This window comes from Streptomyces sp. NPDC048257, assembly GCF_043201855.1.
GTDB lineage: Bacteria > Actinomycetota > Actinomycetes > Streptomycetales > Streptomycetaceae > Streptomyces.
The window spans coordinates 1-55452 of sequence record NZ_JBICZI010000006.1 but is presented as its reverse complement, the minus strand read 5'-3'; the positions used below and the strand labels follow the sequence as shown (position 1 = coordinate 55452).

Sequence of the window (55452 nt, the reverse complement as noted above, 5' to 3'; positions counted from 1 at the left end):
CTGCCTGCCACCCGACGTCTCGGCCACCGAGTTCGTCGTCCACATGGCGCGCATGTCCGGGCTGCCGCCCACCGCGGCCCGCGAGCGCACCGCCGACACCCTGCGCCACGTCGGGCTGTACGAGGAGCGTTACCGCCCCATCGGCGGCTACTCCACGGGCATGAAGCAGCGCGTCAAGCTCGCCCAGGCCCTCGTCCACGACCCCCAGCTGGTGCTCCTCGACGAGCCGACCAACGGTCTGGACCCGGTCGGCCGCGACGAGATGCTCGGCCTGATCCGCCGCATCTACACCGACTTCGGCATCTCCGTCCTGGTCACCTCCCACCTCCTCGGCGAGCTGGAGCGGACCTGCGACCACGTGGTGGTCGTCGACGGCGGCAAGCTGCTGCGCTCCAGCTCCACCAGCGACTTCACCCAGATCACCACGACCCTCGCGGTCGAGGTCACCGACTCCGACACCCACCCGGACGGCACCGCCGCCCTGCGCAAGGCGCTCACCGAGGCGGGCGTCACCCTGCACGTCGGCGAGGAGCAGGGCCTGCCCGGCGCCGGCCACATCCTCCTCGTCGAGGCCACCGGTGAGGAGACGTACGACACCGTCCGCGACACCGTCGCCGACCTGGGCATCGGCCTGGTCCGCATGGAGCAGCGCCGCCACCACATCGCGGAGGTCTTCCGCGCGAACGACCAGCCCTCGCCCACCGTCCAGCAGAAGGGAGCCGGTTCCGATGGCGCCTGACACCTCGACCCAGATCCACAACATCGGCTACCGGTCCTACGACGGACCCCGGCTCGGCCGCGCCTACGCCCGCAAGTCGCTGTTCTCGCAGTCCCTGCGCGGCGCCTACGGGCTCGGCCGTTCCGCCAAGTCCAAGGTCCTCCCGATGCTCCTCTTCGCGGTGATGTGCGTGCCCGCGCTGATCATCGTCGCGGTTGCCATCGCGGTGCCCGGTTCCACCGACCTGCCGATCAAGTACACGACGTACGCCCTGACCACCCAGGTGATCATCGGCCTCTTCCTCGCGTCCCAGGCACCGCAGTCGGTCTCGCGGGACCTGCGCTTCAAGACGGTGCCGCTCTACTTCTCGCGGCCCATCGAACGCGTCGACTACGTCGTGGCCAAGTACGCGGCCATGGCCTCGGCGCTGTTCATCCTCACCGCGACCCCGCTGCTGATCATGTGGATCGGCTCGCTCCTGGCGAAGTTCGACTTCGCCGACCAGACCAAGGGATTCGGGCAGGGACTCGTGTCGGTTCTGCTGCTGTCGCTGCTCTTCGCGGGCCTCGGCCTGGTCATGGCCGCGCTCACCCCGCGCCGCGGGTTCGGCGTCGCCGCGATCATCGCGGTGCTCCTCATCCCCTTCGGCGCGGTGACCGCGGTCCAGGGAATCGCCTACAGCACCGGGAACACCGGAGCCATCGACTGGATGGGGCTGTTCTCCCCGATCACCCTCATCGACGGCGTACAGACCGCGTTCCTCGGCGCGACCTCCGCCTTCCCCGGTGGCGAGGGCCCCTCCGCGGGCCCCGGCGTCGTCTACCTGCTCGTCGCCCTCGGCCTCATCGTCGGCTCCTACGCCGCCCTGATGGCCCGCTACCGGAAGGCCGGGCTGTGACCACCATCAACATCGACCACACCTCCCGCTGGTTCGGGAACGTCGTCGCCGTCAACGACGTGACCATGAGCATCGGCCCCGGCGTCACCGGGCTGCTGGGTCCCAACGGCGCCGGAAAGTCCACCCTCATCAACATGATGGGCGGCTTCCTCTCCCCCTCCACGGGCACCGTCACCCTCGACGGCGCGCCGATCTGGCAGAACGAGCAGGTCTACAAGCAGATCGGCGTCGTGCCCGAGCGCGAGGCCATGTACGACTTCCTCACGGGCCGGGAGTTCGTCGTCGCCAACGCCGAACTCCACGGCCTCGACGACGCGGCCGCCCAGCGGGCGCTCGCCACCGTCGAGATGGAGTACGCCCAGGACCGCAAGATCTCCACGTACTCCAAAGGCATGCGCCAGCGCGTGAAGATGGCCTCGGCCCTCGTCCACGACCCGTCCGTACTGCTTCTCGACGAGCCGTTCAACGGCATGGACCCGCGCCAGCGCATGCAGCTCATGGACCTGCTGCGGCGCATGGGCGACGCGGGACGCACCGTCCTGTTCTCCTCCCACATCCTGGAGGAGGTCGAGCAGCTCGCCTCGCACATCGAGGTGGTCGTGGCCGGCCGGCACGCCGCATCCGGCGACTTCCGCAAGATCCGCCGCCTGATGACGGACCGCCCGCACCGCTACCTCATCCGCTCCTCCGACGACCGGGTCCTCGCCGCGGCCCTGATCGCCGACCCCTCCACCGCCGGTATCGAGGTCGACCTCAAGGAAGGCGCGCTGCGCATCCAGGCCGTCGACTTCGGCCGCTTCACCGAGCTGCTGCCCCGCGTGGCCCGGGCACACGGCATCCGGCTGCTGACGGTCTCGCCCTCCGACGAGTCCCTCGAGTCGGTCTTCTCCTACCTCGTCGCGGCCTGAAAGGAGCTGGCACCCATGTACGAACCCACCGTCGCCCGGCTCACCTACCGGGCCCTGCTCGGCCGGCGCCGTGCGCTGATCCTCTTCGCGCTGCCCGCCCTGCTGATCGTCATCGCCCTCGTGGTCCGTGCCTTCGTGGGCGTGGACGACAAGGTCGCGGCCGACCTCCTCGGGGGCTTCGCCCTCGCCACCATGGTTCCGCTGATCGGTGTCATCGCCGGCACCGGCGCCATCGGACCCGAGATCGACGACGGCTCGATCGTCTACCTGCTCGCCAAGCCGGTGAAGCGCCCGACGATCATCATGACCAAACTGTTCGTGGCGATCGCCGTCACCATGGTCTTCTCCGCGATCCCCACCCTGATCGCCGGCTTCATCCTCAACGGGAACGGCCAGCAGATCGCCGTCGCCTACACGATCGCCGCCCTCGTGGCCTCGATCGCCTACAGCGCGCTGTTCCTGCTGCTGGGCACCGTCAGCCGGCACGCGGTCGTCTTCGGCCTGGTCTACGCCCTGATCTGGGAATCGCTCTTCGGCAGCCTGGTCGCCGGAGCCAAGACCCTCAGCGTCCAGCAGTGGGCCCTGTCCATCGCCGAGAAGGTCGCCGGAGACGGCTACGTCGACGCCACCGTCGGCCTGCCCACCGCCGTGATCCTGCTCTGCGCGGTCACCGTCGGCGCCACCGTCTACGCAGGACAGAAGCTCCGCCGCCTCACCCTGGCCGGCGAGGAGTAGGTCCCCGCAGCAGCGCCCCGAACCCGTGCCCCGCCCGGCCCACCGGCCAGGCGGGGCACAGGTTTGCGCGTCATCATCGGTGCATGGTCGAGCACACCGAGCCGGAGCCGTCCAGGCCAGTGCGGTCCTGGATACGCTCCTCGCCCGGAACGCACATCTGGCTGCTGATCATTGCCGTCACCAGCGTCGTCGTTGCGATCGCGCCCGACCAGCTCGACCACGTCCTGCTCCACCGCAACAGCAGCAACATCAACCAGCTCGAGAAATACCCCGTGCGGGCACTGATCAGCAGCGCCTTCTGGATCGTGAACCCGGCCTCGCTCGCCCTCTACGTCGTGCTCTTCGAGCTGTTCCACGCCCCCGTCGAACGCTGGCTCGGCACCGTGCGCTGGCTCCTGATCGTCGCGACCGCCCACGTCGTCGCCACACTGATCAGCCAGAAGATCCTCCTGACGGCCATCCAGGACCACCGGGCCCCGCACAGCATGACCCACGTCGTCGACATCGGCGTCAGCTACGGGCTCGCGGCCTCCATCGGTGTCCTCACCTACCGCATCCCCGGGCCCTGGAAATGGCTCTACCTGGCCGGAGCGGTCTCCTTCTTCGGGATCCCCCTGCTCACCGGCGGCACCTTCACGGACCTCGGCCACGCCATCGCGCTCTCCGTCGGCCTGCTCGCCTGGCCGCTCACCCGCCACGTTGTTTCACGTGAAACATGACGCTCCTAGGGGGTGTCCGCCTCTGCCCCCGCTGTCGCGACGCCGTGCTCCCACGCCCAGGCGGCGATTCCCACCCGGTTCCGGGCCCCGAGCTTGGCCTGGACGTTCGCGATGTGGGTCTTGGCCGTCCCCGCGCTGATGAACAGCTCCGTACCGATCTCCGCGTTGGTGAGACCCCGCGCCACCAGCCGCACGATGTCCACCTCCCGCTCCGTCAGCGGATGCGTCGCGGGCCGGGAGACCGGACCCGCCTGCGTGAGCCGGCTCAGCAGCCGCACCGTGATCTGCGGACTGATCAGCGTGTCCCCCGCCATCGCCGCCCGCACCCCCTCGATCAGCAGCGTCGGCCCGGACCGCTTCAGCAGGAACCCGCAGGCGCCGTTGCGCAGCGCGGTGTGCACGTACTCGTCCAGGTCGAAGGTGGTCACCACCACGACGCGCGTCTGCGGCGCCAGTAGCCGGGTCACCTCCAGCCCGTCGAGCCGCGGCATCCGGATGTCCGCCAGCACCACGTCCGGCCGTAGCTCGCGGGCCAGCGCCACCGCGTTCTCCCCGTCCGCCGCCTCTCCCACCACGGTCATGTCCGGCTGCGAATCGAGGATCAGCCGGAAACCGCTGCGAATGTCCTCTTGGTCATCGGCTATCAGGATGCGTGTGGTCACGCCGCCATGATCACCCGAGGGGGCGCTCCCGCGTCGGGAAGACGACGCAAACCCGCCACCCGCCGTCCTCACTCGACCCGGCCCGCAGCGTCCCGCCCGCCGCCTCCACCCGTCCGCTCAGACCGGCCAGTCCGGTCCCACCCCGCCGCCGGCGCGCCAGCAGCCCGCCCCCACCCCGGGGCGCGGCGGAATTGGTCACGCTGAGCTCTATGCCCGCCCCGGCCCGGCACAGGCCGACCCGCACCACGGCCGCCCCTGGCGCGTGCCGGCGTACGTTCGTCAGCGCTTCGACGGCCACCCGGTACGCGGTGGTGTCCGCCTCCCGTGACAGCTCTTGCACGGCCGCGGGGTCGGCGTCCAGGGCCCCACCCTCGAACCGCTCGACCAGCTCCGGCAGTTGGGCCAGGCCCGGAAGCGCGGTCGTCGACCCTCCCGCGGCCTCCCGCAGCGCGTGCACCGTGCGGTCCATGGACGCCAGCGCACTCAGCCCCGCCATCTCGATCCGCTCCAGCGCCCGGACCGCCTGCCCGGGGTCCTGCGCGGCCACGAACCGGGCCGCCTGCGCCTGCACCACGATCGCGCTCACGTCATGCGCGACGAAGTCGTGCAGATCGCGGGCCAGTTCCAGCTGCTGGTCGCGCCGCGCGTCCCGTACGGCCTGCCGCACCCGGTCCGCCTGACGGCGCAGATAGCCACCGACCAGCACGGCCCCCAGGGCGGGCAGCGCCCAGAACCCCGCGACCCCGCAGGCCTCCAGCCAGGAACCCGCCGCCCACACCAGCGGGACGGGCCACAGCGCGACGGCCGCCACGCCCAGGACGCCCGCGACGGTCCCCGAACGCACCGGTGACCAGCGGACCACCAGGGCCAGCAGCGGCAGCAGGAGACCCACCCAGAGCAGCAGCCACGCCGCGGGCGCCCCCAGGGCGGTGGCGGCAAGGCCGGCGACGGCAGCCGTGGCCAGTAACGGGGCATACACGGCATGCAGGTTGGCGGTCATGAGCCGACCCTACGAGCGCACGCCGGGGCTTGCCATCTGCCGTTCGGCAGAGCCTGGCGACGCGGCTCCGCCACAGGCCTGCTGATCGGCGGATGGTCCCGGCCGGCCGTCCGCCGGAGGCTAGAGGCATCACCGACCGCCTCCGGAACAGGACATGACGATGCCCGCAGTAGCCGCCCCCGCCGCCGTCACCACCCGCGCCACGGACACCGCCGCACACGTCTCGCCCTGGATGCGGCGGGCGGCCCACGCAGCCGCCCTCACCGTCCTTCCGAGCTGCCTGTGGCGGCTGGTGATGGCCGCCGGCGTCCCCCTCGGCTTCGGAGTGGGCAGCCCGCACCATCACGCCCAGTACCCCGGCTGGGGATCCCTGGCCCTCGTGGCCCTGTGCGTCCTCCAGGAGTGCCTGGGGCTGGCGTCCCTCGGACTGGTGCAGCGCTGGGGAGAGGAGGTCCCCCGCTGGGTTCCCGTCCTCGGCGGTCGCCGGATCCACCGCCTGCTGGTCGCGATCCCCTTCGCTCTCGCGGCGGTCGCCGTCACCGTCCTCGCGTGCGCCATGGCCTGGTTCTGGAACGGCGTCAACGCGGGGGACCCGACGGCGCCGCGCGGGCTCGGTTACTGGGCCATGACCCTGTCCTACGTTCCCGTGCTCCTGTGGGGTCCGCTGCTGGCCGTGCTCAGCGCCGCCTACTGGTGCCGCCGCCGGACGCACGGCTGACGGGCGGAAATTCGCTGGTAAGCGGCCTGTACCAGGTGCAGAGTGAGTCGTGCGGGGAGCAACAAAAGGTCCGGGGCAGCCACTTCGAGCGCGCCATCTGGCGCGGGCTGCCCCGGACCTCTCCCACGTCCTACGCGCTACGCGGCGCCCAGCAGACGCTCCAGCACCACCGCGATGCCGTCCTCCTCGTTGGAGGTCGTCACCTCGTCGGCCACGGCCTTGAGCTGGGCATGGGCATTGGCCATCGCCACCCCGTGCGCGGCCCAGCCGAACATCGGGATGTCGTTGGGCATGTCGCCGAAGGCGATCGTCTCCGCCGCCTTCACGCCCAGCCGGCGCGCTGCCAGCGACAGCCCCGTGGCCTTGGTCAGTCCCAGCGGAAGGATCTCGACGATGCCGGGACCCGCCATGACGATGTCGACCAGGCTGCCCACGATCTGCCGGGCCGCCTTGACGAGCGTGTCGTCGTCCAGCTCCGGGTGCTGGATGTAGAGCTTGTTCAGCGGAGCCGTCCAGAGCGCCTTTGTGTCGTCCAGGTATATGGCCGGGAGGCCCTCCTGCACCTGGTACCCGGGCCCGAACAGCACCTCGCCGTCCACCCCGTCCCGGCTGGCCGCCAGGGCCAGCGGGCCGATCTCGGCCTCCATCTTCGACAGCGCCAGACCGGCCAGCTGCCGGTCCAGCGTCACCGAGGTCAGCAGCCGGTGCGCACCCGCGTCGTAGACCTGCGCGCCCTGCCCGCAGACGGCGATCCCCTTGTAGCCGAGATCGTCCAGGACGTGCCGGGTCCAGGGCACGGCCCGGCCGGTGACGATGATGTGCGCCGCGCCCGCCGCGGTGGCCGCGACGAGCGCTTCACGGGTGCGTTCCGAGACGGTGTCGTCGCCACGCAGCAGCGTGCCGTCGAGATCGGTCGCGACGAGCTTGTACGGGAACGGGGCCGGGCTCACTTGGTGTTCGGCTCCAGGACCTCGCGGCCGCCGAGGTACGGGCGGAGCGCCTGGGGCACACGTACCGAACCGTCGGCCTGCTGGTGGTTCTCCAGGATCGCGACGATCGTGCGCGGGACCGCGCACAGCGTGCCGTTCAGCGTGGACAGCGGCTGGGTCTTCTTGCCGTCGCGGTAGCGGATCGACAGGCGGCGGGCCTGGAAGCTGTTGCAGTTCGAGGCGGAGGTCAGCTCGCGGTACTTGCCCTGGGTCGGGATCCACGCCTCGCAGTCGAACTTGCGGGAGGCGGAGGCGCCCAGGTCACCGGTGGCCACGTCGATCACCTGGAACGGCAGCTCCAGGCTGGTCAGCCACTGCTTCTCCCACTCCAGGAGCCGCTGGTGCTCGGCCTCGGCCTCCTCCGGCGCGACGTACGAGAACATCTCGACCTTGTCGAACTGGTGGACGCGGAAGATGCCGCGGGTGTCCTTGCCGTACGTACCGGCCTCGCGGCGGAAGCAAGGGGAGAAGCCGGCGTACCGCAGCGGCAGCTTGTCGGCGTCGATGATCTCGTCCATGTGGTACGCGGCGAGCGGTACCTCGGAGGTGCCGACCAGGTAGAAGTCGTCCTTCTCCAGGTGGTAGACGTTCTCGGCGGCCTGGCCGAGGAAGCCGGTGCCCTCCATGGCGCGCGGGCGGACCAGCGCCGGGGTCAGCATCGGGATGAAGCCGGCCTCGGTGGCCTGGGCGATGGCCGCGTTGACCAGCGCCAGCTCCAGCAGGGCTCCCACGCCGGTCAGGTAGTAGAAGCGCGAACCGGAGACCTTGGCGCCGCGCTCGACGTCGATGGCGCCCAGCAGTTCGCCGAGCTCCAGGTGGTCCCTGGGCTCGAAGCCCTCGGCGGCGAAGTCGCGGATGGTGCCGTGCGTCTCGAGGACGGTGAAGTCCTCCTCGCCGCCGACCGGGACGTCCTCGTGGACGATGTTGCCCAGCTGGAGGAGAAGCTGCTTGGCGGCTTCGTCGGCCTCGTTCTGCTCGGCCTCGGCGGCCTTGACGTCCTGCTTGAGCTGCTCGGCCTTCTTCAGCAGCTCGGCCCGCTCCTCCGGGGAGGCCTTGGGGATGAGCTTGCCGAGCGACTTCTGCTCATTGCGCAGTTCGTCGAAGCGCATGCCTGAGGACCTGCGGCGCTCGTCGGCGGAGAGCAGTGCGTCGACGAGTTCGACGTCCTCTCCACGGGCGCGCTGCGAGGCGCGGACACGGTCAGGGTCTTCACGGAGCAGCCGGAGGTCAATCACTCCTCCAGGCTACCGGGCTGGGGTTCCTGGGATCACACCGATATCACGCTGCGTGTCGCTATGTCCTAATTGCAACGAATGGATAAGTCTTGACGGCTGACCGGAAGTGGTCGTTCTCGGAGCGTCAATAAAAGCGGTCCCATTCCCCGAAAAGGGGCAGAATGCCGACGGTCGGGCGGGCGCTGAGCAGGGCCGGAGGGGATTCTTGTCCACAGGAATTGTCGCGGCCCGAGACTTATCCACAGGCTGTGTGCCGCATCTGTGGACACAGGAATAGATCATTCCTGATCGGTCGACGGCCGAGGCGAATCAGGGTTCAAACCACCCCCACACACTCATTCGGGTGGGAATGACTCGCCCCAAAGAGTTGATCGGTGATGCGGGGGTGACACCGTTCACCTCCCGCTCCTCAGAGCGAAACCTGAGCCCCCCGGCCGATTTGTCGACCTTGTCATGCTGTTCTGTCGACTTGTCCCCAGGTCCCCATCTCGGCCTGTGGATAACTCTGTGGACAGTGGATAACCCTCTACGCACGCCCGTCGAGGCAACGCCCCAGCCAGTCGGAAGCGGCCGTGAAGTCACCGTCGGAGGTTCCGGCCCGAGGCGCACGGACATCACTCTGAGCGACACCGGCCCGCGGGTAGGACCCCAGGAAGCGGACCTGGGGGCAGGTCCGCTTGAGACCCATGAGCGCCTCGCTGACCCGCCGGTCGGAAATATGGCCCTCGGCGTCGACGGCGAAACAGTAGTTGCCGATGCCCTGTCCAGTTGGACGGGACTGGATCAGCATCAGGTTCACCCCGCGGACCGCGAACTCCTGGAGGAGCTCCAGCAGCGCACCGGGGTGGTCGTCGCCGAGCCACAGCACCACGGAGGTCTTGTCCGCGCCGGTCGGTGCGGCCGGCCGTGCGGGGCGTCCCACCAGCACGAACCGGGTCTCGGCGTTCTCCGCGTCGTGGATCTCGGTCACCAGCGGAACGAGCCCGTAGGTGGCGGCGGCGAACTCGCCCGCGAAGGCGGCGTCGAAGCGGCCCTCCTGGACCAGCCGGGCGCCGTCGGCGTTCGAGGCGGCCGACTCCCACACCGCGTCGGGCAGGTTCGCCCGCAGCCAGTTGCGCACCTGCGGCTGGGCGACCGGGTGCCCGGTGACGGTCTTGACGTCCGACAGGGCGGTCCCGGGCCGCACGAGCAGCGCGAAGGTGATGGGCAGCAGCACCTCGCGGTAGATCATCAGCGGTTCGCCCGAGGCCAGCTCGTCGAGGGTGGCGGTGACCCCACCCTCCACCGAGTTCTCGATCGGGACCAGGGCAGCGGCCGCCTCGCCGTTGCGTACGGCGTCCAGGGCAGCCGGGACCGACACCATCGGGACGAGTTCCCGGGTCGCGGCTTCCGGCAGGGTGCGCAGGGCGGCCTCGGTGAAAGTGCCCTCGGGACCGAGATACGTGAAGCGGGTGGCTGACATGCGATCAGCCTAATGCCGGGGTGCCGCCCACCGGGTTGCTGTTCATCCTTCGAGCAGCCGCTGCCCCACGTACTCGCCGCTGCGGGGGCCGGGCGGAACCGCGTACAGGCCGCTGGACTCGTGCCGGATGAACTCCGACAGCGCGTCGCCGCGGTCGAGCTTGCGCTGAACGGGTACGAATCCGCGCAGCGGATCGGCCTGCCAGCAGACGAAGAGGAGCCCGGCGTCGGGAGCACCGTCGGCGCCGATGCCGTCGTGGAAGGAGAAGGGGCGCCGCAGCATGGCGGCCCCACCGTTCTGCTCGGGGGCGGAGATCCGGGCGTGGGCGTTGGACGGGATGACGGGCTTGCCGTCGGCGCCGAGCTTGTCGAGCGCCATCTCGGTGGTCTCGCCGCCGCCGGTCAGGGGGGCGCCGGTGGCCTTGGTACGGCCGATGACCTGTTCCTGCTGGGCGGTGGACTGCTTGTCCCAGTCATCGAGGAGCATGCGGATACGCCGGACGACGGCGTACGAGCCCCCGACCATCCACGCGTGCTCGGAGGGCCCGGGGCCCGCGCCGGGTACGAAGATCCGCTTGTCGAAGTCGGGCTCCGAGGGCTTGGGGTTGCCGGTGCCGTCGATCTGGCCCATGAGGTTGCGGGCGGTCATCGGGGTACCGGTGGCGCCGGGAGACCGGTTGAAGCCGTTCATCTGCCACCGGACGCGGGCGGCCTCCCCGGCGTCCTTCTGCAGGGCGCGCAGCGCGTGGAAGGCGACGAGGCCGTCGTTGGCGCCGATCTGGACCCACAGGTCGCCGTTGCTGCGCTGGGGGTCGAGCCGGTCCGAGGAGAAGTCCGGCAGTGGGTCGAGGGCGGTGGGGCGGCGGGCGGTGAGGCCGGTGCGCTCGAAGAAGGAGTGGCCGAAGCCGAAGGTGACGGTGAGGGAGGACGGACCGGCGTCGAGGGCGATCCCGCTGTCGGAGGTCGGAGCCGGCTCGCCCGCCATCAGCTTCCGGGCGGTGTCGGACCAGCGCCGCAGCAGCGCGGCGGCCTCCGTACGGCCCGCCCCGGCGGCGAGATCGAAGGCGACGAGGTGCCCCTTGGCCTGCAGCGGGGTCGTGATGCCGGCCTGGTGGTCCCCGTGGAAGGCCACCTGGCTGGCGCCGAGCGAGGCCAGACTGCCGGCCGTGCCCGAGGCGGAGCCGGTTCCGGAGTCGGCGAGCGCGGAGTGCGCGAGGGCGCCGCCTGCGGCTCCGAGGGCGATCCCGGCGGCGCCTGCGGCGCCGACGGTGCCCAGCAGCCTGCGCCGGGAGATCTCGATGTCGGGGTTGCTCTCGGTCACGCTGGTCAGCCGATCTTCACGGTCTTCTGGACGGTGGTCTGGTCGATGTCGGACGTACGGACGGTCACGTCGATACGCCATTCACCGGCGAGCGGCAGCTGGACGCCGGATGCGGTCCAGTGCCCGGGGGCGGCCCGGTCGGGGAGGACCGGCAGGGGGCCGATGTCCTTGGCGGGAAGGGTGAAGGCGACCTTGACCTCGGGGAGGTCGAGGGGCGTGCCGTCGCCGGAGTCGGACCAGAGGTGCAGGGTGTTCGCGCCGACCCGTCCCGGGTCGAGCTCGAGCCGGACGGACCCCTTGCCGTTCGGGCCGCCGGTGTCGAAGGGGAGGGTGATCTTGACGGCGCGGTTGGGGACGGCGGTGGCGGTGGAGCCGCTGGTCGTCTCCTGCTCCACCGTCCGCCCGGGCTCGGTGCTGGTGAGCACGGTGGTGACGGCGAGAAGGATCACGGCGACGGCCGCCTCGGCGAGGACGGAGCGGCGCAGGCCCGCCCGGTCCGGGTCGGCGTCCCGCACCCGCTTCTCACGCGCGCTCTCGCGGGCGGCGCGCTGCCGGGCGAGCTGGGCGGCACGCTCCGGGTCCGCGGGGACGGTCACGGGCTCTGTTTCACGTGAAACATCGGAGGGGCCGGAGGCCTCGGAAACCTCGGAGAAGTCACCCGGGGCTGTTTCACGTGAAACATCGTCCGAGGGCTGCCCGGCGGCGGCCGCGGGGCCATCCGCGAGCCGTGCGGTCCACTTGCGGGACACGTAGGCGATGCCGAGCAGGACGGTGACCAGACCGACCTTCAGGAGGAGCAGCCGGCCGTAGTCGGTGCCGGTGAGGGCGGACCAGCTGCCGAGCTGGCGCCAGGACTGGTAGATGCCGGTGACGGCGAGCACCAGGACGCTGACGAAGGCGACCCTGGAGAAGCGCCGGACGGCAGCCCGCTCGATCCCGGGAACCTTGTGGAGGGCGATGAGCAGCGCGGCGAGACCACCGAGCCAGGTGGCGACGGCCATCAGGTGCAGGATGTCGGCGGGCATGGCGATGCCGGGCTGTATACCGGTGGAGGCGTGCTCGGAGAGGGCCCAGGTGGCGGCGATACCGCCGGCCACGACGGCGCCGCCGATGGCCAGCCCGAAGGTGAGATCGCTGGTGTCGTCCGGCGTCTCGGTCTCCTCGGTCCCCTCGGTCTTTTCGGCCTTCCCGGCCTCAACGGGTCCGTCGTCCGCCACGCGGCCCGCGTAGACGCCGAACAGGACCGCGACGAAGAGGGCGGCCGCGCCCAGCAGGAGCAGCCTGGAGACCAGTGAGGCTCCGGTCTTGGTCTCCAGGACGGCCCGGAGCCCGTCGAGGTCGAACACGTCGGAGAAGTTGCCGGACCCCGTGTACGGGGCCCGGAGCACCAGCATCGCGAGGGTGGCGGCGGTCAGGGCGACCCAGGCGCGCACGACGAGCTGCTGGAGCGGCCGCTCGGCCGCGCCCCGGCGCCAGCACAGCAGGATGAAGGCGGCGCCGCCCACGAGGACGGTGAACCCGGCGTAGGCGGCGTAGCGGGCGATCCCGTACGCGATGCCGACGGGTCCGCCGCCCGCCTGCGCGGTGGGCAGGGTGACATCGGTGGCCGAGGGTGCGCCGATGGAGAAGGTGAAGGCGCCGGAGATCGGGTGGCTGTCGGCCGAGACGGCCTGCCAGGCGACGGTGTAGGTGCCGTCCGGCAGTCCGGCGTGCAGCGCGCTGCCGTAGCGGATGGTGTTGCCGCTGCACATGTCGCGGAGCTCGCCGGTGTCCACCCGCTTGCCCTGGGGATCGAGGACGCGGATGGAGTCATCGCCCATGGCGACCTGCTCCGAGAAGGAGAGGGTGACCTGGGCGGGGGCCGTGGCGACCACCGCCCCGTCCTGGGGGTCGCTCGCGGTGAGTGCGGCGTGCGCCGTGGCCGGTGAGGCCGCGGCGAACAGAATTGCCAGCAGAGCCGCGAGGACCAGCGCGAGCCGTGGCAGGACTGCCGTGGCACGGGCGCGGGCCGTGGAGGGGGCGGGGGCGGTGGCCGTCATGGCGTGTCAGTTCCTCGGTCCGTCAGTGGGCTTACGAGTGCTGCGCGTTGTACGTCCGGTCCTTCACGTCCAGCTCGACCTTGACCGGGCCGGCCTTCTCGAAGCGGAGCTCGACGGTGACCTTGTCGCCGACCTGGGGAGTGTTCTTGAGCCCCATGAACATGATGTGGTTGCCGCCCCGCTTCAGTCGGAGCTCGCCGTTCGCCGGCACGTCCATCGACGGGACGTGCTGCATCTTCTGGTCCTTGGTCTCGTGGATCTGGAGATCGTCGGAGAGCGAGGAGGTGGCGCCGGTGAGCTTGTCGGCGGTCCCGGAGCCGTTCTTGATGACCATGAAGCCGCCGGCCATCTTGTCGTTCACGGGCTGGGGCATGAAGGCGCCGCTGACGGTCATCTTCGGCTCGGCCTCACCGGAGCAGCCGGATATGGCGAGCGCTGCCGTCAGGGAGAGGGCCGCGGCGAGGACGCGGGTGGTGCGGGCGTTCACGGGTTCTCTCCCTTGATGAGCTTCGGCAGGTCCTTGGTGTAGTCGTCGACGGTGGTGCCCTCGCCGTAGAGGACGTACCCCTCGTCGGTCTTCGGCGAGAACGCGATGACCTGGGCGCCGTGCATGGAGACGACGTCGCCGTTGGCCTCCTTCTTGGGGGCCTCGATGCCGATGCCGAGCGTGCGTGCGGCGGCCTGGATGGTCGCGAAGTCCCCGGTGAGTCCGATGAAGGACGGGTCCTGCCCCTTCAGCCACGCGCCGAGGGTCTCGGGAGTGTCCCTCTCAGGGTCGGTGGTGACGAAGACGACCCGGAGGTCGTCCTGGTCGGCCTCGGGGAGCGCCTTCTTGGCGACGGCGATGTTGCTCATCGTCAGCGGGCACACGTCGGGGCAGTGGGTGTATCCGAAGTAGATGAGGGTCGGCTTTCCCTTGGTCTGCTCACGCAGGTTCCACGGCTTGCCGGTGGTGTCCGTGAGGACGAGCTCCGGCTTGCCGAAGGGGCGGTCCAGGACGGTCGCGGCCTTGGCGTTGTTCTGGCCGCCGGAGATCTGGGTGACCGAACCGGTCTTGGCCGGCTCGCCGCCGCAGGCGGTGAGGGTGAGGGCGGCCGCCGCGATGAGAGCGGCGACCGTCACACGTGTGGTGCGCATGGAGAAATGTCCCTGGGATCGGGGATGCTACGGATGTTCGGAGTGACAGCGCCCCATGGGCGCGGCAGGTCAGACGGAGCGGCGACGCGAGGCGATGCCGAAGGCGACACCGCCGAGTCCGATGACGATGCCGGCGATGCCGAGGACGCGCGCGGTGGTGTCGGAGCCGTGTTCGGCGGCCTCGTCGTGGCCGTGTTCGGCGTCCTTGTCGGCGTTCTTCGCCTCGTCGGCCTTGGCGCCGCTGTCGTGGTGGTCGTCGCCCTTGGGCGCGGTCAGCTTCAGGACGGGCGCGGGGTTCTGCGGCTCCGCGGCGCCTTCCTTGGCCTCCTCGATCCAGCGGACGACCTCGCCGTTGTCGTACGTCTGGATGGACTTGAAGACCATCTGGTCGGCGCTCTCGGGCAGCTTGCCCACGGAGAGCGGGAACTGCTGGAACTTCCCGGCCTCGATCTTGCCACCGGACCAGGTCACCTTGGTGACGACCTCGTTGATCTGCTTTCCGTGGACCGTCAGCGGCTTGTCGAGCTTGGTCTTCTCGACAGCCACGGTCCAGCCGGGAACGTCCTGCGGCATGACCGAGGTGAGCGGCTGGTCGATCGGGAAGTTGACCTCCAGCTGGGTGGTCGACGCGTTGTCCCGCTCGTTGGGGACCTTGAAGTTGATCGTCGCGTAGCCACCCTTGGCGGCCTCGCCGGCGGGCTGTACGCCGACGTGGGCGAAGGCAGGGCCCGAGAGGAAGAGGACGGTACCGGCGGCGAGGGCGGCGGCAACGGAGACGCGAGAGGTCTTCATGGCAGGAACACTCCACGGAAGCAGTGGTGGCGGTGGCTCCGCGCACGGGTGCGCGCGGAGTTCGCGGCACCGGTGTCCCGCTCTGAGTCGGGGAAGGGAGGGTGCCGCGTCAGGCTGCGAGAGCGAGCGCCACGGGCGGGCCGCGCCGGGTCACCGTGTGTTGGAGGGCTTCCCGGCCGGTGGAGAGTGCCGGGTCGGACCCGGTCCGCGGGGCCTGCAGGGTCCGGGCGGCCGAGCCCGGGAGACCGGCGCCGAGGGCCCGTACGAAGGCCAGTGCGGCGCGCAGCGGGCGCATCGGGGCGGCCTCGGCGGAGCGCCGGGACAGCTCGACGAGCCGGAAGAGTGCGGCGTCGCCGCGGCCGAGCAGCCAGCCCGCGGCGAGTGCGGCCAGCAGGTGACCGGCCAGCATGGCCGGGCTGAACAGGCCGGTTGCGGGAGCTGCGGTGACGGCCTGGGCCACGTGCGCGTGCGCGCCGTGTCCCTGCGCAACGACCTGCCCGGCCTGTCCCGCCTGCTCGGCCAGGGCGGCCGGGTCGAGGCCCGCGGCCTCCAGGATCTGCCGGGAGTCGGCCGGGCTGAGCGGCACGGAGTTGCCCCCGCACACCAGCCGGGCGGCGAGCTCCGCGAGCGAGGCGTCGGCGGTGCCGGCCGGTGCCTGCGCGGCCACGGCGCCGTGCTGGCCGAGGCCGAACAGTGCGTGCAGGCCGAGTTGTCCGGCGGTGAGCACGGCGGCGATGCCGGGCAGTGTCCGCCGACGGCCCGCGAGCGGGGCCGCGACCGCGAAGACGGCGAGGAAGCCGAGGCAGAGGGACCACCAGGGCACGGTGGCGCAGGACGCCAGGGCATGCCCGATCGCGGACAGCACGACACAGACCGCGGTGAACACCGCGGCCCGGATCAGCCGGAGGCCGGCTCCGGCGTGCGTCGCGTGGGGGTCAGACATGGCCGGGTCATCATCGCACTGCGCCCGGGCCCTTCATACGGCAGGTCCGGAAGGTCCGCTCGAGTCCGGCATGAGACCCCCAGGAGGTCCGCCGGAGTGCCGCAGGACGTCCGCACGAGTCCCCTCCGCGCGGACCCGGCCGGGTCCGCCGCATACACCGCGCCCCGGGAGAGTCACATCGGCCGAACGAGCGTATTGAGGTCTCGAACGGCCGCAGAGCGCTTACGCCCCCTCGCGGGCGGCAATAGGTAACCGTATGAGCATCTGGTGGTCTCTCCACTTGAGGCGCGAAGCCGCGAGCGTGCCGCTCGCCAGGCGGCTGCTGCTGGGGACGATGGAGACCGCGGGGGTGGACCCGGACATCTCCTTCGATCTCTCGGTGGCGCTGAGCGAGGCGTGTGCGAACGCTGTGGAGCACGGCGGGGGTGGTGAAATCCCGGACGATGCCGAGGCGTACCACGTCACGGCCTATCTGGACGGGGATTGCTGCCGCATCGAGGTGACCGATTCCGGTCCGGGATTCCCGCCCGCGACGGTGGCCCGCCGCAGACCCTCGCTGGCCGAACACGGCCGGGGCCTGCACCTGATCGCCGAACTCGCCGACCACGTCCGCTTCCGCAACCGGCCGGGCCGCGGCGCCGTGGTGAGCTTCGACAAGATGCTGAAGTGGCGCGACGACTCCCTGCTCAAGGTGTCCTAGGGGGTGTCTCGCCGGCCAGCGGAGAAACGCCGATGGGCGGGACCCTGACGAGGATCCCACCCATCGAGACGCACCGGCAGTGGTTCGTCAGCCCTTCAGGCGCGCCATCCAGGCCTCGACGTCCGTCGAGGTGCGCGGCAGTCCGGCCGACAGGTTCCGGTTGCCGTCCTCGGTGACGAGGATGTCGTCCTCGATCCGGACGCCGATGCCGCGGTACTCCTCGGGCACGGCCAGGTCGTCGGTCTGGAAGTACAGACCGGGCTCGACGGTCAGGCACATGCCCGGCTCCAGGGTGCCGGCGACGTACGCCTCGGTGCGCGCGGCGGCGCAGTCGTGGACGTCCATGCCGAGCATGTGGCCGGTGCCGTGCAGGGTCCAGCGGCGCTGCAGGCCCAGCTCCAGGACGCGCTCCACCGGGCCGTCCAGCAGACCCCACTCGACGAGCTTCTCGGCCAGCACGTGCTGGGAGGCATCGTGGAAGTCGCGGAACTTCGCACCCGGCTTCACCGCGGCGATGCCGGCTTCCTGGGACTCGTAGACCGCGTCGTAGATCTTGCGCTGGATGTCCGTGTACGTGCCGTTGATCGGCAGCGTGCGCGTGACGTCGGCGGTGTACAGGGAGTGGGTCTCCACACCGGCGTCGAGCAGCAGCAGGTCACCGGAGCGGACGTCGCCGTCGTTGCGGACCCAGTGCAGGGTGCAGGCGTGCGGGCCGGCGGCGCAGATGGAGCCGTAGCCGACGTCGTTGCCCTCGACGCGGGCGCGCAGGAAGAAGGTGCCCTCGATGTAGCGCTCGGACGTGGCCTCGGCCTTGTCCAGCACCTTCACGACGTCCTCGAAGCCGCGGACGGTGGAGTCGACGGCCTTCTGCAGCTCGCCGATCTCGAAGGCGTCCTTCACGGCGCGGGCCTCGGAGAGGTAGACGCGCAGTTCCTCGTCGCGCTCCTTGGTCACCTTGTCGGTGAGGGCGGACTCGATCACCGAGTCGTGGCCGCGCACGGCGCGGACCGGGCCCTCGGCTTCGGTGAGGGCCTCGGCGAGCTCGCGCACGTCCTTCGCGGGGATGCCCAGGAGCTGCTCGGCCTCGGTGAGGGAGTGGCGCCGGCCGACCCACAGCTCGCCCTGTCCGGACAGCCAGAACTCGCCGTTCTCCCGGTCGGAGCGCGGCAGCAGGTAGATGGTGGCCGTGTGGCCGGTCGGCCCGGTGGGCTCCAGGACCAGCACGCCGTTCTCGGTCTGGTCGCCGGTGAGGTACGCGTACTCGGTCGAGGCGCGGAAGGGGTACTCGGTGTCGTTCGAGCGGGTCTTCAGACGGCCTGCGGGGATCACCAGGCGCTCGCCCGGGAAGCGCCGGGACAGCGCGTCGCGGCGGGCGACCGTGTGCGCGGCCTGGGCGATCGGCTCCAGTCCGTGCAGCTCGGTGTCGGCCCAGCCGCTGCGCATGCTCTCGGCGAGTTCGTCGCTGACGCCCGGGTACAGACCGTTCTTGCGCTGCTTGTGCGTCTTCTTGGGCTGCTCTTCTTCCGGGGTCTCCGGGGTGAGCTCGTCAGCCACGTCTTCTCCTCAGCTACGACGGTACGGACCTGGGTGTGGACCGCATCCATCGTATGCGTGTACGGGAAGAGCCGTTCCGAATCGTGCCCTCCGTCACGATTCGGAACACGCTCCGAGCCTCATTCGAACCGGGCGGCGAGCAGCACGATGTCCTCGGGGGCCGCGGTCGGCTCCCCGCCGGGCAGTACGGTCCGCAGGATGTGCTCGCACAGGGCCGCCGGGTCGTCGCGGACGCTACGGGGTACCCCCGCGGCCGCGGCGTGCAGCCGGGCGTAGGCACGGTCCATCGGGTCGCCCGTGTGGTGGAGCAGCCCGTCGGTGTAGAGAAGCACCGTTTCTCCGGGTGCGGGTTCGATCTCCACGCTCGGTGCCTCCCAGCAGGACAGCATGCCCAGGGGCGCGGAGAGCGAGGTCTCCACGTACTCGGTGCGGTGCTCGCCGATCAGCAGCGGCGGAGTGTGCCCCGCACCGGCCAGGATGATCTTGCTGCGCCGGCCCTCGGACTGAGGTCCCCCGGCGGGTTCGCAGTAGGCGAAGAGCGCGGTGGCGGAGCGGGCGGGCTCGGTGAGGCGCAGCAGCAGCTCCAGGTCGGACAGGACCGCTACGGGGTCCTCGCCCTCCATGACGGCGTAGGCGCGCAGCGAGGCGCGCAGCCGGCCCATCGCGGCGACGGCGCTCGGCCCGGATCCGGTGACGGAGCCGACGGCCAGTCCCAGGGCGCCCTCGGGCAGCGGCAGGGCGTCGTACCAGTCGCCCCCGCCGCGCGGCCCCGTGTGGTGGCGGGCCGCGAGCTGCACACCGGGGATCCGGGGGAGCCGGCTCGGCAGCAGTTCCTCGGCGAGGGTGGCCAGGTTCGCGCGGGAGCGCTCCACCTCCAGCATCCGGGCCAGGTGCTCGGCGGCGTGCCGCACGTACAGCCCGGCGAGGTCGCGCTGGCGGTCACTCGGCTCGGCCTGCTCGTCGTAGAGCCAGACGGCCGCGCCGAGCCGGCCGGTGGCCTCGGCGGTGAGGGGGAGCGCATAGCTCGCGGCGTAGCCGAGACGGGCGGCGACCTCACGGTGGCGGGGGTCCACGGGGGCGGCGAAACCCCCGGTGCCGGGGGGCGCGTCCGGTTCGGGAAGGACCTCGGAGCCGCCCTGGGCATCGGGCAGACCGTCGAGGATCCGCCCGTAGGAGGTGGCGCTGCGCGGCACGGTCTCGATGTGGCCGAGCTCCGCGTGGCCGAGCCCGAGGCCGATCGTGCTGGTCGGGCCGAGTCCGTCGGAGGGCTCCAGGACGACCAGGCCGCGGCGGGCACCGACGAGTGCGGCTCCGGCGCGCAGGAACTCGCGCAGGGAGGTGTCGAGGTCGCAGGCGCGGGCGAGGCGCTCGGTGAGCTCGTGCAGGGTGGTGAGGTCCGAGACCATGCCCGCCAGCCGGTCCTGGATGACGCTGCCCGGGCCGGGCGGAGGGGCCGGTGCGGGGGTGGTCCGGGCGGGCGTGGGCGCCGCAGTCTGCGGCGACACGGTTACTACTGGATCGATTCCAGCCACTTTCGGCAGATGCGGGGCGCTCATGGCGTCCGCCTTTCCACCTGGTGCGATTCGCCAAATAGCATCGCAAACCCCCAGACCGTGCTGCGCCGCCATCAAGGAATCCACATCTACACGCACACATGGATGCATGTCCAGCATTGGCCAGGTGGGAATCCTGGTGTCCATGGGACGGCAACTCACTGTCGAGCCAAGGCTAGAACTTGGCCGGAAAAAGCTGGAAGCAGTCGGTTTTTGAGGTCGACTGGGCGGGCTCCACGGAGGGTCGGGTACGTACTCATTGGCGCGCGGGGTCAGTTGGCGCCGTGGGAACCGCCCGGCACGGGCCGTCGTCCTTAGCGGCGGCAGCCGTTCCCGGCGGCCGGCGCGGGTCGCGCTCCACCCCCGCGGGACGTTTGATGGACCCGTAAGAAACTGCACGAACCGTGTGTACCTGCTTCTGGCGGACAGTGACGCGAAACCTGTACGTGTGGTGAGACACCGGTTACATGGTGTGATGTGGCCCTCGGCGTTCAACGGAAAGGAACGAGCGCATATGCGCGAGATCCTCGGAAGGCGTCTCCAGCGGCTCCGCGATCGCTTTCAATCCCTGCGCCCCGACCCGGGACAGAGCGGCGGCACGTCCGCTCTCCTCGACGCGGCGCTCGTCTGCGCCACCACCTGGCAGTGGCCCGTACTGCCCGGCGTCGGACGCTCCGGCACCGACGGCTCGCGGTGCGCCTGCCCCGACCCCGACTGCGTCGTCCCCGGCGCACACCCCTTCGACCCCGGGCTGCTCGCCGCCACCACCGACCCCCGGATGGTGGCCTGGTGGTGGACCAACCGGCCCACCGCGCCGGTCCTGATGGCCACCGGCGCGGACGCCCCGTGTGCGGTGAGCCTGCCGGCCGGTGCGGCCGCACGTGCCCTCGTACGACTGGACGCGCAGGGCATGCGGCTCGGGCCGGTCGTGGCCACGCCCACCCGCTGGGCGCTGCTGGTGGCGCCCTACTCGCTGGAACGGCTCGGCGAACTCCTGTACGCGAAGGACCACGTGCCCTCCTCGCTGCGCTTCCACGGCGAGGGCGGCTATCTGCTGCTGCCGCCCTCGGCCGCGTCCAGCGGTGGCCAGGTGCGCTGGGAACGGGAGCCGCGGGCGGATCGGCGGCCGGCGGGTGCGCGAGGTACGGGAGGGGCGCCGGGTACGGAAGATGCGGGAAGCCTGTGGCTGCCCGATGTCGAGGCCGTCGTGGACGCTCTGGTCGAGGCCAGCAGCGGTGCGCCCGGCGGCGGCAGCAGGCTCGCGTACTGACCTGCAGGACGCCCGAGGATCACTCGTACGGGTGCCAGCGGGACGAGTTTCCAAGGGAATTGGGCGCGGGGATCTCCGTGCCCCATTCCCGCCTCGCTATCTTCGGCGAATGAATCTCCGCCTGATCGGTATCGGCGCCGGTGTGCTGATCATCTTGTCGCTCCCGCTCGCCGGAGCGATCGCCGGGCCGGATTTTGCCGGTCAGGATGACGGAAAAGGCGGCGGCCTGTTCTCGGCGCTCGGGCTTTCGGACTCCTCTCGCACGTCCCCCGAGGCGCCCGCGCACTCGGCGCCGCCGGCCGGCCCGCAGCAGCCGGGCCCGGCCGAGCAGCCCCGTACGGATTCCCGCTGCGGCCCCGAACTGTCCTCGCCGCACGGGGTGGAGGCGCAGACCTGCGTGCTGGTGGGTGAAGGCCGGACGTGGGGCCGGAGTTACTACCGGAACACGAGCGGTCGCGCACTCGACGCGGTGCTCACGGTGATGGGTCCGGCCGGACGCACGGTCCAGATCCGGTGCACGGTGGGCGCGGGTGACGAACCGGGCCTGTGCGAGACGCCGAAGGAGGCTTCGGCAGGGGAGCCGGAGGGTTACTCGGCCGTAGCGGAATTTGCAGTTCCGGATGATGAAGGGGAACTGCTCTTGAGGTCCGGGAGCAACTCACCGGTGCCGGGTGACGGTTGACCGCACCCTGAAAATCAAGGGCCCGGTCGCTGGCGACGGGGGATGCACCAGCGACCGGGCTACAAGAACGGTAACAAGAGATCGCCTGTTCGCAAATTCGATCTCCGATATTCAGACACCGATTTGCAGACGATTAGCGGGAGTTGTGACTCCGGTCACCGGCTCCGCGCGTGCGCCCGGTCAGCTGAGCGTCACCTGGCGGTTGGTGAGTCCGCCGCGTGCCCGGCGCTCCTCCGTGGTCAGCGGGGCGTCCGTGGCCAGGGCCCCGGCCAGCCGCTCGGCGAACTCCGCCGCGGGCTTCTCGACGTCGTCGGCCGTGACCCCGGTGGGCAGGTCCCAGACGGGGACCATCAGGCCGTGGGCGCGGAAGGAGCCGACGAGCTTCGTGCCCTCGCCGAGCGAGGACGTGCCGGCGGCGTGCAGCCGCGCGAGGGCGTCGAGCAGCTTCTCCTCGGGGTGCGGCATGACCCAGCGCAGGTGGTTCTTGTCCGGCGTCTCACACCAGTAGGCGGCGTCCACGCCGGTCAGCTTGACGGTCGGGATGGCGGCCGCGTTGGCGCGCTCCAGCGAGGCGGCGATCTCCGGCGAGGCGTTCTGGGCGTTCTCGGATTCCGGAATCCAGAATTCGAACCCGCTGTGTACAACCGGCTCGAAACCGCCGTCGGCGTCCAGGAGATCCTGGAGTCGGGGACCCTCGGCGGGAACCCGGCGCGCGGCAACCGGCGTACCCGGCTCCGCTACGAGGGCGCGCTCCAGGGTGTCGGCCATGTCGCGGCCGAGGTCGCCGGAGGACGAGTCGTTCTGCAGGCCGAGGAGGACGGACCCGTCCTCGCGGCGCAGCGCCGGCCACGCCATGGGCAGTACGGTCACCAGGGTGAGGGAGGGGACGCCTTCGGGCAGACCGCCCTTGAGGGACAGCGGGACGGTGGCCGCGGGCACCAGCTCGCGCAGGGCGACCCAGTCGCACTCGCCCGGCAGCCCCTCGAACGGGCGCTGCACGTGCTCGGTGACGGCGTGCGCGGCGGCCGCGCCGTGGCAGGCCTTGTAGCGGCGGCCGGATCCGCAGGGACAGGGCTCGCGGGCGCCCACAACCGGGATCTCACCGTTGTTGAGCTGCGGCTTTGCAGTCTTGGCTGCGGGGCGCTTCTTGGCCATCGTGCGTGTCTCCCGGTTGCGGCGGTACGGCGTCGTGGTCTGGGCGCGAGCCTAGCCGTTCGTACCGCCGGAACCGGTTGGGTGCGGCCGGGAGCACGGTCGGCGTGCGCTCCCGGACAGCCGCCTGTGCGGATGACCGGTACTGCTGTGCTGCGTTCGTGCTGTTGTACTCAGGGATCGAGATCGTCGAAAGCCGTGCTGAAGTCGATCGCCGGGGGCGCAACGCGCGTAGCGAAATCCTCGTGCCGGGGCCCACAGGCAACGATCACCCACACGGTGACCTCACCCGCCGCTCCGTCCCGGACACCCCAGTCCTGGGCCAGGGCGCTGATGATGTTCAGCCCCCGGCCGCCCCGTGCGGTGACCGAGGGCGTGGCAGGAACCGGGCGGGTGGGCCCGCCTCCGTCCGTGACCTCGACCGTCAGTCGTCCCGCTCTGTCGACGCGCCACGCGGCGCGTATCGCCCCGTCCCCGACTTCCCGAGAGCCCAGGGGCCTGCCGTGTCGGCAGGCGTTGCTGAGCAGTTCGGAAAGGATCAGTACGGCATCGTCCACGACCGATTCGGGCACACCGCTGATCCGCAGTTGCTCGCGCATCCGGTGTCTCGCCTCGCCCACGCCCGCAGGACCATGGCGTACGTCCATGCACGACGACGTGGGCACTTCCTGTGCCACCACCAACGCCACCCCCGGAACCTCCTTAGCCCCACGCATGGTCTGGATGCCCCAATGGCCTGGACCGGAAACCGCCGAAGGAGACCGAAGGGGACCCCTCTGACGCATTCATGCCGACCGGATGCGCACCGTATGCGCCGGTGCACAACCTGTTACTCATGGGGTGGAGGTGACGGGTGCGCAAAAGGGGACGTCAGCGCCCCAGTTGGGACAGAACCTGGCGGGGTCTGTTCGTGATGATGGCCTCCACGCCCAGATCAGCGCAGAGCTGAACGTCTTCCGGTTCGTTCACTGTCCATACGTGTACGGAGTGGCCGGCGCCCTGCAGCTTGTGGATGAAGCCGGGGTGGTTGCGCACGATCCGCATCCCGGGGCCGGCGATCGTCACTCCGGCCGGCAGCCGCCCGTCCCGCATCCGGGGCGAGATGAACTGCATCAGGTACACCGTCGGGATCGCCGGCGCCGACGCCCGGACCCGGTGCAGGGAGCGCGCGGAGAAGCTCATGACCCGCACCGGGTGCGGACCCTCGGCGGGCGGTGCGTCCAGACCGAAGCGCTTGAGGAGGACGAGGAGGCGCTCCTCCACCTGTCCGGCCCAGCGGGTCGGATGCTTCGTCTCGATCGCGAGCTGGACCGGCCGTCCGGCGTCGGATACCAGCTCCAGCAGGCGTTCCAGGGTGAGGACGGAGGTGCGCTCGGGGTCCGCGTCCCAGTCGGGGGACTCCTCGCGGTCCTTCCAGGAGCCGAAGTCGAGGGCGGCGAGATCGGCCAGCTCCAGGGCGGAGACGGCGCCGCGGCCGTTCGAGGTCCGGTTCACCCGGCGGTCGTGGACCAGGACCAGATGGCCGTCCGCGGTGAGCCGGACATCGCATTCGAGGGCGTCGGCGCCGTCCTCGATGGCCCTGCGGTAGGCGGCCAGGGTGTGCTCGGGGGCATCCTCCGAGGCGCCGCGGTGGGCGACGACCTGGATGGTGCGTGGCATTGCGTGGGTCACCGGGTCATGGTGCCACCGAGAGGTCCCCGGGCGTCGAGGCCGACCCCACGAGCACATCCCAAATGTCGGATATAAAGAATGGGAAGAGATGCACAGCTCCGGCTTACAGTGCTCTGACGGGTCATGGGAAAGGCTTTGCCCAGGAACTTGTGCGGCACGCCGAACGTTCAGTCGGACCGATATTGCCAGAGAATTTTCTGAAGCCGTGTGTGACGAGGAGAGAGCGCTGTGAGCACCGAGAACGAGGGCACCGCGGCCCCGACACCCCCCGCGGCCCCGTCCGCACCCCCTGCTCCGGCCTCCGCGACGCAGGATGCGGCCCCCGCGCCTGCCGTCACCGAGCCGGTGACCCAGCAGCTTCCGCCGACGCCGGCGCCCGGCACCGAGCCGACCCAGCAGATCCCGCCGACGCAGGGAGGCCCGGGAGCCCCGGTGCCCCCGGCCTACGGCCAGGAGCCTGCCGCTGCCCCGGTCTACGGCCAGCAGCCCGCCCCGGCCGCGCACGGAGCCGAGGGCTGGCCGCCCCCGCCGCCCACGGTGCCGGCGTACGGAACGGGCGGCGGTCACGGAGGCGGCGCCTGGGGTGTCCCCCTGTCGGCAGACGGCCCCACCCCCAAGCCGAAGGGCAGGGGCGGCCTGGTCGCGGGCGTGCTCGTGGCGGCCCTCCTCGCGGGCGGCATCGGCGGTGGCGTCGGCTACTGGGCCGCCGAGCGCAGCAACAACGGCAGCGGCTCCACCACGATCAGCGCCGCGAACACCCCCAAGGACCTCAAGCGCGAAGCGGGCTCCATCGCCGGTCTGGCTGCGGGCGCTCTGCCCAGTGTGGTCACCATCGAGGCCTCGGCAGGCGACGGCGAGGGTGGCACCGGCACCGGCTTCGTCTACGACCAGCAGGGCCACATCCTCACCAACAACCACGTCGTGGCCTCCGCCGCGAACGGCGGCAAGCTCTTCGCGACGTTCTCCGACGGCAAGCGGTACGACGCCGAGGTCGTGGGCCGGGCCCAGGGCTACGACGTCGCCGTCCTCAAGCTGAAGAACCCCCCGGCCGGTCTCAAGCCGCTGCCGCTCGGCGACTCCGACAGGGTCGCGGTCGGTGACTCGACCATCGCGATCGGCGCCCCCTTCGGCCTGTCCAACACGGTCACCACCGGCATCGTGAGCGCCAAGAACCGCCCGGTCGCCTCCGGCGACGGCAGTGGCAGCAAGAACTCGTACATGAGCGCCCTCCAGACGGACGCCTCGATCAACCCGGGCAACTCGGGCGGCCCGCTCCTCGACGGCCGTGGCGCGGTCATCGGCATCAACTCCGCGATCCAGTCGGCGGGCAACGGCGGCTTCGGCGGCGGCCAGGCCGGTTCGATCGGCCTCGGCTTCGCCATCCCGGTCAACCAGGCGAAGAACGTCGCCGAATCGCTGATCAAGACGGGCAAGCCGGTCTATCCGGTGATCTCGGTCTCCGTTGACCTCCAGGCCAAGTCCGAGGGCGCCAAGATCTCCGAGCAGGGCGCGGCCGCCAACGAGCTGGTCGACCCGAACGGCCCGGCCGGCAAGGCAGGCTTGAAGCCGGGCGACATCATCACCGAGTTCGGCGGCAAGCCGGTCGACAGCGGCCCGACCCTGATCAGCATGATCTGGACGTACAAGCCCGGCGACACCGTCAAGCTCACCTACCTGCGCGGCGGCAAGCCGACCACGGTCGACATCACGCTCGGCTCACGGGTCGGCGACAAGTAGCACCACCGGTCACTGTGGTGACCGAACCGGAGGGGTTGTAGGCGGGAATCCGCCTACGGCCCCTCCAACGTCCGCTTATGCTTCGCTGGTGTTCGATTCCCGGCACATACGGACCTTTCACGCGGTGGTCACCTGCGGGTCGTACTCGGCCGCGGCCCGCGCGCTGGGCTACACCCAGCCCGCCATCACCCAGCAGATGAAGGCGCTCGAACGCGCCGTCGGGACCCCGCTGTTCACCCGGGTGGGCCGCAGGATGCAGCTCACCGAGGCCGGGGAGTCGCTCTCCCGGCACGCCGAGACCATCCTCGGCAACCTCTCCGCCGCCGAGGCCCAGCTGAGGGCGTACGCCCGGCTGCGCACCGGCCGGGTCAGGCTGTGCGGCTTTCCCAGCGCCAATGTCACCCTCGTCCCCGAGGCCCTGAGCGGCCTGGCCAAGGACCATCCGGGCGTACAGGTGGAACTGCTCGAGGGGGAGCCTCCCGATTCGCTGCGCCGGCTGGAGCGCGGCGAGTGCGACATCACCCTGGCCTTCACCTATCCCGGCCTGCACGAGGAGATACCGGAGGAGGTCGCCGAGGTCAGGCTGCTGGAGGACCAGCTGACGGTGCTGCTCCCCACCGGGCATCCGCTGGCCCGGCGCCGCGCCGTGCACCTGGCCGACCTCGCCGAGGAACGGTGGATCGCGGGCTGTCCGCGCTGCCGCGCGAACCTGCTGCACGAGTGCGCCGAGCTGGGCTTCGTGCCCGACATCCGCTTCGCCACCGATGACAACCTGGTGGTGCAGAGCCTGGTCGCCCAGGGACTGGGCGTGGCGATGATGCCCGCCCTGGTGCTGCCCTCCCTCTCGCTCAGCCGGGTCTGCGGGCGGGCCCTCCAGCCCGCCGCGCGCCGGCACATCGCCGCGTACGTCTACCGGGACCATCTGCGGATTCCGGCGACGGCCGTGGTGCTCGACGCGCTGAAGCAGGTGGCGGCGAACCGGGTCGGCTGCTGACCAATCCATAAGCTCTGCTTGGCATTTCAGGTCATGACTGTCGTTGGACGTGATGGAACGACGGCAGCACGCTGCCCATATGACCACCACCACACCGGCCCGTACCACCACGAGGATGGCCGCCCTCGTCAGTGAGATCCGCACGGTCGTGGAGCGGGGGCTGGCGCCCGACCTCACCGCTTACCTAGTGGGCGAACGGCTCGCCCCGCATCTGGGGGCGTCCGATCTGCTGACCCCGGCGCAGCAGGAAGGCGACCCGGAGCGGTACCGGCAGCACGTCCTGCACGCCGAGTCCGACGGCAGCTTCTCGGTGGTGGCGCTGGTGTGGCTGCCCGGTCAGGAGACCTGCATCCACGACCACGTGTCGTGGTGCGTGGCCGGGGTGCACCAGGGTGAGGAGAGCGAACGCCGCTTCCGGCTCGCCCCCGGCGTCGGCCCCGCCCGGCTGGTGGCCACCGAGGACGTGGTCAACGCCCAGGGCGATGTCTGCGGGTTCGCCCCGCCCGGCGACATCCACAAGGTGCGCAACTCCTGTACGACCAAAGCGATATCCGTGCACGTCTACGGCGCCGACGTCTCCAGGCTGGGCACCAGCATCCGCCGCGTCTACACGCTCCCCGTCGACTGATGGCCCTCCTCCACCGCCCCCAGGGCACGGCGGTCCGGCATGTTTCACGTGAAACATCCACTCCCTGGCCCGGATTGGCGATGGCCGCCGGCGGTGCGCTGACGGCGTGGTGCATCCATCGCCTCGTGCCTGCTGTGCCGATGCTGACCGCATCGGTGGTGCTGGGCATCGCGGTGGCGCACCTCCCCGGCCTGAGGACGTACGTACGTGGGCCCGCGCGTCCGGGCCTCTCCCTGGCTGGCCGTCGGCTGATGCGGATGGGCATCGTCCTGCTGGGCCTCGGCCTGGGCCTGGACCAGGTGCTCGGGCTGGGCTGGGCCACGGTGGCCATGGTGGCCGGTGTGGTCGCGGCCACCTTCCTCGGCACCCTGTGGCTGGGCCGCCGGCTGCGACTCCCGGGAGATCAGCCGCTGTTGATCGCCACCGGGTACTCGATCTGCGGCGCGTCGGCGATCGGCGCGGTGAGCGAGGTCTCCGGCAGCGACGAGGAGGACGTGGCCGCCTCGGTGGCGCTGGTCACCCTGTGCGGGACGCTCGCCATAGCGGTACTCCCCCTCCTCCAGGGGCCGTTGGGGCTCTCCGACCCCGCCTTCGGGAGGTGGGTCGGCGCCGGGGTCCACGACGTCGGCCAGGTCGTGGCCACCGCACAGACCGCGGGCCCCGACGCCCTGGGCGAGGCGGTCCTGGTCAAGCTGATGCGGGTGGCACTGCTCGCCCCGCTGGTGGCGGCTGTGGCCTTCTCGGTACGGGCCCGGCGTCGCGGGGTCCGCACCGCCTCGGGCCGCCGGCCGGCGCCGGTCCCGCTGTTCGTCCTCGGGTTCCTGGCCGCGGCCGCGCTGCGCGCCACCGGCGTACTGCCCGACGTAGCGCTCGAGTGGGCGCACACCATCCAGGAGGCACTGCTGGCGGCGGCCCTGTTCGGCCTCGGGAGCGCGGTGCACCTGCCGACGCTGGCCCGGACCGGCGGGCGGGCCGCGGCGCTGGGCCTCGGGGCGTGGGTGGTGGTCGCGGGGGTCTCGTACGCGGGCGTGCTGCTCACCGTATGACGGTGCAACGGTGGGGAGTTGGCCAATTCCTGGCCGGAACCGACCGAACGTTCCGACTGCCCGCTGACATTGCTACGCGCCCGTGCCACTCTGCCCCCGGTATTCCGCACCACGCATCACGTACCGCGCACAGCCGATCCGCACCGACCGCTCTTCACCCCCACCCCTGCCCGGGTTCGCCACCCGGCCCGGGCACGGCAGAAGGAGTCATGCGTGAATCGTCATCGCACGGCCTTGTCCGTCCTGCTCGCGGCGGGCGCCCTGGTCGCCGGCGCCCTGACGGCGGCCACCCCCTCGATCGCCGCGGATGCCCCCGCATCCTTCGGGCAGCAGCACACCCAGGGCTTCTGGACCGCCGAGCGGATGCGCGCCGCGACCCCGCTCGACGTGACGGCGGCCCCCGGCGCGGCCCGCACCCCGGTCGCCACGTCGGCGACGCCCACGGCCATCGCCCCGACGGCGGCCGCATCCCCCACGGCGTTCCCGCAGGCGGGCGGCGCCTGGACGGGCGGCGGAGCCGTCGTGAAGACCTCGGGCCGGGTGTTCTTCACCATGGGCGACCGCACCGCCTCCTGCTCCGGCGACTCGGTCACCAGCGCCAACGGCAGCACGGTCATCACGGCCGGCCACTGCGTGAAGTACCAGGGAGCCTGGCACACGAACTGGGTCTTCGTCCCGGCCTACAACAACGGCTCAGCGCCCTACGGCCAGTGGTCGGCCACCAAGACCTTTGCCACGGACCAGTGGGCCGCGAGCGAGGACATGAACATGGACGTCGGCCTCGCCGTCGTCGCCCCGCTGAACGGCAAGACCCTCAGCCAGACCGTCGGCGCCCAGGGCATCCTCTTCAACGGCGGCTACAACAAGAAGATGTACTCCTTCGGCTTCCCCGCGGCAGCCCCGTACGACGGCACCAAGCTGGTCTACTGCAGCGGCAACAGCGGCAAGGACTTCCTGCTGACCAAGGACCACAGCCTGGGCTGCAACATGACCGGCGGCTCCAGCGGCGGCCCCTGGTTCCAGGACTTCAACGAGGCCACGGGCCTGGGCACCCAGGTCTCGGTGAACAGTTTCGGCTACACCTTCCTGCCGAACCGGATGTACGGCCCCTACTTCGGCAACGAGGCGAAGGCGGCCTACGACAAGGCCCAGACGTCCTGACCCCACGGTCGCCCCGCCACCCCCGCCTGGCCGGTACTCTGTACCGGCCAGGTGGGTTGCCCGAGCGGCCTAAGGGAACGGTCTTGAAAACCGTCGTGGCGCGAGTCACCGTGGGTTCAAATCCCACACCCACCGCCACACCTCAGCACATGTGCTGAGCCAGAAGGGGTGTCCCGGTTCCGGGGCGCCCCTTTCGTGTGCCGGGGGTCAGCGCTCGGAGTCCCGGGCGAGTTCCTCCCAGGGGATGGTGAGGAGAGCGGGGTCGGCGCAGTCCGCCGAGGGGACGGTGGCGGCGTCCTGGAACCACACGACGGTCAGAGCGGAGTAGTGGAGCACCGGGTTGAGCGCGGGGGCGACCGGGTGCGAGGTGAACAGGCCGAGGCAGGTCACCGAGGGAAGCAGCTCGACCGGGCCGAAAGGGCCGCCGGTCAGGTCCGGGAGTTCCCGGCGAGGTGGTACCAGGTGGACCGGAACGGTGGGGAAGGCCATCTCGGCCCGCTGGATCGCGCCGCTCAGCTGCGCGTCGTTCCAGCGTGCGAAGGGGTAGCCCTCCAGCATCCCTCCGTAGGTCGAGTTGAGGCGTATCTCGGAGATCTCGACCTTCCGGCCGGATATGAGGTCGATGCGGGTCAGCGGCATGGTCGGCACCTTGAGGACGGCGTGTTCGGGACTGCGGACGCGGGCCTGCTGCCGAGGTCGGAGGTGTGCTCCCGCGGGACGGGCACGCCCTGCCCCCTCGTAGGCGGCGTTCCTACTGTGAGCTTGTCAGACACCGACCGGCGCCCTTGGTCCTTCCGGGTGGTGTTTGTCGGAAGATCGGCGCGGGCGATGAGGGCGGTGCGGTTGCGGCCACATCATGACGAATGTATGCAGATCCGCCCGTCGGAACATCGTGAATCGAGGCACCCCGTCATGGCTCACCGCAACGTCCTCACGTCGATCTGGACCTCCGTCCTCGCCGCTCTCGTGGCCCTCCTCTCTTGCTTCGGTCTCGCAGGGAAGGCGGCCCCGGCCTCCGTCTCGGCTCCCACCGCCGGGTCCCCCGCGGTCACCGCAGTGCGTCGCCCGGCCGTCGTGGCCCGGCGGACCTGGCGCGAGATGATGCGGGGCGGTTCGCTGCCGCCGACCATCAAGCAGCGGATCCGCGCCGAGGCGCACGGCAAGACTCCCTCCGTCCGCCGCTCCACCACCGCCGCGGCCATGGGTGCCGGACCGGGAACCGCTGCCCGAACCCTGACCCCGGTCGCAGCCCCGATGGCCGTCCCCGCCGTTGCCCCTGTCGCCGCGACCGCCGGCGCCGCGCGGGAAGCGCTCGGGCTCGCCGCGTAGCCCCGCAGCCGTATCCGTATCCGTATCCGTATCCGCAGTCTTCGTAGTCGTAGTCGTAGTAGCAGGTCCGCACGGTCCGGTTCGCAGGCGTACGCGCCGCCGCCGGGCAGGAGCAAGAGCGGACGCAGCACCAGAAGCAGCAGCACCAGAAGCAGCAGGAGGAGCAGGCGCTGGAGCCCGGTCGGTCGTGACCGCGGATCGCGCCACGTGGTGCCCCGGAGCGGGGCACGGATGGATCACCCCGGCTTGCGCCGGGGCGCGCAGGGGGCGTGAAGCTTGGCATTGCAGGGCCGCAGGCCCGGGAGACGGTGGGGTTCCCGGACGGCGCGGCCCTTTTGGGCATGTCCGGGACACGGAGATCTGGCGAAACGCTTCGCCCCTTGTACCGCACGGGTTTCAGTAGTTCCCAGGGTGCTGACCTGGGGCTTCGGGGACGCGAATGGGGTTTATTCGATGTTGGTCATATCGGGGGAATCGGGGGCTCCGGGGTGGTTCGCCGGGGATTCGGTGGGCAGCAACTCTGGTCTCGCGACGTCGTCACCACACGGAACGACCGAGGCGGTCGGCCAGCTGCCGTGGAGCAAGTCCCACTTCGGTTTTCTGAAAGATGAAGACATGGCAAGCATCCGTACTGCCCGCGTCATCGCCGCCGTCGCCGCTCTCCCCCTCGCCGTCGCTCTCTTCGGCGGGGTGGCGTCGGCCGACAACGGCTCCTTCGCGAACGACGGATCGAATGCGAGCGTCGCCAGCATCATCGGCAGCGGCGTGGGCGGCAACAACAAGGGCAACTCGTCTCCGTCGCAGCAGGTGGCCACCGGTTCCGGCGCATCCAACCAGAACAACACCGCACAGGTGAACGGCTCGGCCTTCACCGCGATCGACCAGTCCAACTCGACCGCCGCGGTCAACTTTTACCCCTGGTGGTAGCTGCGGCCTGAGCCGCTCCCATTCTTGAGGGCGCCCGTGTGACCGGACCGGCTGGGGTCCGGTAGCGCAGGCGCCCTCGCGCATGCCGCGGCTCCGAGCCGGCTCCTCTCCCGACCTTGACACCAGGGGTGAATCTGACGGACAGTCAGGTTCCCTCGATGATGTGATGCCGGGAGGCCAGCGCCGTGCACCTCGCCCCGACCGAAGGCCAGTTGCGGCTCCGAGCCGAACTGCGCACGTACTTCAAGGAGCTGCTGCCGGACGGCGTCCCGGAGGATCCGGCCCGCCAGCGAGACCTGCTGCGCCGCATCGGTGCAGACGGGCTGCTCGGTCTCGGCTGGCCCGTCGAGTACGGCGGCCAGGGCCGCGGCGCCGACGAGCAATTCGTCTTCTTCGACGAGGCCTACCGGGCCGGCGCCCCCGTCTCGATGGTCACGCTCAACACCGTCGGCCCGACCTTGATGAAGTACGGCACCGACGAGCAGAAGGACTACTTCCTGTCCCGGATCCTCGCGGGCGACATCGTCTTCGCCATCGGCTACTCCGAACCCGAGGCCGGCACCGACCTCGCCGCCCTTCGCACCCGCGCGGTCCGCGACGGAGCCGACTGGCTGATCGACGGGCAGAAGATCTTCACCTCCAACGCGCAGAACGCGGACTGGATCTGGCTCGCCTGCCGCACCGCCCCCGAGGCGCCCAAGCACAAGGGCATCTCGATCATCCTGGTGCCCACCGACAGCCCGGGCTTCTCCTGGACCCCGATCGACACCGTCGGCGGGCTCACCACCACGGCGACGTACTACGACTCCGTCCGCGTGCCCGCCGGCCGTCTCGTCGGCCCCGAGCACGGCGGCTGGGGTCTGATCACCAACCAGCTCAACCATGAGCGCGTCGCCCTCGCCGCCATCGGCATGCAGGCCGAGGACTTCTACGCGTACGCGCTCGACGACGCCCGCACCCCCGATCCGGTCACCGGCGACCGCCCCGCCGACCTCCCCTGGGTGCAGTCCCGGCTCGCCGAGGCGCACGCGCGACTGGCCGCCGTACGCCTCCTCAACTGGCGCCTCGTCCAGGACGTGGGCAGCGGCGCCCTGGCCCCGGGTGACGCCAGCGGCGTGAAGTTCCTCGGCACGGAGTCCACCGTCGAGGTGTACCGGATGTGCCAGGAGGTGGTGGGCGAGGAGGCCCTGATCCGCGGGCCCGCGGCCTTCGCGGGCGGCGAGCTCGAGCGGATGAACCGGGCCGCGCAGATCAACACGTTCGGCGGCGGGGTCAGCGAGGTCCAGCGGGAGATCGTCGCCATGATGCGGCTCGGCATGAAGGGGAGGAAGCGATGACGGTGGTGGACGCGGCCGAGGAGGCCGCCCGGTTCCACACGTTGCTGGCGGCCTTCGAGGGGCAGCCGGCCGCCACCGGGGGCCGGGGCAAGGACGCGGTCAACGAGCCGATGATCCGCCACTGGTGCGAGGCGATGGGTGACGCCAACCCCGCCTACATCGGGCCGGACGCCGTCGCACCGCCCACCATGCTCCAGGCCTGGACCATGGGCGGCCTCTCCGGCCATGCGGACCGCTCCTCCGCCTACGACGAGCTCCTCGGGCTCCTCGACGGCGCCGGCTTCACCTCCGTGGTCGCCACCGACTGCGAGCAGGAGTACCTCCGCCCGCTGCGCCCCGGCGACGAGATCACCTTCGACGCCGTCATCGAATCGGTGTCCCCCCGCAAGACGACCAAGCTGGGCACCGGCCACTTCGTGACCACCCGCATGGACGTCCAGGTGGACGGGGAGACCGCCGGCACCCACCGCTTCCGGATACTCAAGTACGCGCCCGCCGCCCGGCCGGTGAAGCGGCCCCCGGCGCAGCGCCCCCGCCCGGTGATCAACCGCGACAACCAGGGGTTCTGGGACGGGGTGCGGGACCACAGGCTGCTGATCCAGCGCTGCACCGCTTGCGCCACCCTCCGCTTCCCGTGGCTCCCCGGTTGCAACGCCTGCGCGAGCCCCGACTGGGACACCGTTGAGGCCTCCGGCGCCGGCACGGTGTTCAGCTACGTCGTCATGCACCACCCGCCCTTCCCGGCCTTCGACCCGCCCTACGCGGTCGCACTCGTCGAGCTCGCCGAAGGCGTCCGGATGGTCAGCAACATCACCGGCATGCCCTGCGACAAGGTGCGCATCGGCCTTCCCGTCCAGCTGGAGTTCCTGCGCGTCGACGACGGCCTCGAACTCCCCGTCTTCCGCGGAAGTGAGGGCTGATGGACTTCCACCCCACCGAGGAACAGACCGCCGCGGCCGGTCTCGCCGCCCGGATCTTCGCCGACCTCGCCACCCACGAACGCCTCGCCGAAGCCGGCACCGGCAGCGACGCCGAACTGTGGAAAGCCCTCACCACGGCCGGACTGACCGCCGCGGTCGAGGAGATCGGCTTGCTCGGGCTGGTCCTGCTGCTGGAGGAGCAGGGCCGCACCACAGCGCAGGTCCCGTACGCCGCCACCTGCGCGTACGGGGTCCTCCCCGTGGCCGCGCACGGCAGCCCCGAGCAACGCGCCCGCCTGCTGCCCGCCCTCGGCACGGGCGAGGCCGTGGCCACCGGAGCCTTCCCGGCGCGCGGCCGGATCACCGCCGAGGGCGGCCGGCTCACCGGGGCCGCCCCGGCCGTACCCTGGCTGCGCGACGCGACGCACGTCCTGGTCCCGGACGCGGACCGGGCGCTGTGGCTCGTACGGACCGACGCACCCGGCGTGCGGACTTCCCCCGTGGAGACCACCGCCCCCTGGTCGGCGGGCCGGCTCACCCTGGCCGGGGCCGAGGCCGAGCGCCTCGGGTCCGACGGCGCGTACGAGGACACGCTCGCCGCCGCCCGGACCGCCTTCGCGGGGCTCCAGGCAGGGGTCTGCGCGGGCTCCCTCGCCCGGGCGGTGGAATACACCTCCACCCGTGAGCAGTTCGGTCGGCCGCTCTCCACCAACCAGGGGGTCATGCTGCGCGCGGCCGACGCGTACATGGACACCGAGGCGATCCGGGTCACCGCGTACGAGGCGGCCTGGCGCATCGACCAGGGCCTTCCGGCGGCCGAGCACGCGCTGACGGCCGCCTGGTGGGCCTCGGAGGCGGGCAAGCGGGTGGTGCACGCGGGCCAGCACCTGCACGGAGGCATGGGCGCCGACCTGGACCACCCCGTCCACCGGCACTTCCTGTGGGGACGCCAACTGGACGCCTACCTGGGCTGCGGCAGCGAGCTGCTGGCCGAGCTGGGGGCCTCGATCGCCGCGTCCCCTGCTTCCCGTGCATCCCCTGCATCTCCGGCACCCGCTGCATCCGCATCCGCATTCGCTTCGACGGCCGAGGGAGAGCAGGCATGAACGTCGGCGACACGATGCCGCCGCTGGAAATTCCGGTCACCCGCACACTGATCGTCGCGGGCGCGATCGCCTCCCGCGACTACCAGGACGTGCACCACGACGCGGCGCTCGCACAGGAGAAGGGCTCCCCGGACATCTTCATGAACATCCTGACCACGAACGGCCTGGTCGGCCGGTACGTCACCGACCACCTCGGGCCTCGCGCCGTCCTGCGCAAGGTGGCCATCCGCCTGGGCGCCCCCAACCATCCCGGCGACACGATGACCCTCACCGGCACCGTCACCGCCGTGTCCGGGACCACCGTCGAGATCCGGGTCGTCGGCGCCAACGGCATCGGCCACCACGTGTCGGGAACGGTCACCGCAGAGGTGCCGGCATGAGTGTCCGCACCCGCGACGAGCTCGGCGGCCGCGCCGCCATCGCCGGCATCGGAGCGACCGAGTTCTCCAAGGACTCCGGCCGCAGCGAGCTCAAGCTCGCCGTCGAGGCCGTGCACGCCGCCCTCGACGACGCCGGGCTCACCCCCGCCGACGTCGACGGCATGGTCACCTTCACGATGGACACCAGCCCCGAGATCACCGTCGCCCAGGCGGCCGGCATCGGGGACCTGTCCTTCTTCTCCCGCATCCACTACGGCGGCGGCGCGGCCTGCGCGACCGTCCAGCAGGCCGCCCTCGCCGTCGCCACCGGGGTCGCGGAGGTCGTGGTCTGCTACCGCGCCTTCAACGAGCGCTCCGGGCGCCGCTTCGGGTCCGGTGTCCAGCAGCGGGAGCCTTCGGCGGAGGGGGCGGCGCTCGGCTGGTCGCTGCCCTGGGGGCTGCTGACCCCCGCCTCCTGGGTGGCCATGACCGCACAGCGCTACCTGCACACCTACAACCTCACCCCCGAGGCCTTCGGGCACGTCGCGGTCACCGACCGGCGGCACGCCGCGAACAACCCGGCCGCGTATTTCCACGGCAAGCCCATCACCCTCGCCGACCACGCCGCCTCGCGCTGGATCGTCGAGCCCCTGCGGCTGCTGGACTGCTGCCAGGAGACCGACGGCGGCCAGGCCGTCGTCGTCACCACGAGCGACCGCGCCCGGGACCTGCGGCACGCGCCCGCCGTGATCACCGCGGCCGCGCAGGGCGCCGGCCGCCGTCAGGAGGGCATGACCTCCTTCTACCGCGACGACCTCACCGGGCTGCCGGAGATGGACGTGGTCGCCCGCCAGCTGTGGCGGACCAGCGGGCTGCGTCCCTCGGACATCGACGTCGGCATCCTCTACGACCACTTCACCCCCTTCGTGCTGATGCAGCTGGAGGAGTTCGGCTTCTGCGCGCCGGGCGAGGCCGCGGACTTCGTGGCCGCGGACGCCCTGCCGATCAACACCCACGGCGGCCAGCTCGGCGAGGCGTACCTGCACGGTATGAACGGCATCGCCGAGGCCGTCCGCCAGCTGCGCGGCACGTCCGTCAACCAGGTCGCGGGGGCGGCGCACGCCCTCGTCACGGCCGGAACCGGGGTCCCGACCTCCGGGCTGATCCTCGGCGCCGACGGCTGAGATCCGGGACCTGCGGCTCCCCACCCCTCCACCTTCAGGGGGTGAGGACGGCCCTGTTCCTACAACCTGAGATGGATCCACCATCGGCACCTGCGGCCGATCCCATGGCGGGTGGCCGCTCCTAGCGTGGAGACATGACCACGCCTGTGTGCCCGCTCGCCTCGAATCCGACGCCGTACCCGTCGTTCTCGGCGTACGTCCGGACCCGCGGCACGGTCCTGATGCGCACCGCCCGCTCCCTCACCGCCAACCCGTGCGATGCGGAGGACCTGCTCCAGACGGCCCTGGCCAAGACGTACGTGGCCTGGGAGCGGATCGAGGACCACCGCGCCCTGGACGGCTATGTCCGGCGGACCCTGGTCAACACCCGCACCTCCCAGTGGCGCAAGCGCAAGGTCGACGAGTTCGTGTGCGACGAAGTCCCGGAGACCGAGGCTGCCCCGGCATCCGACCCCGCCGAGGCACAGGCACTGCGCGATGCGATGTGGCGTGCCGTGACCCGGCTGCCCGACCGTCAGCGGGCCATGGTCGTCCTGCGGTACTACGAGGACCTGAGCGAGGCGCAGACCGCGGAGCTGCTCGGGGTCTCGGTCGGCACGGTCAAGAGCGCGGTCTCCCGGGCGCTGGGCAAGCTCCGCGAGGACCCGGAGCTCATGCCGGTCCGGTGAGTCCCAGGATGTTTCACGTGAAACCAGGGGACGACGGGGGATGTTTCACGTGAAACAGGTGCTGGTTTCTACTCCCGGGTAGTGACATGCCGACCGGTACGTGCGCAGAATCGGCAGCATCCGTAGCCGCCGCAGCGCCGCAGCGCTCACCGGGAGGACGCTTTGCTCAGCACCATGCAGGACGTACCGCTCCTCGTCACCCGCATACTCCGACACGGGATGACGATCCACGGGAAGTCCCAGGTCACGACCTGGACCGGGGAGGCTGAGCCGCACCGCCGCAGCTTCGCCGAGATCGGCAACCGCGCCACCCGTCTCGCCGGCGCCCTGCGCGACGAGCTCGGAGTGCAGCTGGACGACCGGGTCGCCACCCTCATGTGGAACAACGCCGAGCACGTCGAGGCGTACTTCGCGATCCCCTCCATGGGCGCGGTCCTGCACACCCTCAACCTGCGGCTCCCCCCTGAGCAGCTGGTCTTCATCGTCAACCACGCCGCCGACCGGGTGGTGCTGGTCAACGGCACCCTGCTGCCCCTGCTCGCGCCGCTGCTGCCGCACCTGCCGACCGTCGAGCACGTGGTGGTCAGCGGCATCGGCGACCGCTCCGTGCTCGAAGGCCTGAACGTCCGCGTGCACGAGTACGAGGAACTCCTCGCGGGCAGCTCCGACAGCTACGACTGGCCCGAACTGGACGAGCGCCAGGCGGCCGCGATGTGCTACACCTCCGGCACCACCGGGGACCCCAAGGGCGTCGTCTACTCCCACCGCTCGCTCTACCTGCACTCCATGCAGGTCAACATGGCCGAGTCGATGGGGCTGACCGACAAGGACACCACCCTCGTCGTGGTCCCGCAGTTCCACGTGAACGCCTGGGGGCTGCCGCACGCGACCTTCATGACCGGTATCAACATGCTGATGCCGGACCGTTTCCTGCAGCCCGCCCCGCTCGCCGAGATGATCGAACGGGAGAAGCCCTCGCACGCCGCGGCCGTCCCCACCATCTGGCAGGGACTGCTCGCCGAGGTCACCGCCAACCCGCGCGACCTGACATCGATGAAGCAGGTCACCATCGGCGGCGCGGCCTGTCCGCCCTCCCTGATGGAGGCGTACGACAAGCTCGGCGTCCGTGTCTGCCACGCCTGGGGCATGACCGAGACCTCCCCGCTCGGCACCATGGCCCACCCGCCGGCCGGGCTGAGCGCCGAGGAGGAATGGCCCTACCGGATCACCCAGGGCCGCTTCCCGGCGGGCGTCGAGGCGCGTCTGGTCGGCCCCGGCGGCGACCTCCTGCCCTGGGACGGGGAGGCGGCCGGCGAGCTGGAGGTGCGCGGCAACTGGATCGCGAACTCCTACTACGGCGGTGCCTCCGGCGAGCCCTTCCACCCCGAGGACAAGTTCAGCGCCGACGGCTGGCTCAAGACCGGCGATGTCGGCGTCATCAGCGCCGACGGCTACCTCACCCTCACCGACCGCGCCAAGGACGTCATCAAGTCCGGCGGCGAGTGGATCTCCAGTGTCGAGCTGGAGAACGCGCTGATGGCGCACCCCGAGGTCGCCGAGGCGGCGGTCGTCGCCGTCCCCGACGAGAAGTGGGGAGAGCGCCCGCTGGCCACGGTGGTCCTCAAGGAAGGCGCGACCGTGAACTACACGGGTCTGCGCGAGTTCCTCGCCCGGTCCATCGCCAAGTGGCAGCTGCCGGAGCGCTGGACGTTCATCGAGGCGGTGCCGAAGACCAGCGTCGGCAAGTTCGACAAGAAGGTGATCCGCAAGCAGTACGCGGACGGCGCACTGGAGGTCACCAAGCTCGACTGACGGCCACGGGTGGCGGCTCGAAGGAGACGGCCTAAGCCCGGGTGAGCCATGGCCGCAGCAGCTTGCTGACCGCGGGCATGGCCACGTAGGTCATCAAGGTGCTGAACACGACGGCGAAGGCCGCTGTCCGCAGCACGAAATGCAGATTCACCAGGTACGGCCCGAGCACCGCGTTGCCGACCAGCGAGATCGGGAAGATGGCCAGCCCCGAGCTGATCGCCATCTTCCACCGCGGCGGCGCGGGCCGGGTCGTACCCGGCTTGGCGAACCACGTCTCCATGCCGTGCAGTTCCCTGCGGGCTATCTCCGTGTGGTGGTGGCCGAGGCAGTTGGAGAACCACTGGGCCCGCTCCGGGGAGTCCTGCCAGCACTGGAACGCGGCCTGATTGCGGAAGCGGTGGACCAGGAACCACGGCCCGCCCTCCGCAGCAGGCCGGAAGAGCCCGTACCCGAGGTGGTCGGGGAAGCCCGCGGCCGTCTCCAGGATCCCGTGGGCCCAGGCTTCGAAGGTCTCCTCGTGCCCCGGGTCCACCTGCCGTGCGATGAGCAGGTTCACCTCCCCGTTGTCGGCGGGGACGGTGTGCTCGCTCGTGTTGATGATGGCCATCGGCCCAGGATTACTAGTTGGTGCCGATCTTGGCCAGCAGGTCCACGATGCGGCCCTGGACGTCCGTCGTGGTGGCCCGCTCCGCGAGGAAGAGGACGCTCTCGCCGGACGCGAGCCGCGGCAGTTCGGCCGGGTCGATGCCTGTCGTCGTGTAGACCACCAGCGGGGTGCGGTTCAGCTGCCCGTTGGCGCGCAGCCAGTCCACGATCCCGGCCCGCCGACGACGCACCTGCATCAGGTCCATGACCACCAGGTTGGGCCGCATCCGCGTCGCCAGTTCCACGGCGTCGGTGTCGGCGCCCGCCCGGGCGACCTGCATGCCGCGCCGCTCCAGAGCGGCGGTCAGGGCGGTCGCGATCTCGTCGTGCTCCTCGATCAGCAGCACCCGGGAGGGATGCTGCTCGCTGTCGCGCGGCGCCAGCGCCTTCAGCAGCACGGCAGGATCCGCGCCGTACGCCGCCTCGCGCGTGGCGTGCCCCAGCCCGGCCGTGACCAGCACGGGAACCTCCGCCGCCACCGCGGCCTGGCGCAGGGACTGCAGGGCGGTCCGGGTGATCGGCCCGGTCAGCGGGTCGACGAACAGCGCGGCGGGGAAGGCGGCGATCTGCGCGTCCACCTCCTCGCGGGAGTGGACGATCACCGGCCGGTAGCCACGGTCGCTGAGCGCCTGCTGCGTCTGTACGTCGGGCGCGGGCCACACCAGGAGCCGGCGCGGGTTGTCCAGGGGCTCGGGAGGCAGCTCGTCGTCCACGGGGCGCGGCGCGGGCCGGTTGACCACCTCGACGGCGCCGCCCGGGCCGTCGAGCGGTTCGGGGCCCTCGTCGGCGCCCGCCTCGGGCGCCCCTATGGCGAAGGCCCGGCCCTGCGGAGCGGGCTCGGCGAGCCGGCGACGGCGGCCGGAGCCGGAAGCCGAACCGGACCCGGCGGCAGGGCCGGAGCCGCCCGGGTCCACGGAAATGCCCTGGCCGATGGTACCGAGGGCGCGCACGCTGATCGGCTGTGCGGCCTGGCCCTCCGCGTGGGCCTCCTGCGGCCGGCGCGCACCGGGGACCGCGACCTGGCCGGAGGCCTGGTCGTCCTCGGGAGCGGTACGGGCCGCCGGGACCGGCCACGCCGGAGCGCCGGCCAGCGCGCGGCGCCGCCCGGTCGGATTCTCGGCGGACTCGTCGGACTGCGCGGCGGGAGCCTCGGGCTCGCCGGCCGGGGCGCCCAGCACGCGGCGGCCACGTCGCCCGGCCGCGCCGTCGGCGTCGGTATCGGCCCCGGCGGGAGCGGGAGCGGGGGCCGGGGTCGGGCCGGCGGGCAGTGCGAAGCCGCCCTCGGGGGCGATGGGCCGCGCGGGAGCGGGCGTCGGTCCGAGCCCGGTCGCGGGGACGGGGCCGCCGGGCTGCGCCGGACCGGCCGGACCCAGGGCGCGGCGCCGTCCGGCGGGATGTTCGGTCAGCGGAACGGAGGGCACTGCGGGTACGGGCGGGAGCGCGGGCATGGGGGCGCCCTGCGGGGGCACGGGCCGCCCGGGTCCGCCCTGGCCGTCGTGACCGGCCGGGCCGCCGGTACCTTCCGCCTCACCGCTGCCGTCACCGGCCCGGCCGCGCCGGCGTCCGGTGCCGAGCCCGGCAGGGTTCACCGGCGACTGCGCGAGCTCGGGGCCGGCGTCGGGAGGGCCCGCCTCGCCGGCCCGCCGCCGCCCGGACGGCAGCGCCAGCGCGCCGCCGCCCTGACCGGCCTGTGCTGCTTGCGCGGCCTGCGCTGCCTGTGCCGCTTCGGGGCCGGTGGTCTCCTCGTCCAGGAAGGCATCCACCCCGCGGCGCGCGCGCCGCCCGCCGGAGACCTTGCCGGGAGCGGCGCCCCCGGTCGTTCCCGAGCCGTCCGTGGTGGGACCGGCCGGGGGCTCCTCCGCCGGCTCCGGCAGGGTCACCGTCCCGGCGCCCGAGCCGAGCGGGAGCTCCAGCACGTACGCCCCGCCGGGCGCGCCCGGAACCTCCACCGTCTGCAGCACGCCGCCGTGCGCGGCCACGATCCCCCGCACGATCGGCTCGTGGACCGGATTCCCGCCTTCGTACGGCCCGCGCACCTCGATCCGTACGACATCGCCGCGCTGCGCGGCGGCCACCACGATCGTCGAGTCGCTGTACCCGCTGCCCTGGCGGGTCTTGCCGGTGGCGTCCACCCCGGCGACGTCCGCGACCAGGTGGGCGAGCGCGGTCGCGATCCGCTCCCCGTCCACCTCGGCCTCGATGGTCGGCGCGTGGACGGCGAACTGCGCGCGGCCCGGACCGATCAGTTCGACGGCGCCGTCGACGCCCGCCGTGACGACGGTGTTGATCAGGACTTTCTTCTTCGTGAGCCGGTCGCTGCCGGAGTCCAGGCGCTGGTAGCCGAGGACGTTGTCCACCAGAGTGGTCATCCGGGAGTACCCGGCGGCCAGGTGGTGCAGCAGCTGGTTGGCCTCGGGCCACAGCTGTCCGGCGTCGTCGGCGGCCAGCGTCGCCAGCTCACCGCGCAGCTCGTCCAGCGGCCCGCGCAGGGATTCGCCGAGGACAGCCATCAGCTGCGCGTGCCGGGCGGCGAGGGCGTCGTAGGGCCGCCGGTCGGTGAAGGTCATGACGGCGCCGACGAGCTGCTCCCCGTCCCGTACGGGCGAGGTGGTCAGGTCGACGGCGACCGGCTGTCCGGCCTTGTTCCAGAGCACCTGCCCGCGGACGCGGTGCTTGCGTCCGCTGCGCAGGGTGTCGGCGAGCGGGGACTCCTCGAAGGGGAACGGGGAGCCGTCGGCGCGGGAGTGCTGGACGAGGCCGTGCAGTTCGCGGTTGCCGAGGTCGGTGGCGCGGTAGCCGAGGATCTGGGCGGCGGCCGGGTTGACCAGCACCACCCGTCCGTCGGTGTCGGTGCCCACGACGCCCTCGGCCGCGGCGCGCAGGATCATCTCGGTCTGCCGCTGGGAGCGGGCCAGCTCGGCCTCGGTGTCCACGGTCTGCGAGAGGTCCCGGACCACGAGCATCAGCAGCTCGTCACCGGTGTACGAGGGTTGCGGCTCGCGGTAGGCGTCGCGTCCGTCGAGATGGGCGCTGGTGACCTCGACGGGGAACTCGGAGCCGTCGGTGCGGCGCGCGATCATCCGTTTGGGTTTGGCACGGCCGCCGTCGTCCTCGCCGGGCCGGCGCATGGAGCCGGGGATCAGCTTGGAGTCGAACTCGGGCAGGAGGTCGAGCACGCCGCGGCCGACGAGCCCGGTGCCGGGGCTCTCCATCACCTCGAGGGCGATCGAATTGGCGTTGACGACCGTGCCGTTGGCGTTGACGAGCAACAGCGCGTCCGGAAGAGCGTCGAGTATTGCTGCGAGGCGAGCAGCGCCTCGGGATGGCCTGCTGCTCACGACGAGCTTCCTCCCTGACCACAACTACCGGCAAGTCACGGGAGGAGTCTAAGGCCACAGGCTCGCGATGGGGCGGCCGATGTGTGGCGGATACCGCCCATCCCGTGCATCCTCCCAGGTCAGGAACGTCCACTCGGAAGCAGAGGTTCCAACTCGTCCCAGCGGTTGATTTCGCATCCGTTCGTCCGCCGGAAGGTGGCGTCCACCTTGTAACCGTTCCAGGTTCCGGTGATCCGGGCGGTGGCGGGGCCCCCGTGCTGCATGGTGCAGATCTGCCGCTTGGAGACGGGCGCGAACGGGTCCTTCCCCTCCCTGGCGAACTGATCCAGCCGGGCGCAGGCCCCTTCCGCCTGCGGGTGATCGCCGCCGACGGGCCCGCACTCGAGGCGGTACTCCCGGTCCAACTGACGGTTTCCGGTATCGGCCATGGCGATGGTGAGGCGGTCGGGTGTCGCCAGCAGCCGTCCCAGCGGCAGCGGGGGCAGCGGCCCGGCCGCCGCGGCGGCCAGGGCGGAGGTGACGGCGAAGGCGGCGAGACGCAGCATGGGGCACTCCAGGTCGTCCGTACGTCGTACGCCTGCCCAACGACGCGGGGCCCGCCGACGTTGCGTGCCGCGACCGCTTTAAGGCTTTGCCCTCCGCCCGTCCCGCCTAGTACCGTGGGAGCGGATTGGTGAGGGGCCCTGCGCCTGTGTCATCATCTGCACGCACCTTCGTACGCGAGGGTGTGCTGGAGGCGTCGCCTAGTCCGGTCTATGGCGCCGCACTGCTAATGCGGTTTGGGTCTTACCACCCATCGAGGGTTCAAATCCCTCCGCCTCCGCACCTCATCGAAGCCCCGGTCCTGACGGACCGGGGCTTCGATGCTTTCCGGGGCAATCCGGTCCGCCACGGCCTCTGCGCGAGCCCATCCGGACGATCTTCATCCGGCTCGTTTCCGCAGGTCAGCAGTGGTTTGGGTAATGGATTTCGCGTCCCGGCGAGGTCCATGTATTGTTGTTCTCGCAAGGCCAACGGGGCGCAAAACCCCGAGAAGCCCAAGCACTCGTAGCTTAACGGATAGAGCATCTGACTACGGATCAGAAGGTTGCAGGTTCGAATCCTGCCGAGTGCACAGCAGGACAGAGGCCCCGGACGAAAGTCCGGGGCCTCTGTCGTATGCCCTGGCGGTCCGCCGTCTCCTCCTTGATGGGGACGGGGTCCCCCGGAGGATGTCAGGGGCGGGATGGCTCTGGCGGGGGACGCGGGTGAGGGGGCGGGCTCGGTACGGTTTCTGAAGATCGTTCGGAGCTGGAAAACGGGGGCACTCATGGGACTGTTCGGGAATGCGCACACCGTCGACCCCGTGTCGGCGCAGCGGGACTACGCGCGGCTGCTGGGGCAGGGGGAGCAGGTGCACGCCGCCTACCTGCTGATCCGGGACACGATCCTGTTCACCGACCGGCGGCTGGTCCTCGTCGACAAGCAGGGGCTCACGGGGAAGAAGGTGGAGTACCACTCCATCCCGTACCGGAGCATCACGCACTTCTCCGTCGAGACCGCCGGGCACTTCGATCTCGACGCCGAGCTCAAGATCTGGATATCCGGCAGCCCGGTGCCGATCGAGAAGACCTTCACCAAGGGTGTCGACATCTACGAGGTGCCGGCGATCCTGACGCAGTTCGTCGCCAGGTAGCCGAAGAGGCCGCCCCCGCCCTCAGAGGACGCGGGGGAGGCCGGTCACCGACATCACCAGGGAGTAGAGGGAGGTGGTGGCGGTGATGAAGAGGCGGTTGTTCTTGGCGCCGCCGAAGGCGATGTTCGAGACCGGTTCGGGGACGCGGAGGCGGCCGATCAGGGTGCCGTCCGCGGCGTAGCACCGGACGCCGTCCTCCATCGCGGCCGCCCACAGCCGGCCCTCGTCGTCGAAGCGGATGTTGTCGGCCCGGGGGCAGGCGGTGAAGACCCGGTCGCCGGTGAGGGCGCCGTCGTCGGTGACCTTGAAGGCGCGGATGTGGCCGGCTCGGGTGTCCGCGACGTACAGCTCGCTCTCGTCGGGGGAGAAGACGACACCGTTGGGGCCGAGGAAGCCGTCCGCGACCATCCGGACCTCGCCGGTCGAGGGATCGGCACGGTAGAGGTTGCAGGCGCCGATCTCGCCGGGCGCGCGGTGGCCCTCGTAGTCGCTGGTGATGCCGAAGTCCGGGTCGGAGAACCAGATGGAGCCGTCCGAGCGGACCACCGCGTCGTTCGGGCTGTTGAGGCGCTTGCCGTCGTAGCGGTCGGCGATGACGGTGAGGCTGCCGTTCGGTTCGGTTCGGGTCACGCGCCGGTTGCCCTGCTCACAGGTGATCAGGCGGCCTTCGCGGTCGAGGGTGTTGCCGTTGGAGTGGCCGGCCGGCGAGCGGAAGAGGGAGACGGCCCCGGTCGCCTCGTCCCAGCGCAGCATCCGGTCGTTGGGGATGTCGCTCCACACCAGTTGCCGCCAGGCGGGCAGGTAGAGCGGGCCCTCCGCCCAGCGGCTGTCGTCGTACAGCCGCTCCAGCCGGGCGTCGCCGTTGGCGCAGCGGCCGGTCTGGAAGCGCTCGTCCAGAATCTCGTACAAGGTGAGGTCAGCTATGGCAGACATGGTTCCCCCTGGAAGCGTTCTACCGAATTTTGTTCGGTCTGATGGTGAGATTGCAGGATCAGGTACCGTCTTCGCAAGGGTCGACAGGCCCATGAGAGGAAGATTGCGTGGACGACATCGACCGTGCGCTCGTCCTGCGCCTGCAGCAGGACGCGGGCCAGTCGTACGCCGCTCTCGGCACGGCCGTCGGGCTCTCGGCGGGGGCGACCCACGAGCGGGTCCGCAAACTGCGCGAGCGCGGGGTGATCCGGCGGACCACCGTGGACGTCGACCCGGCTGCCGTCGGCAGTGGAGTCCTGGCCTACGTGATGGTCGACTCCCATGCGTGGATGGGTGAGTCCGGCGCCGGCTTTGCCGCGATCCCCGAGATCCAGGAGGCGCACATCATCGCGGGCAGCGCGTCCGTGCTGGTCAAGGTGCGCACCGCCTCGACGGAGCAGCTGCAGGACGTCCTGCGCCGCCTCTACGCCATCGACGGAGTCAGCGGTACGCACGCCACCGTCGTCCTGGACACCTTCTTCGAGCGGCCGCTCCCGCTGTGACCTGGTGGTGCACCGGGATCCGGTGGCAGGACGGACGCCCCGCCATCAGGTGGTACGGGGAGGGGCGCGGCGAGCGGGTGAGCGAGCTCGCCTACGGGCAGCGGATCGCCTTCACCGCACGCGGGGAGCGGCACTGCCTCGGGGTGTGGCGGGCCGGGAAGCGGACGCCCTGCCCCACCGCGGAGACCGTGCCCGGTCGTGCGGGGAACGCGCAGTGCCCCGCATGCGCCCGCCTCGACCGGTCGTTCTCCGTGGCGGCCGACACCAACGCCGCTGATCCGCGCACCTATCGGGTCTACCTGGCCTGGTTCGGGCCCGGCATGGTCAAGGTGGGGATCACCGCCGAGGAGCGCGGCCCGGCCCGGCTGCTGGAGCAGGGGGCGGTGGCGTGGGCGTGGCTCGGGCGCGGTCCGCTGATGGCCACCCGGCGCACCGAGGAGCTGCTGCGGGCGGCGCTCGGAGTGCCCGACCGGATCGCGTACGCACGTAAGCGCGCCGTACGGACACACCTGCCGGCCCCGCCCGACCGGGCCCGGGAGGTCGCCGAGCTGCACGCACGGGCCGCTGCGCTGCCCGGGTGGCCGGAGTCGCTGGAGCGGGTGGAGTGCGAAGTGACCGACCATGCCGGGGCGTTCGGGCTGGACGCCCTGCCGGGCCTGCCCGGGCCGGCGCGGGTGCTGACCGAGATGGTGCCCGGCGGGTCCGTCGTGGGCCGGCTGGCGGGTGCGGCCGGCCCCGATCTGCACCTCGCGGACGGACTCGTGGTGGACACCCGGCTGCTGGCGGGCTGGGAGCTCACCGCCCCGGGGGACGAGGCGGTGACGTCGGTGCCCGTGGCGCAGATCCCGTCCGCCGCCCAGGCTCCCGTCGAGCAGGACGGGCTGTTCTGACCCCTGTGGGTCGACGTGCTCATGGTCAAAACTTGGATCCCTTTGGCCCTCCGGGGCCGATTCCGGTGGACATGCCGGGGGCGCTCCGCCGAGGGTGTCGAGCATGAGCATGCAGCCGGTACCGGCGTTCGAACCGCCTTATGTCATGGCCGTTTTCAGCAACACCCGAGCCGCCGAGGACAGCGGATACCCCGAGACCCTCGCGCGGATGAACGAGATCGTCCGGGAGAACCCCGGCTTCCTCGGCTACGAGTCCGCGCGCACCCCCGGCGGCCTCGGCATCACCGTCGCCTACTTCCGCGACCACGAGTCCCTCACCGTGTGGCGGGAGGACCTGGAGCACCAGGCGGCCATGAAGCAGGGCCGCACCGACTGGTACGACAGCTACACGCTGCACGTCGCGACCGTCGAACGGAGCCACGGCTTTGTCCGCAACGGCTGAGGCGGTCCGCGGCTTCCGGGAGCGGCTCGGGCTGCCCGGACTGGTCGACGTACACACGCACTTCATGCCCGAGCGGGTCCTGGCCAGGGTGTGGGACTACTTCGACGCGGTCGGCCCGCTGACCGGCGTCGAGTGGCCCATCACCTACCGGCACGAGGAGGAACAGCGGGTCGCGCTCCTGCGGGAGTTCGGGGTCCGGGCCTTCACCGCCATGCTCTACCCGCACAAACCGGCGATGGCCGCCTGGCTCAACGCCTGGTCCGCCGAATTCGCCGCCCGCACCCCCGACTGCCTGCACACCGCGACCTTCTTCCCGGAGGAGGGCGTGGCCCCGTACGTCCGCCAGGCCGTCGACTCCGGAGCCCGGATCTTCAAGGCGCACCTCCAGGTGGGCGGCTACGACCCGAACGACGACCGGCTCGACCCCGTCTGGGGGCTGCTCGCCGAGGCCGGCATCCCGATCGTGGTCCACTGCGGCTCCGGGCCCGCCCCGGGCAAGTACACCGGACCCGAGCCGATCGCCCGGCTGCTGGCCCGCCACCCCGGACTGCCGCTGGTCATCGCCCACATGGGCATGCCCGAGTACGCCGATTTCCTCGACCTCGCCGACCGGTACGCCGAGGTCCGCCTGGACACCACCATGGCCTTCACCGACTTCTCCGAGCAGATCTGCGGCTTCCCGGCCGGGGAGCTGGGACGGCTCGCCGACCTCGGCGACCGGATCCTGCTCGGCACCGACTTCCCGAACATCCCCTACCCCTACGAGCACCAGCTCGCCGCCCTCGAACGGCTCGGCCTGGGCGACGACTGGCTGCGGGCGGTCTGTCACGACAACGGAGCCCGGCTGTTCCGCCTCGACGACTGACGGATTTCCTTTCTCAGGAAATTCACAGGTAGGAACAAGAACGCTCTCAGAGCCGCGGGCCAGCGTGGTCCGTATGACTGCGACGACCACCTCCCATGCGTCCACGTCCACCCAACACCCCACGGCCCTGGTGCGGCCCGACGGCGGACCCTGCCGGGTGCTCGTCGTCGACGACGAGGCCTCGCTCTCCGAACTGCTGTCCATGGCCCTGCGCTACGAGGGCTGCGAGGTCCGCAGCGCAGGCGACGGGGCGGGCGCGGTGCGGGCGGCACGGGAGTTCCGGCCGGACGTGGTCGTCCTCGACATCATGCTCCCCGATATGGACGGCCTGGCCGTCCTCGGGCGGCTGCGCCGGGAGATCCCCCAGGTCCCCGTGCTGTTCCTGACCGCCAAGGACTCGTTGGAGGACCGGATCGCGGGCCTCACGGCGGGCGGCGACGACTACGTCACCAAGCCCTTCAGCCTGGAGGAGGTCGTCGCCCGGCTGCGCGGCCTGGTCCGGCGTTCGGGCGCGGCGCAGGCGGCACGCGGCGGTTCGGTGCTGGCCGTCGGCGATCTGCGGCTGGACGAGGACAGCCACGAGGTGGTGCGGGGCGGCCGGGAGATCCACCTGACCGCCACCGAGTTCGAGCTGCTGCGCTACCTGATGCGCAACCCGCGGCGCGTGCTGAGCAAGGCGCAGATCCTGGACCGGGTGTGGTCCTACGACTTCGGCGGCCAGGCCAATGTGGTCGAGCTCTACATCTCCTACCTGCGCAGGAAGCTGGAGAGCGGCCCCGGTCTGTCTCCGATGATCCACACCCGACGCGGCGCCGGTTATCTGATCAAGCCGGCCGAGTAGTGGCCTTCCGCACGAAACGGCGACCGCGCGGCCGCCGCCCCTGGTCGCTGCGCACCCGGCTCGTCGTCTCGGCGGTGGCACTGATCGCCGTGGTGGGTGCGGCCATCGGGACCGTCACCACCTTCGCCCTGCGCTCGTACCTGGTCACCGAGCTCGACGACCAGCTGAAGAACTCCGTCAGGATGGCCGTGCGGGCGCCCGGCGGGAAGCCGGCCCGGGAGAACAGCGCCGGCTTCGTCATGGCTCCCGGCAGCCCGCTGGACGCCGCCGGGCTTCGGCTGGATCCCGCCGGGACCGTCCTCGGGACCGCCCGCAACGCCCGCGTCGACGGCTGGTCGGCCGACCAGGCGCCGCCGCTGAGCGAGGCCCAGGCCAAAGCTCTTGCCCAGGCAGCCCGGGCCGTCCGGAAATCCGCGCAGGGGGGCACGCCCGGGCCGGTCGACACCGACCTCCCGGGCCTCGGCAGCTACCGGGTGCTGACCGCGCCCGACGGAAGCCTCGCCCTCGGCTTCCCGCTGCGCGACGTCGACTCCACCGTGCGCACCCTGGTCGGGGTGGAGCTCTGCGTCACCCTGGCCGGACTGATCGCGGCCTCCCTCGCCGGGCAGGCCCTCGTCGGGGTCGCCCTGCGCCCGCTGCGCCGGGTGGCCGCCACCGCCACCCGGGTCTCCGAACTGCCCCTGCACAAGGGCGAGCCCGCCCTCCACGAGCGGGTCCCGGACGCCGAGGCTGACCCCCGCACCGAGGTGGGCCAGGTCGGCGCGGCCCTCAACCGGATGCTGGGCCACGTCTCCTCCGCCCTCACCGCCCGCCAGCAGAGCGAGATGCGGGTCCGGCAGTTCGTCGCCGATGCCAGCCACGAGCTGCGCACCCCGCTCGCCTCCATCCGCGGCTACGCCGAACTGACCCGCCGGGGACGCGAGGAGCCCGGTCCGGACACCCGGCACGCGCTCGGCCGGATCGAGTCCGAGGCCACCCGGATGACCGGCCTGGTCGAGGACCTGCTGCTGCTGGCCCGCCTCGACGCGGGCCACCCGCTCACCACCGGCGACGCCGAGACCGACCTGGCCCCGCTCGTCGTCGACGCCGTCAGCGACGCCCGGGCCGCGGGCCCCGAGCACCACTGGCGCCTGAGCCTGCCCGCCGAGCCGGCACCCGTCCGGGCCGACCCGGCACGGATCCAGCAGGTCCTGGTCAACCTGCTCGCCAACGCCCGTACGCACACCCCGCCGGGGACCACCGTCACCGCGCATGTTTCACGTGAAACATCCGCCGTCCGGCTGCGGGTCGAGGACGACGGGCCCGGCATCGCGCCCGACCTCCTCCCCCGCGTCTTCGAGCGCTTCGCCCGCGGTGACGCCTCCCGCTCCCGCGCCGCGGGCTCCACCGGACTCGGGCTGGCCATCGTCCAGGCCGTGGTCACGGCACACGGCGGGCAGGTCGGCGTACGGAGCGAGTCCGGACGGACCTGCTTCGAGGTCCTGCTGCCGCACGCGCAGCCGGACCGTTCGGACTCACAGGCGGGGCACAGGCTCAGCACACAGCGGTGACAGGGCGCCCGGCGAGTGTCGGATCATGCGAACCGACACCTCTCCCGGGGCCCTTCCGGCCCGGGCGCCCCTGGCGCCCGTGCCCGGCGAGCCCGTCCTCGACGTGGTGATCCCTGTCTTCAACGAGGAGCAGGACCTCGGCCCGTGCGTCCGCCGCCTGCACGAGCACCTCACCCGGACCTTCCCCTACCCCTTCCGGATCACGGTCGCCGACAACGCGAGCACCGACCGCACCCCCGAGGTCGCGAACGGGCTCGCCACCGCACTGGACGGCGTACGCAGCACCCGGCTGGAGGAGAAGGGCCGGGGCAGGGCCCTGCGGACGGTGTGGTCCGGTTCGGACGCCCCCGTCCTCGCCTATATGGACGTGGACCTCTCCACCGACCTCAACGCCCTGCTGCCACTGGTCGCACCGCTGATCTCCGGCCACTCCGACCTCGCCATCGGCACCCGCCTGGCCCGGTCCTCACGGGTGGTGCGCGGAGCCAAGCGGGAGTTCATCTCCCGCGCCTACAACCTCCTCCTTCGTTCCTCCCTCGCCGCCCGATTCAGCGACGCACAGTGCGGATTCAAGGCGATCCGGCGCGAGGTCGCCGAGCGGCTGCTGCCGCTGGTGGAGGACACGGGCTGGTTCTTCGACACCGAGCTGCTCGTGCTCGCCGAACGGGCCGGACTGCGGATCCACGAGGTACCGGTGGACTGGGTCGACGACCCCGACTCCACCGTCCACATCGTCAGGACCGCCACCGAGGACCTCAAGGGCGTCTGGCGCGTCGGCCGGGCCCTGGCGGTCGGCGCGCTCCCGCTGGACCGGCTCGCCCGCCCCTTCGGCGACGACCCCCGCGACCGCTCCGCACTGCCGGGCGTGGAGGGCGGCCTGGCGCGCCAGCTGCTCGGCTTCTGCGCCGTCGGAGCGCTGTCCACCGTGCTCTACCTGCTCCTGTACTCCGCCTTCCGCTCCGGGACCGGCCCGCAGTTCGCCAACGGCGCGGCCCTGCTGCTCTCCGCGATCGCCAACACCGCCGCCAACCGCCGGCTCACCTTCGGGGTGCGCGGCCGGGACCGGGCCGTGCGCCACCAGGCCCAGGGACTCGTGGTGTTCGGCATCGGACTGGCCCTCACCGGCGGCTCCCTCGCCGCGCTCGGAGCGGCCACCGCCGATCCCGCGCACGGCACCGAACTGGCCGTGCTGATCACCGCCAACCTCGCCGCCACCGTGCTGCGCTTCCTGCTCTTCCGCGCCTGGGTCTTCCCCGAGCGGCGCGACACTCCCGTGAAGGACGACATTCGATGACCACGGCAGCACCCTCGCTCTTCCCGGTCCCCGAGGCCCGAGCCGGTACCGGCCGCCATGCGGTGGACCGGCCCCGGTGGGAACTGCCCTCCCTCGCCGGGCTGCTGATCGCCACCGCCGCCCTGCTCCTGTGGGACCTGGGCTCCTCCGGCTACGCCAACTCCTTCTACTCCGCCGCCGCACAGGCGGGCAGCGAGAGCTGGAAGGCCTTCTTCTTCGGCTCCTCCGACGCCGGCAACTCCATCACCGTCGACAAGCCCCCGGCGGCCCTATGGCCGATGATGCTGTCCGTCCGGCTCTTCGGGCTCGGCGCCTGGCAGATCCTCGTCCCGCAGGCCCTGATGGGCGTCGCCACCACCGGTGTCCTGTACGCCGCCGTACGCCGCCAGTTCGGTCCCGGGGCCGCGCTGCTGAGCGGCGCCGCGTTGGCCCTGACGCCCGTCGCCGCACTGATGTTCCGCTTCAACAACCCCGACGCGCTGCTGACCCTGCTGCTGACCGTCACCGTGTACTGCGTACTGCGCGCCCTCGACGGGGCCCGTACCACGTGGCTGGTCTGGGCCGGGGTCGCGGTCGGCTTCGCGTTCCTCACCAAGACCCTGCAGGCCTTCGTCATCCTGCCGCCGCTGGCCCTGCTGTACGCCGTCTGCGCGCCGACCCGGCTGCACAGGCGGCTCGGCCAGCTGCTGCTTGCGGGGCTCGCGATGGTGGTGGCCGGCGGCTGGTGGGTGGCCATCGTCGAGCTGTGGCCGGCTTCCTCCCGCCCGTACATCGGCGGCTCGCAGAACAACTCCTTCCTGGAGCTGACCCTCGGCTACAACGGCCTCGGCCGGATCAACGGCAACGAGACCGGCAGCGTAGGCGGCGGCGGTCGCGGCGGCGCGGGCGGCGGTGGCGGCGGTGGCTGGGGTGAGACCGGCATCGACCGGCTCTTCTCGGGCAACATCGGCGGGCAGATCGCCTGGCTGCTGCCGGCGGCCCTGGTACTGCTGGTGGCCGGTCTGGTCGTCACCTGGCGGGCCCGCCGGGCCACCGACTCGCTGGAGGGCATGGCCCGGGCGTCCTTCCTGGCCTGGGGCGGCTCGCTACTGATCACCGCGGTGGTCTTCAGCTACATGCAGGGCATCTTCCACGAGTACTACACCGTGGCGCTGGCGCCGTTCGTGGCCGCGCTGATCGGCATGGGCGTCGCCGTGCTGTGGGAGGAACGGGGCGGCCGGGCCGCCGCGATCACCCTGTCCGGCACGCTCGCCCTGACGGCGGTCTGGTCGTACGTGCTCCTCGGCCGCGCCACCGGTTATCTGCCGTGGCTGCGCTGGGCGGTCCTGGTGGGCGGGCTGCTCGCCGCGGCCGCGCTGCCGTTCGCCGCGCGGGCCGGGCGCCGGGTGCTGCAGGCCACGGCCGCGCTGGGACTGGCAGCAGCGCTGGCCGGGCCCTTCGCGTACTGCCTGACCACCGTGAGCACCGGGCACACCGGCTCCATCGTGACCGCCGGCCCGGCGGTGGCGGGCGGTCGGGGCGGGCCCGGCGGGATGATGGGCGGCCCCGGTGGACCCGGTGGACCCGGTGGACCCGGTGGACCCGGCGGCCCCGGTGGCGCGGGCGCTGCGGGCGGTACCGGCGAGATGCTCCAGGGCGGCCCCGGTGGCCAGGGCGCCCAGGGCGGCCCGGCCGGGCAGCAGAACGGTGGCCGGCCGGGCGCCGGGCAGCAGGGCGGGATGCCGCCGCAGGGCGCGGCGGGCGCCGCCGGCACCGCGGGGCAGGGGCAGGGCGGCCAGGGCGGACGCGGAGGCGAGCGGTTCGGCGGCGGCCGGGGCGGTCCGGGCGGCCTGCTGAACGGCGCCCGGGTGAGCGCCGAGGCCAAGACGGCCCTCACCACCGATGCCGACGCGTACACCTGGGCAGCGGCCGCCATCGGCTCCCAGAACGCGGCGAGTTACCAGCTGGCCTCCGGTGCGCCCGTCATGGCGATCGGCGGCTTCAACGGAAGTGACCCCTCGCCGACCCTGGAGCAGTTCCAGGCGCATGTGCGGGACGGGAAGATCCACTGGTTCATCGGCCAGAGCACCACCGGCGGTACGGCCGAGGGCGGCATGCGCGGCGGCGGCCAGGGCGGTCCGGGCAGCGGTCCGGGTGGCGGCGCCGGCACGGCCATCGAGACCTGGGTCAAGGCCACCTTCCCGTCGTCCACGGTCGGCGGAGCCACCTTCTACGACCTGACGGCCCCGACGACCTGATCCCCCGAGGCGGGGGGGGGGGGGGGGGGGGGCGCCCCCCGCGGGGGGCGCGCGGCGCGGGGGGGGGGGGGGGGGGGGGGGGGGGGGGGGGGGGGGGGGGGGGGGGGGGGGGGCCCGCGCGGGGGGGGGGGGCGG

Annotated in this window: 52 protein-coding genes, 3 tRNA genes and 1 pseudogene (1 of these 56 only partly in view); 35 read left to right on the top strand and 21 right to left on the bottom strand. The window is 71.6% G+C overall.

The window, feature by feature from the left end; all coding sequences use genetic code 11:
- The 5 genes from ACGFZK_RS15575 to ACGFZK_RS15555 form a co-directional block, all read left to right on the top strand.
- Nucleotides 1–739, top strand: the 3' portion of a protein-coding gene (locus ACGFZK_RS15575) for an ABC transporter ATP-binding protein (protein ID WP_393849406.1). The gene continues 251 nt to the left of window position 1, outside the view; 739 of the gene's 990 nt are visible here — the last part of the coding sequence; its start codon lies off the left edge, out of view; its stop codon occupies nucleotides 737–739.
- Nucleotides 729–1616: an ABC transporter permease gene (locus tag ACGFZK_RS15570; protein WP_393849405.1), complete on the top strand. Its 888-nt coding sequence runs from the start codon at nucleotides 729–731 to the stop codon at nucleotides 1614–1616. Before ACGFZK_RS15575 ends, ACGFZK_RS15570 begins: the two co-directional genes overlap by 11 nt.
- Nucleotides 1613–2524: an ABC transporter ATP-binding protein gene (locus tag ACGFZK_RS15565; RefSeq protein WP_393849404.1), complete on the top strand. Its 912-nt coding sequence runs from the start codon at nucleotides 1613–1615 to the stop codon at nucleotides 2522–2524. The genes ACGFZK_RS15570 and ACGFZK_RS15565 overlap by 4 nt, the downstream gene beginning before the upstream one ends.
- Before the next feature lie 15 nt (nucleotides 2525–2539).
- On the top strand, nucleotides 2540–3259 hold the full coding sequence (locus ACGFZK_RS15560; RefSeq protein ID WP_393849403.1) for an ABC transporter permease: 720 nt from the start codon (nucleotides 2540–2542) through the stop codon (nucleotides 3257–3259).
- Between the two features lie 83 nt (nucleotides 3260–3342).
- Nucleotides 3343–3978 carry a rhomboid-like protein gene (locus tag ACGFZK_RS15555; RefSeq protein ID WP_393849402.1) on the top strand — a complete coding sequence of 212 codons (636 nt, stop codon included), beginning with the start codon at nucleotides 3343–3345 and terminating at the stop codon, nucleotides 3976–3978.
- A gap of 5 nt (nucleotides 3979–3983) precedes the next feature.
- Here the strand turns inward: ACGFZK_RS15555 and ACGFZK_RS15550 are convergent, their stop codons facing one another.
- Both ACGFZK_RS15550 and ACGFZK_RS15545 read right to left on the bottom strand, forming a co-directional pair.
- Nucleotides 3984–4640, bottom strand: coding sequence for a response regulator (locus tag ACGFZK_RS15550; protein ID WP_393849401.1), 657 nt, complete (start codon nucleotides 4638–4640; stop codon nucleotides 3984–3986).
- 10 nt (nucleotides 4641–4650) lie between these two features.
- Complete coding sequence (locus ACGFZK_RS15545; RefSeq protein WP_393849400.1) at nucleotides 4651–5640, bottom strand: sensor histidine kinase; 990 nt, start codon at nucleotides 5638–5640, stop codon at nucleotides 4651–4653.
- 160 nt (nucleotides 5641–5800) lie between these two features.
- Here ACGFZK_RS15545 and ACGFZK_RS15540 point away from each other — a divergent pair, with 160 nt between their 5' ends.
- On the top strand, nucleotides 5801–6358 hold the full coding sequence (locus ACGFZK_RS15540) for a hypothetical protein (RefSeq protein WP_393849399.1): 558 nt from the start codon (nucleotides 5801–5803) through the stop codon (nucleotides 6356–6358).
- Nucleotides 6359–6495: 137 nt separating this feature from the next.
- Here the strand turns inward: ACGFZK_RS15540 and ACGFZK_RS15535 are convergent, their stop codons facing one another.
- The 9 genes from ACGFZK_RS15535 to ACGFZK_RS15495 form a co-directional block, all read right to left on the bottom strand.
- The gene (locus tag ACGFZK_RS15535) at nucleotides 6496–7308 is read right to left on the bottom strand and encodes an HAD family hydrolase (protein ID WP_393849398.1); all 813 of its coding nucleotides are present in this window, start codon (nucleotides 7306–7308) and stop codon (nucleotides 6496–6498) included.
- Nucleotides 7305–8582: a serine--tRNA ligase gene (serS, locus tag ACGFZK_RS15530; protein WP_393849397.1), complete on the bottom strand. Its 1278-nt coding sequence runs from the start codon at nucleotides 8580–8582 to the stop codon at nucleotides 7305–7307. The genes ACGFZK_RS15535 and serS overlap by 4 nt, the downstream gene beginning before the upstream one ends.
- 526 nt (nucleotides 8583–9108) lie before the next feature.
- Nucleotides 9109–10044: a prephenate dehydratase gene (pheA, locus tag ACGFZK_RS15525; RefSeq protein ID WP_393849396.1), complete on the bottom strand. Its 936-nt coding sequence runs from the start codon at nucleotides 10042–10044 to the stop codon at nucleotides 9109–9111.
- Nucleotides 10045–10086: 42 nt separating this feature from the next.
- Entirely contained in the window at nucleotides 10087–11445 is a 1359-nt protein-coding gene (gene efeB, locus ACGFZK_RS15520) for an iron uptake transporter deferrochelatase/peroxidase subunit (protein ID WP_393849395.1), read from the bottom strand.
- Nucleotides 11370–13403, bottom strand: a complete 2034-nt coding sequence (locus tag ACGFZK_RS15515; protein WP_393849394.1) for a copper resistance CopC/CopD family protein — start codon at nucleotides 13401–13403, stop codon at nucleotides 11370–11372. Before ACGFZK_RS15515 ends, efeB begins: the two co-directional genes overlap by 76 nt.
- 31 nt (nucleotides 13404–13434) lie before the next feature.
- Nucleotides 13435–13890: a copper chaperone PCu(A)C gene (locus ACGFZK_RS15510; protein ID WP_393849393.1), complete on the bottom strand. Its 456-nt coding sequence runs from the start codon at nucleotides 13888–13890 to the stop codon at nucleotides 13435–13437.
- Complete coding sequence (locus tag ACGFZK_RS15505) at nucleotides 13887–14540, bottom strand: SCO family protein (RefSeq protein WP_393849392.1); 654 nt, start codon at nucleotides 14538–14540, stop codon at nucleotides 13887–13889. The genes ACGFZK_RS15510 and ACGFZK_RS15505 overlap by 4 nt, the downstream gene beginning before the upstream one ends.
- Before the next feature lie 69 nt (nucleotides 14541–14609).
- On the bottom strand, nucleotides 14610–15332 hold the full coding sequence (locus tag ACGFZK_RS15500; RefSeq protein ID WP_393849391.1) for a YcnI family protein: 723 nt from the start codon (nucleotides 15330–15332) through the stop codon (nucleotides 14610–14612).
- A gap of 109 nt (nucleotides 15333–15441) precedes the next feature.
- Nucleotides 15442–16275 (bottom strand): hypothetical protein, encoded by an 834-nt coding sequence (locus ACGFZK_RS15495; RefSeq protein WP_393849390.1) that lies wholly within the window; start codon nucleotides 16273–16275, stop codon nucleotides 15442–15444.
- Between the two features lie 256 nt (nucleotides 16276–16531).
- On the opposite strand from ACGFZK_RS15495, the gene ACGFZK_RS15490 reads away from it, so the two are divergent.
- A complete protein-coding gene (locus tag ACGFZK_RS15490) occupies nucleotides 16532–16975 on the top strand; it encodes an ATP-binding protein (protein ID WP_393849389.1) in 444 nt (147 codons plus the stop codon).
- Between the two features lie 87 nt (nucleotides 16976–17062).
- Here ACGFZK_RS15490 and ACGFZK_RS15485 read toward each other — a convergent pair whose 3' ends face one another.
- Both ACGFZK_RS15485 and ACGFZK_RS15480 read right to left on the bottom strand, forming a co-directional pair.
- A complete protein-coding gene (locus tag ACGFZK_RS15485; RefSeq protein WP_393849388.1) occupies nucleotides 17063–18529 on the bottom strand; it encodes an aminopeptidase P family protein in 1467 nt (488 codons plus the stop codon).
- A 119-nt stretch (nucleotides 18530–18648) separates the two neighbouring features.
- Nucleotides 18649–20202, bottom strand: a complete 1554-nt coding sequence (locus tag ACGFZK_RS15480; protein ID WP_393849609.1) for a PP2C family protein-serine/threonine phosphatase — start codon at nucleotides 20200–20202, stop codon at nucleotides 18649–18651.
- Between the two features lie 394 nt (nucleotides 20203–20596).
- Between ACGFZK_RS15480 and ACGFZK_RS15475 the strand changes: the two genes are divergently transcribed.
- Nucleotides 20597–21352, top strand: coding sequence for a bifunctional DNA primase/polymerase (locus ACGFZK_RS15475; RefSeq protein ID WP_393849387.1), 756 nt, complete (start codon nucleotides 20597–20599; stop codon nucleotides 21350–21352).
- 109 nt (nucleotides 21353–21461) lie between these two features.
- The gene (locus ACGFZK_RS15470; protein ID WP_393849386.1) at nucleotides 21462–22034 is read left to right on the top strand and encodes a hypothetical protein; all 573 of its coding nucleotides are present in this window, start codon (nucleotides 21462–21464) and stop codon (nucleotides 22032–22034) included.
- A 180-nt stretch (nucleotides 22035–22214) separates the two neighbouring features.
- Here ACGFZK_RS15470 and ACGFZK_RS15465 read toward each other — a convergent pair whose 3' ends face one another.
- From ACGFZK_RS15465 to ACGFZK_RS15455, 3 genes and pseudogenes are all read right to left on the bottom strand, one after another.
- A complete protein-coding gene (locus tag ACGFZK_RS15465; RefSeq protein ID WP_393849385.1) occupies nucleotides 22215–23189 on the bottom strand; it encodes a DUF5926 family protein in 975 nt (324 codons plus the stop codon).
- A gap of 170 nt (nucleotides 23190–23359) precedes the next feature.
- A pseudogene (locus tag ACGFZK_RS15460) lies at nucleotides 23360–23997 on the bottom strand (ATP-binding protein).
- A 59-nt stretch (nucleotides 23998–24056) separates the two neighbouring features.
- Entirely contained in the window at nucleotides 24057–24845 is a 789-nt protein-coding gene (locus ACGFZK_RS15455) for a glycerophosphodiester phosphodiesterase (RefSeq protein WP_393849608.1), read from the bottom strand.
- Between the two features lie 240 nt (nucleotides 24846–25085).
- On the opposite strand from ACGFZK_RS15455, the gene ACGFZK_RS15450 reads away from it, so the two are divergent.
- The 6 genes from ACGFZK_RS15450 (at nucleotide 25086) to ACGFZK_RS15425 (ending at nucleotide 30561) form a co-directional block, all read left to right on the top strand.
- Complete coding sequence (locus tag ACGFZK_RS15450) at nucleotides 25086–26594, top strand: trypsin-like peptidase domain-containing protein (RefSeq protein WP_393849384.1); 1509 nt, start codon at nucleotides 25086–25088, stop codon at nucleotides 26592–26594.
- 88 nt (nucleotides 26595–26682) lie between these two features.
- Entirely contained in the window at nucleotides 26683–27588 is a 906-nt protein-coding gene (locus ACGFZK_RS15445; RefSeq protein WP_393849383.1) for a LysR family transcriptional regulator, read from the top strand.
- A 79-nt stretch (nucleotides 27589–27667) separates the two neighbouring features.
- Nucleotides 27668–28216, top strand: a complete 549-nt coding sequence (locus tag ACGFZK_RS15440; RefSeq protein WP_393849382.1) for a cysteine dioxygenase — start codon at nucleotides 27668–27670, stop codon at nucleotides 28214–28216.
- Nucleotides 28216–29262, top strand: coding sequence for a YeiH family protein (locus tag ACGFZK_RS15435; RefSeq protein WP_393849381.1), 1047 nt, complete (start codon nucleotides 28216–28218; stop codon nucleotides 29260–29262). The genes ACGFZK_RS15440 and ACGFZK_RS15435 overlap by 1 nt, the downstream gene beginning before the upstream one ends.
- 213 nt (nucleotides 29263–29475) lie before the next feature.
- Nucleotides 29476–30423, top strand: a complete 948-nt coding sequence (locus ACGFZK_RS15430; RefSeq protein WP_393849380.1) for a trypsin-like serine peptidase — start codon at nucleotides 29476–29478, stop codon at nucleotides 30421–30423.
- A gap of 50 nt (nucleotides 30424–30473) precedes the next feature.
- Nucleotides 30474–30561 (top strand) — tRNA-Ser (locus ACGFZK_RS15425).
- Nucleotides 30562–30630: 69 nt separating this feature from the next.
- On the opposite strand, the gene ACGFZK_RS15420 is transcribed toward ACGFZK_RS15425, so the two are convergent.
- Complete coding sequence (locus ACGFZK_RS15420) at nucleotides 30631–31062, bottom strand: hypothetical protein (RefSeq protein ID WP_393849379.1); 432 nt, start codon at nucleotides 31060–31062, stop codon at nucleotides 30631–30633.
- A 273-nt stretch (nucleotides 31063–31335) separates the two neighbouring features.
- On the opposite strand from ACGFZK_RS15420, the gene ACGFZK_RS15415 reads away from it, so the two are divergent.
- The 9 genes from ACGFZK_RS15415 to ACGFZK_RS15375 all read left to right on the top strand — a co-directional run bounded on the left by ACGFZK_RS15415 (nucleotide 31336) and on the right by ACGFZK_RS15375 (nucleotide 40065).
- Nucleotides 31336–31752: a DUF6344 domain-containing protein gene (locus tag ACGFZK_RS15415; RefSeq protein WP_393849378.1), complete on the top strand. Its 417-nt coding sequence runs from the start codon at nucleotides 31336–31338 to the stop codon at nucleotides 31750–31752.
- Nucleotides 31753–32367: 615 nt separating this feature from the next.
- On the top strand, nucleotides 32368–32679 hold the full coding sequence (locus ACGFZK_RS15410) for a hypothetical protein (RefSeq protein ID WP_393849607.1): 312 nt from the start codon (nucleotides 32368–32370) through the stop codon (nucleotides 32677–32679).
- A gap of 185 nt (nucleotides 32680–32864) precedes the next feature.
- Complete coding sequence (locus tag ACGFZK_RS15405; protein WP_393849377.1) at nucleotides 32865–34016, top strand: acyl-CoA dehydrogenase family protein; 1152 nt, start codon at nucleotides 32865–32867, stop codon at nucleotides 34014–34016.
- On the top strand, nucleotides 34013–34936 hold the full coding sequence (locus ACGFZK_RS15400) for a bifunctional MaoC family dehydratase N-terminal/OB-fold nucleic acid binding domain-containing protein (RefSeq protein WP_393849376.1): 924 nt from the start codon (nucleotides 34013–34015) through the stop codon (nucleotides 34934–34936). Before ACGFZK_RS15405 ends, ACGFZK_RS15400 begins: the two co-directional genes overlap by 4 nt.
- Entirely contained in the window at nucleotides 34936–36042 is a 1107-nt protein-coding gene (locus tag ACGFZK_RS15395) for an acyl-CoA dehydrogenase family protein (RefSeq protein ID WP_393849375.1), read from the top strand. Before ACGFZK_RS15400 ends, ACGFZK_RS15395 begins: the two co-directional genes overlap by 1 nt.
- Nucleotides 36039–36422, top strand: coding sequence for a MaoC family dehydratase (locus tag ACGFZK_RS15390; RefSeq protein ID WP_393849374.1), 384 nt, complete (start codon nucleotides 36039–36041; stop codon nucleotides 36420–36422). Before ACGFZK_RS15395 ends, ACGFZK_RS15390 begins: the two co-directional genes overlap by 4 nt.
- Nucleotides 36419–37585, top strand: a complete 1167-nt coding sequence (locus tag ACGFZK_RS15385) for a lipid-transfer protein (RefSeq protein WP_393849373.1) — start codon at nucleotides 36419–36421, stop codon at nucleotides 37583–37585. Before ACGFZK_RS15390 ends, ACGFZK_RS15385 begins: the two co-directional genes overlap by 4 nt.
- A 134-nt stretch (nucleotides 37586–37719) precedes the next feature.
- Nucleotides 37720–38253, top strand: coding sequence for a SigE family RNA polymerase sigma factor (locus ACGFZK_RS15380; protein ID WP_393849372.1), 534 nt, complete (start codon nucleotides 37720–37722; stop codon nucleotides 38251–38253).
- A 162-nt stretch (nucleotides 38254–38415) separates the two neighbouring features.
- A complete protein-coding gene (locus tag ACGFZK_RS15375) occupies nucleotides 38416–40065 on the top strand; it encodes a long-chain fatty acid--CoA ligase (protein ID WP_393849371.1) in 1650 nt (549 codons plus the stop codon).
- 31 nt (nucleotides 40066–40096) lie between these two features.
- Here the strand turns inward: ACGFZK_RS15375 and ACGFZK_RS15370 are convergent, their stop codons facing one another.
- The 3 genes from ACGFZK_RS15370 to ACGFZK_RS15360 all read right to left on the bottom strand — a co-directional run bounded on the left by ACGFZK_RS15370 (nucleotide 40097) and on the right by ACGFZK_RS15360 (nucleotide 44593).
- Nucleotides 40097–40672: an antibiotic biosynthesis monooxygenase gene (locus ACGFZK_RS15370; protein WP_393849370.1), complete on the bottom strand. Its 576-nt coding sequence runs from the start codon at nucleotides 40670–40672 to the stop codon at nucleotides 40097–40099.
- Between the two features lie 13 nt (nucleotides 40673–40685).
- The gene (locus ACGFZK_RS15365; protein ID WP_393849369.1) at nucleotides 40686–44048 is read right to left on the bottom strand and encodes a PAS domain-containing protein; all 3363 of its coding nucleotides are present in this window, start codon (nucleotides 44046–44048) and stop codon (nucleotides 40686–40688) included.
- Nucleotides 44049–44167: 119 nt separating this feature from the next.
- Nucleotides 44168–44593: an SSI family serine proteinase inhibitor gene (locus tag ACGFZK_RS15360; protein ID WP_393849368.1), complete on the bottom strand. Its 426-nt coding sequence runs from the start codon at nucleotides 44591–44593 to the stop codon at nucleotides 44168–44170.
- Between the two features lie 187 nt (nucleotides 44594–44780).
- On the opposite strand from ACGFZK_RS15360, the gene ACGFZK_RS15355 reads away from it, so the two are divergent.
- The 3 genes from ACGFZK_RS15355 (at nucleotide 44781) to ACGFZK_RS15345 (ending at nucleotide 45723) form a co-directional block, all read left to right on the top strand.
- Nucleotides 44781–44871, top strand: a tRNA-Ser gene (locus tag ACGFZK_RS15355).
- A 218-nt stretch (nucleotides 44872–45089) separates the two neighbouring features.
- A tRNA-Arg gene (locus tag ACGFZK_RS15350) sits at nucleotides 45090–45162 on the top strand.
- A 195-nt stretch (nucleotides 45163–45357) separates the two neighbouring features.
- The gene (locus ACGFZK_RS15345) at nucleotides 45358–45723 is read left to right on the top strand and encodes a PH domain-containing protein (RefSeq protein WP_393849367.1); all 366 of its coding nucleotides are present in this window, start codon (nucleotides 45358–45360) and stop codon (nucleotides 45721–45723) included.
- 21 nt (nucleotides 45724–45744) lie between these two features.
- On the opposite strand, the gene ACGFZK_RS15340 is transcribed toward ACGFZK_RS15345, so the two are convergent.
- Nucleotides 45745–46656 (bottom strand): SMP-30/gluconolactonase/LRE family protein, encoded by a 912-nt coding sequence (locus ACGFZK_RS15340; RefSeq protein WP_393849366.1) that lies wholly within the window; start codon nucleotides 46654–46656, stop codon nucleotides 45745–45747.
- Between the two features lie 107 nt (nucleotides 46657–46763).
- Between ACGFZK_RS15340 and ACGFZK_RS15335 the strand changes: the two genes are divergently transcribed.
- The 8 genes from ACGFZK_RS15335 (at nucleotide 46764) to ACGFZK_RS15300 (ending at nucleotide 55317) form a co-directional block, all read left to right on the top strand.
- Entirely contained in the window at nucleotides 46764–47198 is a 435-nt protein-coding gene (locus ACGFZK_RS15335) for an Lrp/AsnC family transcriptional regulator (RefSeq protein ID WP_393849365.1), read from the top strand.
- A complete protein-coding gene (locus ACGFZK_RS15330) occupies nucleotides 47195–48088 on the top strand; it encodes a DUF2797 domain-containing protein (protein WP_393849364.1) in 894 nt (297 codons plus the stop codon). Before ACGFZK_RS15335 ends, ACGFZK_RS15330 begins: the two co-directional genes overlap by 4 nt.
- Before the next feature lie 103 nt (nucleotides 48089–48191).
- Nucleotides 48192–48530, top strand: coding sequence for an antibiotic biosynthesis monooxygenase family protein (locus tag ACGFZK_RS15325; protein WP_393849363.1), 339 nt, complete (start codon nucleotides 48192–48194; stop codon nucleotides 48528–48530).
- Nucleotides 48514–49395, top strand: a complete 882-nt coding sequence (locus ACGFZK_RS15320) for an amidohydrolase family protein (RefSeq protein WP_393849362.1) — start codon at nucleotides 48514–48516, stop codon at nucleotides 49393–49395. Before ACGFZK_RS15325 ends, ACGFZK_RS15320 begins: the two co-directional genes overlap by 17 nt.
- Nucleotides 49396–49468: 73 nt before the next feature.
- Nucleotides 49469–50236 (top strand): response regulator transcription factor, encoded by a 768-nt coding sequence (locus ACGFZK_RS15315; RefSeq protein WP_393849361.1) that lies wholly within the window; start codon nucleotides 49469–49471, stop codon nucleotides 50234–50236.
- Complete coding sequence (locus tag ACGFZK_RS15310; protein WP_393849360.1) at nucleotides 50236–51786, top strand: sensor histidine kinase; 1551 nt, start codon at nucleotides 50236–50238, stop codon at nucleotides 51784–51786. The genes ACGFZK_RS15315 and ACGFZK_RS15310 overlap by 1 nt, the downstream gene beginning before the upstream one ends.
- A gap of 25 nt (nucleotides 51787–51811) precedes the next feature.
- Nucleotides 51812–53080 (top strand): glycosyltransferase, encoded by a 1269-nt coding sequence (locus tag ACGFZK_RS15305; protein ID WP_393849359.1) that lies wholly within the window; start codon nucleotides 51812–51814, stop codon nucleotides 53078–53080.
- The gene (locus tag ACGFZK_RS15300; protein ID WP_393849358.1) at nucleotides 53077–55317 is read left to right on the top strand and encodes a glycosyltransferase family 39 protein; all 2241 of its coding nucleotides are present in this window, start codon (nucleotides 53077–53079) and stop codon (nucleotides 55315–55317) included. The genes ACGFZK_RS15305 and ACGFZK_RS15300 overlap by 4 nt, the downstream gene beginning before the upstream one ends.
- Nucleotides 55318–55452 lie beyond the last annotated feature (135 nt).

What these genes read in the sequence shown, in the direction of transcription:
- ACGFZK_RS15570 (WP_393849405.1), top strand. Translation starts at nt 729, where the DNA reads ATGGCGCCTGACACCTCGACCCAGATCCACAACATCGGCTACCGGTCC.
- ACGFZK_RS15560 (WP_393849403.1), top strand. Translation starts at nt 2,540, where the DNA reads ATGTACGAACCCACCGTCGCCCGGCTCACCTACCGGGCCCTGCTCGGC.
- ACGFZK_RS15555 (WP_393849402.1), top strand. Translation starts at nt 3,343, where the DNA reads ATGGTCGAGCACACCGAGCCGGAGCCGTCCAGGCCAGTGCGGTCCTGG.
- ACGFZK_RS15545 (WP_393849400.1), bottom strand. Translation starts at nt 5,640, where the DNA reads ATGACCGCCAACCTGCATGCCGTGTATGCCCCGTTACTGGCCACGGCT.
- ACGFZK_RS15540 (WP_393849399.1), top strand. Translation starts at nt 5,801, where the DNA reads ATGCCCGCAGTAGCCGCCCCCGCCGCCGTCACCACCCGCGCCACGGAC.
- pheA (WP_393849396.1), bottom strand. Translation starts at nt 10,044, where the DNA reads ATGTCAGCCACCCGCTTCACGTATCTCGGTCCCGAGGGCACTTTCACC.
- efeB (WP_393849395.1), bottom strand. Translation starts at nt 11,445, where the DNA reads ATGGCGTATCGACGTGACCGTCCGTACGTCCGACATCGACCAGACCAC.
- ACGFZK_RS15515 (WP_393849394.1), bottom strand. Translation starts at nt 13,403, where the DNA reads ATGACGGCCACCGCCCCCGCCCCCTCCACGGCCCGCGCCCGTGCCACG.
- ACGFZK_RS15505 (WP_393849392.1), bottom strand. Translation starts at nt 14,540, where the DNA reads ATGCGCACCACACGTGTGACGGTCGCCGCTCTCATCGCGGCGGCCGCC.
- ACGFZK_RS15500 (WP_393849391.1), bottom strand. Translation starts at nt 15,332, where the DNA reads ATGAAGACCTCTCGCGTCTCCGTTGCCGCCGCCCTCGCCGCCGGTACC.
- ACGFZK_RS15495 (WP_393849390.1), bottom strand. Translation starts at nt 16,275, where the DNA reads ATGTCTGACCCCCACGCGACGCACGCCGGAGCCGGCCTCCGGCTGATC.
- ACGFZK_RS15490 (WP_393849389.1), top strand. Translation starts at nt 16,532, where the DNA reads ATGAGCATCTGGTGGTCTCTCCACTTGAGGCGCGAAGCCGCGAGCGTG.
- ACGFZK_RS15480 (WP_393849609.1), bottom strand. Translation starts at nt 20,202, where the DNA reads ATGCTGGACATGCATCCATGTGTGCGTGTAGATGTGGATTCCTTGATG.
- ACGFZK_RS15475 (WP_393849387.1), top strand. Translation starts at nt 20,597, where the DNA reads ATGCGCGAGATCCTCGGAAGGCGTCTCCAGCGGCTCCGCGATCGCTTT.
- ACGFZK_RS15470 (WP_393849386.1), top strand. Translation starts at nt 21,462, where the DNA reads ATGAATCTCCGCCTGATCGGTATCGGCGCCGGTGTGCTGATCATCTTG.
- ACGFZK_RS15465 (WP_393849385.1), bottom strand. Translation starts at nt 23,189, where the DNA reads ATGGCCAAGAAGCGCCCCGCAGCCAAGACTGCAAAGCCGCAGCTCAAC.
- ACGFZK_RS15455 (WP_393849608.1), bottom strand. Translation starts at nt 24,845, where the DNA reads ATGCCACGCACCATCCAGGTCGTCGCCCACCGCGGCGCCTCGGAGGAT.
- ACGFZK_RS15440 (WP_393849382.1), top strand. Translation starts at nt 27,668, where the DNA reads ATGACCACCACCACACCGGCCCGTACCACCACGAGGATGGCCGCCCTC.
- ACGFZK_RS15435 (WP_393849381.1), top strand. Translation starts at nt 28,216, where the DNA reads ATGGCCCTCCTCCACCGCCCCCAGGGCACGGCGGTCCGGCATGTTTCA.
- ACGFZK_RS15420 (WP_393849379.1), bottom strand. Translation starts at nt 31,062, where the DNA reads ATGCCGCTGACCCGCATCGACCTCATATCCGGCCGGAAGGTCGAGATC.
- ACGFZK_RS15415 (WP_393849378.1), top strand. Translation starts at nt 31,336, where the DNA reads ATGGCTCACCGCAACGTCCTCACGTCGATCTGGACCTCCGTCCTCGCC.
- ACGFZK_RS15410 (WP_393849607.1), top strand. Translation starts at nt 32,368, where the DNA reads ATGGCAAGCATCCGTACTGCCCGCGTCATCGCCGCCGTCGCCGCTCTC.
- ACGFZK_RS15400 (WP_393849376.1), top strand. Translation starts at nt 34,013, where the DNA reads ATGACGGTGGTGGACGCGGCCGAGGAGGCCGCCCGGTTCCACACGTTG.
- ACGFZK_RS15395 (WP_393849375.1), top strand. Translation starts at nt 34,936, where the DNA reads ATGGACTTCCACCCCACCGAGGAACAGACCGCCGCGGCCGGTCTCGCC.
- ACGFZK_RS15390 (WP_393849374.1), top strand. Translation starts at nt 36,039, where the DNA reads ATGAACGTCGGCGACACGATGCCGCCGCTGGAAATTCCGGTCACCCGC.
- ACGFZK_RS15385 (WP_393849373.1), top strand. Translation starts at nt 36,419, where the DNA reads ATGAGTGTCCGCACCCGCGACGAGCTCGGCGGCCGCGCCGCCATCGCC.
- ACGFZK_RS15380 (WP_393849372.1), top strand. Translation starts at nt 37,720, where the DNA reads ATGACCACGCCTGTGTGCCCGCTCGCCTCGAATCCGACGCCGTACCCG.
- ACGFZK_RS15370 (WP_393849370.1), bottom strand. Translation starts at nt 40,672, where the DNA reads ATGGCCATCATCAACACGAGCGAGCACACCGTCCCCGCCGACAACGGG.
- ACGFZK_RS15360 (WP_393849368.1), bottom strand. Translation starts at nt 44,593, where the DNA reads ATGCTGCGTCTCGCCGCCTTCGCCGTCACCTCCGCCCTGGCCGCCGCG.
- ACGFZK_RS15345 (WP_393849367.1), top strand. Translation starts at nt 45,358, where the DNA reads ATGGGACTGTTCGGGAATGCGCACACCGTCGACCCCGTGTCGGCGCAG.
- ACGFZK_RS15340 (WP_393849366.1), bottom strand. Translation starts at nt 46,656, where the DNA reads ATGTCTGCCATAGCTGACCTCACCTTGTACGAGATTCTGGACGAGCGC.
- ACGFZK_RS15325 (WP_393849363.1), top strand. Translation starts at nt 48,192, where the DNA reads ATGAGCATGCAGCCGGTACCGGCGTTCGAACCGCCTTATGTCATGGCC.
- ACGFZK_RS15315 (WP_393849361.1), top strand. Translation starts at nt 49,469, where the DNA reads ATGACTGCGACGACCACCTCCCATGCGTCCACGTCCACCCAACACCCC.
- ACGFZK_RS15305 (WP_393849359.1), top strand. Translation starts at nt 51,812, where the DNA reads ATGCGAACCGACACCTCTCCCGGGGCCCTTCCGGCCCGGGCGCCCCTG.
- ACGFZK_RS15300 (WP_393849358.1), top strand. Translation starts at nt 53,077, where the DNA reads ATGACCACGGCAGCACCCTCGCTCTTCCCGGTCCCCGAGGCCCGAGCC.